General features: G+C 56.0%; 53 protein-coding genes (2 of these 53 cut by a window edge). 28 read left to right on the top strand and 25 right to left on the bottom strand.

Going from position 1 to position 57671, the window contains the following annotated elements:
• From ACVV26_RS14855 to yeiP, 8 genes are all read right to left on the bottom strand, one after another.
• Positions 1-543 carry the 5' end (the start) of a microcin C ABC transporter permease YejB gene (locus ACVV26_RS14855; protein WP_474797982.1) on the bottom strand. It extends 555 nt beyond the left edge of the window, so only the first 543 of its 1098 coding nucleotides appear in the window; its start codon is at positions 541-543; its stop codon lies off the left edge, out of view.
• Positions 544-552: 9 nt separating this feature from the next.
• On the bottom strand, positions 553-2358 hold the full coding sequence (locus tag ACVV26_RS14850; RefSeq protein ID WP_474797980.1) for an extracellular solute-binding protein: 1806 nt from the start codon (positions 2356-2358) through the stop codon (positions 553-555).
• 117 nt (positions 2359-2475) lie between these two features.
• Positions 2476-4041 (bottom strand): cyclic di-GMP phosphodiesterase, encoded by a 1566-nt coding sequence (locus tag ACVV26_RS14845; RefSeq protein WP_474797978.1) that lies wholly within the window; start codon positions 4039-4041, stop codon positions 2476-2478.
• 166 nt (positions 4042-4207) lie between these two features.
• Entirely contained in the window at positions 4208-4777 is a 570-nt protein-coding gene (gene mepS / locus ACVV26_RS14840) for a bifunctional murein DD-endopeptidase/murein LD-carboxypeptidase (RefSeq protein WP_312978397.1), read from the bottom strand.
• Positions 4778-5192: 415 nt separating this feature from the next.
• Positions 5193-5906, bottom strand: coding sequence for a phosphatase PAP2 family protein (locus ACVV26_RS14835; protein WP_474797976.1), 714 nt, complete (start codon positions 5904-5906; stop codon positions 5193-5195).
• 46 nt (positions 5907-5952) lie between these two features.
• On the bottom strand, positions 5953-6930 hold the full coding sequence (locus tag ACVV26_RS14830; protein ID WP_474797974.1) for a CobW family GTP-binding protein: 978 nt from the start codon (positions 6928-6930) through the stop codon (positions 5953-5955).
• 120 nt (positions 6931-7050) lie between these two features.
• Positions 7051-8517, bottom strand: coding sequence for a mannitol dehydrogenase family protein (locus ACVV26_RS14825; protein ID WP_474797972.1), 1467 nt, complete (start codon positions 8515-8517; stop codon positions 7051-7053).
• 261 nt (positions 8518-8778) lie between these two features.
• The gene (gene yeiP / locus ACVV26_RS14820) at positions 8779-9351 is read right to left on the bottom strand and encodes an elongation factor P-like protein YeiP (RefSeq protein WP_312978405.1); all 573 of its coding nucleotides are present in this window, start codon (positions 9349-9351) and stop codon (positions 8779-8781) included.
• 155 nt (positions 9352-9506) lie between these two features.
• Here yeiP and ACVV26_RS14815 point away from each other — a divergent pair, with 155 nt between their 5' ends.
• On the top strand, positions 9507-9761 hold the full coding sequence (locus tag ACVV26_RS14815; protein WP_312978407.1) for a YkgJ family cysteine cluster protein: 255 nt from the start codon (positions 9507-9509) through the stop codon (positions 9759-9761).
• On the opposite strand, the gene setB is transcribed toward ACVV26_RS14815, so the two are convergent.
• Entirely contained in the window at positions 9758-10939 is a 1182-nt protein-coding gene (setB, locus tag ACVV26_RS14810; RefSeq protein ID WP_474797970.1) for a sugar efflux transporter SetB, read from the bottom strand. The genes ACVV26_RS14815 and setB overlap by 4 nt on opposite strands.
• 350 nt (positions 10940-11289) lie before the next feature.
• Here setB and fruB point away from each other — a divergent pair, with 350 nt between their 5' ends.
• From fruB to fruA, 3 genes are read left to right on the top strand one after another with little or no spacing between them, the layout of a single operon-like run.
• Entirely contained in the window at positions 11290-12423 is a 1134-nt protein-coding gene (fruB, locus tag ACVV26_RS14805) for a fused PTS fructose transporter subunit IIA/HPr protein (protein WP_474797968.1), read from the top strand.
• Complete coding sequence (fruK, locus tag ACVV26_RS14800; protein ID WP_125291623.1) at positions 12420-13358, top strand: 1-phosphofructokinase; 939 nt, start codon at positions 12420-12422, stop codon at positions 13356-13358. Before fruB ends, fruK begins: the two co-directional genes overlap by 4 nt.
• A 16-nt stretch (positions 13359-13374) precedes the next feature.
• The gene (gene fruA, locus ACVV26_RS14795) at positions 13375-15072 is read left to right on the top strand and encodes a PTS fructose transporter subunit IIBC (RefSeq protein WP_474797966.1); all 1698 of its coding nucleotides are present in this window, start codon (positions 13375-13377) and stop codon (positions 15070-15072) included.
• Between the two features lie 58 nt (positions 15073-15130).
• Here the strand turns inward: fruA and nfo are convergent, their stop codons facing one another.
• Positions 15131-15988 (bottom strand): deoxyribonuclease IV, encoded by an 858-nt coding sequence (nfo, locus tag ACVV26_RS14790; protein WP_474797964.1) that lies wholly within the window; start codon positions 15986-15988, stop codon positions 15131-15133.
• Positions 15989-16060: 72 nt separating this feature from the next.
• Complete coding sequence (locus ACVV26_RS14785) at positions 16061-17107, bottom strand: YeiH family protein (RefSeq protein WP_474797962.1); 1047 nt, start codon at positions 17105-17107, stop codon at positions 16061-16063.
• A 122-nt stretch (positions 17108-17229) separates the two neighbouring features.
• On the opposite strand from ACVV26_RS14785, the gene yieE reads away from it, so the two are divergent.
• The 3 genes from yieE (at position 17230) to cirA (ending at position 21911) form a co-directional block, all read left to right on the top strand.
• Positions 17230-18096 carry a DNA-binding transcriptional regulator YeiE gene (gene yieE, locus ACVV26_RS14780; RefSeq protein ID WP_474797960.1) on the top strand — a complete coding sequence of 289 codons (867 nt, stop codon included), beginning with the start codon at positions 17230-17232 and terminating at the stop codon, positions 18094-18096.
• A gap of 155 nt (positions 18097-18251) precedes the next feature.
• Positions 18252-19721, top strand: coding sequence for an amino acid permease (locus ACVV26_RS14775; RefSeq protein WP_474797958.1), 1470 nt, complete (start codon positions 18252-18254; stop codon positions 19719-19721).
• 225 nt (positions 19722-19946) lie between these two features.
• Complete coding sequence (gene cirA, locus ACVV26_RS14770) at positions 19947-21911, top strand: catecholate siderophore receptor CirA (RefSeq protein WP_312978422.1); 1965 nt, start codon at positions 19947-19949, stop codon at positions 21909-21911.
• A 51-nt stretch (positions 21912-21962) separates the two neighbouring features.
• Here the strand turns inward: cirA and fghA are convergent, their stop codons facing one another.
• Positions 21963-22805: an S-formylglutathione hydrolase gene (gene fghA / locus ACVV26_RS14765; protein WP_474797956.1), complete on the bottom strand. Its 843-nt coding sequence runs from the start codon at positions 22803-22805 to the stop codon at positions 21963-21965.
• Positions 22806-22956: 151 nt separating this feature from the next.
• Between fghA and ACVV26_RS14760 the strand changes: the two genes are divergently transcribed.
• The 7 genes from ACVV26_RS14760 to mglC all read left to right on the top strand — a co-directional run bounded on the left by ACVV26_RS14760 (position 22957) and on the right by mglC (position 31126).
• Positions 22957-24105, top strand: a complete 1149-nt coding sequence (locus ACVV26_RS14760; RefSeq protein ID WP_474797954.1) for a YbfB/YjiJ family MFS transporter — start codon at positions 22957-22959, stop codon at positions 24103-24105.
• Between the two features lie 104 nt (positions 24106-24209).
• Positions 24210-24878, top strand: coding sequence for a GTP cyclohydrolase I FolE (folE, locus tag ACVV26_RS14755; RefSeq protein WP_312978428.1), 669 nt, complete (start codon positions 24210-24212; stop codon positions 24876-24878).
• A 15-nt stretch (positions 24879-24893) separates the two neighbouring features.
• Positions 24894-26051 (top strand): DUF418 domain-containing protein YeiB, encoded by a 1158-nt coding sequence (gene yeiB / locus ACVV26_RS14750; RefSeq protein ID WP_474797952.1) that lies wholly within the window; start codon positions 24894-24896, stop codon positions 26049-26051.
• 153 nt (positions 26052-26204) lie between these two features.
• A complete protein-coding gene (gene galS, locus ACVV26_RS14745; protein ID WP_474797950.1) occupies positions 26205-27230 on the top strand; it encodes an HTH-type transcriptional regulator GalS in 1026 nt (341 codons plus the stop codon).
• A gap of 272 nt (positions 27231-27502) precedes the next feature.
• Positions 27503-28498: a galactose/glucose ABC transporter substrate-binding protein MglB gene (gene mglB / locus ACVV26_RS14740; RefSeq protein ID WP_474797948.1), complete on the top strand. Its 996-nt coding sequence runs from the start codon at positions 27503-27505 to the stop codon at positions 28496-28498.
• Positions 28499-28579: 81 nt separating this feature from the next.
• Complete coding sequence (gene mglA / locus ACVV26_RS14735) at positions 28580-30100, top strand: galactose/methyl galactoside ABC transporter ATP-binding protein MglA (protein WP_125291636.1); 1521 nt, start codon at positions 28580-28582, stop codon at positions 30098-30100.
• A 15-nt stretch (positions 30101-30115) separates the two neighbouring features.
• Positions 30116-31126, top strand: coding sequence for a galactose/methyl galactoside ABC transporter permease MglC (mglC, locus tag ACVV26_RS14730; RefSeq protein ID WP_312978437.1), 1011 nt, complete (start codon positions 30116-30118; stop codon positions 31124-31126).
• A 47-nt stretch (positions 31127-31173) separates the two neighbouring features.
• Here the strand turns inward: mglC and ACVV26_RS14725 are convergent, their stop codons facing one another.
• From ACVV26_RS14725 to ACVV26_RS14705, 5 genes are all read right to left on the bottom strand, one after another.
• On the bottom strand, positions 31174-32289 hold the full coding sequence (locus ACVV26_RS14725) for an AI-2E family transporter (protein ID WP_312978439.1): 1116 nt from the start codon (positions 32287-32289) through the stop codon (positions 31174-31176).
• Positions 32290-32429: 140 nt separating this feature from the next.
• Entirely contained in the window at positions 32430-33143 is a 714-nt protein-coding gene (gene sanA, locus ACVV26_RS14720) for an outer membrane permeability protein SanA (protein WP_474797946.1), read from the bottom strand.
• Positions 33144-33261: 118 nt separating this feature from the next.
• Entirely contained in the window at positions 33262-34146 is an 885-nt protein-coding gene (gene cdd / locus ACVV26_RS14715) for a cytidine deaminase (RefSeq protein WP_474797944.1), read from the bottom strand.
• A gap of 131 nt (positions 34147-34277) precedes the next feature.
• Complete coding sequence (locus ACVV26_RS14710) at positions 34278-34973, bottom strand: CidB/LrgB family autolysis modulator (protein ID WP_312978444.1); 696 nt, start codon at positions 34971-34973, stop codon at positions 34278-34280.
• A complete protein-coding gene (locus tag ACVV26_RS14705) occupies positions 34970-35368 on the bottom strand; it encodes a CidA/LrgA family protein (RefSeq protein ID WP_474797942.1) in 399 nt (132 codons plus the stop codon). Before ACVV26_RS14705 ends, ACVV26_RS14710 begins: the two co-directional genes overlap by 4 nt.
• Before the next feature lie 463 nt (positions 35369-35831).
• On the opposite strand from ACVV26_RS14705, the gene dusC reads away from it, so the two are divergent.
• Entirely contained in the window at positions 35832-36800 is a 969-nt protein-coding gene (dusC, locus tag ACVV26_RS14700; protein ID WP_474797940.1) for a tRNA dihydrouridine(16) synthase DusC, read from the top strand.
• On the opposite strand, the gene yohP is transcribed toward dusC, so the two are convergent.
• Positions 36797-36880 (bottom strand): small membrane protein YohP, encoded by an 84-nt coding sequence (gene yohP, locus ACVV26_RS14695; protein ID WP_085949451.1) that lies wholly within the window; start codon positions 36878-36880, stop codon positions 36797-36799. The two genes, dusC and yohP, sit on opposite strands and share 4 nt — an antisense overlap.
• A 174-nt stretch (positions 36881-37054) precedes the next feature.
• On the opposite strand from yohP, the gene ACVV26_RS14690 reads away from it, so the two are divergent.
• Entirely contained in the window at positions 37055-37822 is a 768-nt protein-coding gene (locus ACVV26_RS14690) for an SDR family oxidoreductase (RefSeq protein ID WP_312978450.1), read from the top strand.
• On the opposite strand, the gene ACVV26_RS14685 is transcribed toward ACVV26_RS14690, so the two are convergent.
• Positions 37813-38385: a DedA family protein gene (locus ACVV26_RS14685; RefSeq protein ID WP_474797938.1), complete on the bottom strand. Its 573-nt coding sequence runs from the start codon at positions 38383-38385 to the stop codon at positions 37813-37815. The genes ACVV26_RS14690 and ACVV26_RS14685 overlap by 10 nt on opposite strands.
• A gap of 202 nt (positions 38386-38587) precedes the next feature.
• Here ACVV26_RS14685 and ACVV26_RS14680 point away from each other — a divergent pair, with 202 nt between their 5' ends.
• Together ACVV26_RS14680 and pbpG are read left to right on the top strand one after the other, a co-directional pair.
• Positions 38588-39175, top strand: coding sequence for a Yip1 family protein (locus ACVV26_RS14680; protein WP_474797936.1), 588 nt, complete (start codon positions 38588-38590; stop codon positions 39173-39175).
• Between the two features lie 173 nt (positions 39176-39348).
• Positions 39349-40293, top strand: a complete 945-nt coding sequence (pbpG, locus tag ACVV26_RS14675) for a D-alanyl-D-alanine endopeptidase (RefSeq protein ID WP_474797934.1) — start codon at positions 39349-39351, stop codon at positions 40291-40293.
• Here pbpG and ACVV26_RS14670 read toward each other — a convergent pair whose 3' ends face one another.
• Positions 40294-40848 (bottom strand): GNAT family N-acetyltransferase, encoded by a 555-nt coding sequence (locus ACVV26_RS14670; protein ID WP_474797932.1) that lies wholly within the window; start codon positions 40846-40848, stop codon positions 40294-40296. It lies immediately after the preceding gene.
• 110 nt (positions 40849-40958) lie between these two features.
• Positions 40959-42701: a D-lactate dehydrogenase gene (dld, locus tag ACVV26_RS14665; protein ID WP_474797930.1), complete on the bottom strand. Its 1743-nt coding sequence runs from the start codon at positions 42699-42701 to the stop codon at positions 40959-40961.
• 199 nt (positions 42702-42900) lie between these two features.
• Between dld and bglX the strand changes: the two genes are divergently transcribed.
• The 5 genes from bglX (at position 42901) to ACVV26_RS14640 (ending at position 49085) form a co-directional block, all read left to right on the top strand.
• Entirely contained in the window at positions 42901-45198 is a 2298-nt protein-coding gene (gene bglX, locus ACVV26_RS14660; RefSeq protein ID WP_474797928.1) for a beta-glucosidase BglX, read from the top strand.
• Between the two features lie 147 nt (positions 45199-45345).
• The gene (gene osmF / locus ACVV26_RS14655) at positions 45346-46254 is read left to right on the top strand and encodes a glycine betaine ABC transporter substrate-binding protein OsmF (protein WP_474797926.1); all 909 of its coding nucleotides are present in this window, start codon (positions 45346-45348) and stop codon (positions 46252-46254) included.
• 24 nt (positions 46255-46278) lie between these two features.
• A complete protein-coding gene (locus ACVV26_RS14650) occupies positions 46279-47442 on the top strand; it encodes an ABC transporter permease (RefSeq protein ID WP_474797924.1) in 1164 nt (387 codons plus the stop codon).
• On the top strand, positions 47429-48370 hold the full coding sequence (locus tag ACVV26_RS14645) for an ABC transporter ATP-binding protein (RefSeq protein WP_474797921.1): 942 nt from the start codon (positions 47429-47431) through the stop codon (positions 48368-48370). The genes ACVV26_RS14650 and ACVV26_RS14645 overlap by 14 nt, the downstream gene beginning before the upstream one ends.
• Positions 48354-49085, top strand: a complete 732-nt coding sequence (locus ACVV26_RS14640; RefSeq protein ID WP_474797919.1) for an ABC transporter permease — start codon at positions 48354-48356, stop codon at positions 49083-49085. The genes ACVV26_RS14645 and ACVV26_RS14640 overlap by 17 nt, the downstream gene beginning before the upstream one ends.
• On the opposite strand, the gene ACVV26_RS14635 is transcribed toward ACVV26_RS14640, so the two are convergent.
• The 3 genes from ACVV26_RS14635 to metG all read right to left on the bottom strand — a co-directional run bounded on the left by ACVV26_RS14635 (position 49063) and on the right by metG (position 52187).
• Positions 49063-49173, bottom strand: a complete 111-nt coding sequence (locus ACVV26_RS14635; protein ID WP_125291656.1) for a protein YohO — start codon at positions 49171-49173, stop codon at positions 49063-49065. The genes ACVV26_RS14640 and ACVV26_RS14635 overlap by 23 nt on opposite strands.
• Positions 49174-49250: 77 nt before the next feature.
• On the bottom strand, positions 49251-49994 hold the full coding sequence (locus tag ACVV26_RS14630; RefSeq protein WP_474797917.1) for a MerR family transcriptional regulator: 744 nt from the start codon (positions 49992-49994) through the stop codon (positions 49251-49253).
• A gap of 162 nt (positions 49995-50156) precedes the next feature.
• Entirely contained in the window at positions 50157-52187 is a 2031-nt protein-coding gene (gene metG, locus ACVV26_RS14625; protein ID WP_474797915.1) for a methionine--tRNA ligase, read from the bottom strand.
• A gap of 155 nt (positions 52188-52342) precedes the next feature.
• Between metG and apbC the strand changes: the two genes are divergently transcribed.
• Complete coding sequence (gene apbC, locus ACVV26_RS14620) at positions 52343-53452, top strand: iron-sulfur cluster carrier protein ApbC (RefSeq protein WP_474797913.1); 1110 nt, start codon at positions 52343-52345, stop codon at positions 53450-53452.
• 5 nt (positions 53453-53457) lie between these two features.
• On the opposite strand, the gene ACVV26_RS14615 is transcribed toward apbC, so the two are convergent.
• Positions 53458-53943, bottom strand: coding sequence for a GNAT family N-acetyltransferase (locus ACVV26_RS14615; RefSeq protein WP_474797911.1), 486 nt, complete (start codon positions 53941-53943; stop codon positions 53458-53460).
• A gap of 62 nt (positions 53944-54005) precedes the next feature.
• On the opposite strand from ACVV26_RS14615, the gene ACVV26_RS14610 reads away from it, so the two are divergent.
• The 4 genes from ACVV26_RS14610 to ACVV26_RS14595 all read left to right on the top strand — a co-directional run.
• Positions 54006-55694 (top strand): LytS/YhcK type 5TM receptor domain-containing protein, encoded by a 1689-nt coding sequence (locus ACVV26_RS14610; RefSeq protein ID WP_474797909.1) that lies wholly within the window; start codon positions 54006-54008, stop codon positions 55692-55694.
• Positions 55688-56407 carry a two-component system response regulator BtsR gene (btsR, locus tag ACVV26_RS14605; protein WP_312978477.1) on the top strand — a complete coding sequence of 240 codons (720 nt, stop codon included), beginning with the start codon at positions 55688-55690 and terminating at the stop codon, positions 56405-56407. Before ACVV26_RS14610 ends, btsR begins: the two co-directional genes overlap by 7 nt.
• A 75-nt stretch (positions 56408-56482) precedes the next feature.
• On the top strand, positions 56483-56956 hold the full coding sequence (locus ACVV26_RS14600; RefSeq protein WP_474801861.1) for a YehS family protein: 474 nt from the start codon (positions 56483-56485) through the stop codon (positions 56954-56956).
• Between the two features lie 112 nt (positions 56957-57068).
• On the top strand, positions 57069-57671 hold the start of the coding sequence (locus ACVV26_RS14595) for a carbon starvation CstA family protein (protein WP_312978479.1). 1197 nt of this gene lie beyond the right edge of the window; only the first 603 of its 1800 coding nucleotides appear in the window; its start codon is at positions 57069-57071; its stop codon lies beyond the right edge, outside the window.

The raw sequence follows: 57671 nt of genomic DNA, 5'->3' as shown, positions 1-57671 counted from the left end.
GGGAATGGCGTAGCCGACTATAATCAGCGCGCTGCTCCAGACGTCAAACGCACTGCCGTTACGCACCGCCTTGCGAATGCCCAGCGGGATAGAGACCAGGTAGATAATCAATGTGCTCCACAGCCCAAGCGTGATCGACACCGGTAGGCTGTCGCGGATCAGCTCCAGCACCGAGGCGCTGCGAAACAGGCTGTTGCCAAAATCGAAGCGCACATAGTCTTTTAGCATCGTGAAATAGCGCTCATGCAGCGGTTTATCAAAACCGTAGCGCCTGGTGATCTCTTCAATGATTTCCGGGTCCAGACCCCTCGCGCCGCGATACTGGCTGTCGCCGGGATTGCGTACGCCCGCCTGGGCATGGCTTAGGCCAGTCCCTTCGCCGCTCACGCCCGGTATCCCGCCGCCACGGCCAAACTGAATAGCGGAAATCGCCTGGTCCACCGGGCCGCCTGGTGCAATCTGGACGATAAAAAAGTTAATGGTGATGATCGCCCACAGGGTCGGGATAATCAGCAGCAGACGACGAATCAGGTAAGCGCCCATCGTCGCTCCTTAGCGCCGCGCGGCGGGCAGTTTTTCCGCCCGGTTAACGTCATACCACCAGGTATCGAAACCCAGGGAATAGACGGGCGCTACCGCTGGATGGGAAAACTTATCCCAGTACGCGTAACGGTCGGAGGACATATACCACATGGGCAGCATATAGAAATTCCAGGTCAGCACGCGATCCAGCGCGCGGCCCAGCGGCAACAGCTTCTCTTTATCGCCCTGGTTCGCCATGATCTGGGCGATCAGCTTATCCACCACCGGGCTTTTCACGCCGGGGGCATTATAGGTGGAATCAATATATTCCGAGGCCCAGGAGATTTGCAGGTCGGAACTCGGCCAGGGCATGGCGCGCCACAGCGACGGCATCATGTCGTAATCCCGGGTGCGCAGCCGGTTGGTGATTTGCGAGTTATCCACCTGACGAATGTTCAGCGTAATCCCAAGCCGTTCAAGATTGTGCTGGAACGGCAACACCCACTGGTTATTGCCGCCAGAGGAGAGCAGCAGTTCAAAGCTGAACGGCTGGCCGGTTTTCACGTTGACCAGCTTTTGATTTTTCAGCTCCCAGCCCGCCTGTTTCAGCAAGTCGATGGCTTTCAGCAGGTTGTCCCGGTCGAAGCCGTCGCCTTTGGACACCGGCGGCTGATACACGGTGGTAAAGACCTCTGGCGGCAGGTCGGCCTTCATAGGAGCGAGCAGCACCAGCTCATCGGCTTTGGGGTAATCGCGCGCGGCGTATTCGGTATTCTGGAAATAACTGTTGGCGCGGCTGTAAGCGTTGTAAAACAGCGCCTTGTTCATCCATTCAAAATCAAACGCCAGGGTAATGGCTTCCCGCACCCGGCGGTCGGCGAACTGGGGGCGCTGGATATTAAACGCCAGCCAGCGGGTATCAGTGGCTGCCTCGCTTTTCTTTTCTTCTTTTACGATATATTTGCTGTCGAAATTTTTTCCGAGATAGCGGGTCGCCCAGTTTTTGGCGCTGACCTCGCTGCGAAAATCAAACGCGCCCGCCTTGAAAGCTTCAAACGCCACGTTATCGTCGAGGTAATAATCGTAGCGGATAGTGTCGAAGTTCCAGCGTCCACGGTTTACCGGGAGAGTCGCGCCCCAGTAATCTTTCACTCGCGAATAAACCACATACTGGCCCATTTTCCAGGCGGTAATTTTATACGGGCCACTCGCCAGCGGTGGGGTAGAGAGTGGATCGCTCAGCTTATGATCCTTCCAGAAGGCTTTCGGCATTACCGGCAGGGAAAACAACCCCAGCAGGTTTTCTTTACCCGGCGTAGCGAGTTCAATGCGCACCGTCAGCGGCGCAATCGCTTTGACCGTGGTGCCTTTATAGTAGATACGGAACTGGGGGACGCCTTCGGTCATAAACTTTGAAAAGGTGAAGGCGACATCCTCGGCGGTAATCGGGCTGCCATCGTGAAAGCGGGCGCGGGGGTTCATTTCTACTTCCGCCCAGGCATAGTTGTCTGGGTAGCGAACCCGCTCGGCAATCAGCGGGTAATAGCTGGCCGGTTCGTCGTCGGAAGTGGTAAACAAGGCGTCGTAAAGATTTTCGGTGCGCACCGCCGCATTGCCGCGCAGAGCAAAGCGGTTGAAGTTATCAAACGTACCGATGCTGGAAAGCGTGATATTGCCGCCCTTAGGCGCGGCAGGATCGACATAGTCGAAGTGGGTGAAATCCACGGCGTATTTAGGTTCGCCCAGTACCGCCAGCGAATAGCTTTCTTTAATGTCCTGTGTGTATCCCACGGTGCTTATCAGACTAAGCAGTAAAACCAGTGCGCGCGCAAGCATACGATGGCGTGATCCTGTTGTTATCCCGGCGGGCCGCCGGGCTACGCTTTGTCTGTGAATAATAAGTGACGGTCGCGGGATTGTGAAATAAATGTCCCGACAATCTCCCCGAATCGGTTAATGCCCCGATCGCTGACGCTGCCAGTCGATAAGCTGGGCGACACGCACCGGGCGTGAAAAGAAAAAGCCTTGCAGGTAATTTACACCGCGGTCGCGCAGCCATTTGGTTTGTTCCCAGGTCTCAACGCCTTCGGCGACGGTGGTCATATTTAACCGGCGGGCGAGGGTGATCACCGCATCCAACACGGGCGAGGTCACCGTTTCGGTGCCAATGGCGTTAACGAAACCACGGTCAATTTTCAGGTAATCCATTGTGAAGCGCTCCAGATAAATCAGCGCACTGTGCCCGGTGCCGAAATCATCTACGGCAATCTCAAAACCCTGCTGGTGCAGCCATTCAAACAGCGATACCGCCTCTTTCTCCTGAATCATATCCCGTTCGGTGATTTCAAAGACGATCTGGAAATAGTTGTCGGGCAGCGAGGCGGCGAACTGGCAAATATCTTCTTTGAAATCCGGCGAGTGTAGGTGCCCCGGCGCAATATTAACGCCGATTTTAGCGCCCTGCGGCAGGATATCCATCAACAGCGGGACTTCTTTGGCGATCAGCTTAAACAGATGGCGGGTCAGCGGGACGATAAGCTGCTGGGCTTCAGCGAAATTGATAAAGGCGTCTGGCGGGATGGCGCCTGCCGAGGGATGCTCCCAGCGCATCAGCACCTCTGCGCCGGTCATGGTCAGGTTATTCGCTTCCACCACCGGCTGCCAGACAATATAAAACTGATTGCGGCGAATGCCCTGCATGATCTCTTTACCGGAGCGCTGGCGAATATACAGCAGGTATCCGCACAGGCATCCGCCGAGGGTGCCAGCGAAAATGCCGGTCAGGGCCGACAGCGCGACATCTTCTCTGGACCAGGTTCTGCCGTAAATAAAGAGTTTGATGGGGTAATCGGGCAACGTGGCGATACGCAATGGCGGCGACGCCAGGCTGGCGACATTTTGCACGCCGGGCGACGCTGTGGTTATGGCTTTGTCACCGACCACCAGCGCCACGCTTGCCGCATCGCGATGGCGCGAAGTGAACAGCAAATAGGGTGTCAGATTGACATTCAGGGTTGTGAAAATCCCGCGCTGTGCGTTAGCAGGGTTCTGATACCAGATAGCGATAGTCGGTTTACCAGGCATCATCGGCGTACCGGGCATAATTTCTAAATCGACTTTTTGATGCGTATCGATTGCCGGAGCCAGTTTCGCCATGGGTTCCGACATACTGCCTGTCGCTGATGAACAGTACGCCGTGTCGTTATTCACCAGCACAAATGCCCGGACATTAATATTAAACGCCGCGCGGGACGTAAGGTCAGCGGAGACGTGGTTGCACCCTGCCAGGGTGAGCGGCTGTAACGTATCGGCAACCGCTTCGAGATCGTTAAAGTAATCGCGCACGTAGCGTTCAACGCCTTGTGCCAGTATGTCATAGCCCTGTTCTCGCTTGTGGTGTAGCGACAAGGCGTAAAGGGCGGAAGTGATAATCGCCATGACAACGCCGATCATGATGCTCGTCATGATCATTTTCCGTGGCGTCGTCAGATAGCGCGCAAAGATATTGGCTGCTCTCATCCCGGGAGGCTCTCTGTTATCTGCGTAAGTGGGTAGGGTTCCCAGAAAATATAACGTAGTTAATGAAGGGTGTGATCGTTCTGTTTGCGGCAAACAAAAACGCTGCCGAAGCAGCGTTTTGTTGAATAACATCTTTTGGAACAGCCAAGGGAAGCTGACAACAAGATTAACTGCGGGTCAGGACGCGCCGCGCTTCATTGTATCGCTTGTTCCAGTAGGGCTCATCCATACTGGAAATCACGACGCCGCTGCTGGTTGACGCATGAACGAACTGGTTGTTGCCAATATAGATACCGACATGGCGTCCCGTTGAACCTGCGCGGAACAGCACTAAATCGCCGGTGCGTAAACCGTTACGGGAAATGTGTTTACCCATTTCCTGCTGTTCGTAGGTCGAACGCGGCAGTTCTAAACCAAATTGTTCACGGAAGGTACGCTGCACAAAACTAGAGCAATCGATCCCGCTACGGCTGCTGCCGCCAAGGCGATAGCGCACGCCTTTCCAGCTCGCGTACTGGTCCATTAAGCGCGATTTGATATCGACTGAACGAACCATTTGTTCAAATTCATCCTGAGAGGCTTGCAGTAAAAAACTATCGTTACTGCCCACTGCATGCGTCTCAGAATGCACGTTCTTTGCGGTGTTGGTGGAGCTACAAGCTGAAAGCAGTACCGCAACTGCAATCGCAGGGATTACCCGCAAGAAATATCTCACAATCGGTTGAGATGTGACCATGTTGTTTATTTTCCCTTGAAGTCCTTAACGACAAATATCGTTATAAAAAATGCCAAACGTGACGAGACTAATTAGCGAGGCGGGATGAGACAATTCTGGATGTGCAAAAATGTGGATTAACGCACACTATGATTACTCATGAGCCACTATTTAACCGTTTGCCAACAAAGCGAAACCGAGATTACCCGATCGAAACTCGCATGGCGAGCGCTTTTATCTGATTTTTTATAAGAAATTGTGATGTTAAAAAACAAAAATTATATTTAAACAATTATGCAACATTTTTGCGGGTGAAATAAGCAAGTGTTTCATTTCGATGACAATTTTTGCGTTTATTATTTAAGCTAAATTTCCTTGCGCAATAAAAAACCGCCACTTATCGATGACGAAAGTGGCGGTTTATTTTTTGTACAATTTACTGAATATTCGGACTCTGTTTATTCTTCCCGGGCAAATAATAGTTCAGTTGCGTGATTATTTTATCGCTTAGCGGCGTTAATAGCACCCAGGGAAGCCCTACTAAAATTACGGATAACGAGCCCACGAATATATCGGTGAACCAGTGCGCGCCGATCATCATTCGCGGCAGGGAAAAAACCACAAAAATAACCAGGGAAATAGCAAAGGCCCGTGCGCCGAAATAGCGCAGCATAAATCCGCAAAAGATCATCAGCATCATCCCATGATCGCCGGGGAAGCTGTCTTTTGAGGCATCTTTGGTCGGAATATTGAGTAATTCGCTGACACGATGAATATCAGTGAAAAACAGCGTCGGGCTGTGACGCTGCACCGGCAACTGTTGGCCGATTTGGTTCAGCACCACCGCCGTCAGCAACATCACCACGCCCATAATGACAATCTGGCGGCGGCCATACGCTGTCTGCCTGATCCAGTACGACAAGATCAGCAATCCCATCGCCACCAGTGAAAACCCATCAAAAGCACGGTTATTAGTGATCGCCACCAGCCACAAAAACGCGTGATTCTCTACCAGCAGGTTATTGAAGTAGCGGAATATCCCGGAATCCACAGGGAACCAGAATCCGTGGTTTACCGGAATCATCCACGAAAAAAACAGGGCAATACCGGCGATATTCAATAACACAATAAGAGGGAGACGCGTTTTCATGATCTTCATCACAGTCTGAGATTACACCCAGGCAACGTTAGTCGGACTAACTTAAACGAATCTTCAACAAACTTGATTGCAGCGCATTCCAGTCGGCCTGATCGTTATGAATAAGTTCGATGCGGCTGTCCGGTGGCGCGACGTTTTGGGTTTCGATATGCAAGTCCAGCCCCTGGCGGTTGATTCGCACCAGCCCCTCAGGAATACGCATCACGCCTTTTACCCGATCCACCGGGGCCAGCCGCGCCCATTCCAGCAGGCCGATGGTGTCGAATACGGTTTCGCTGTCAAAAATCCATCCGCAGGCGTGATAGCCCTGGCCCTGATTCAGATTGCGCCGCCAGCGCTGGTGGTTGGCTAAATTTAGCGCCGCTAAACCGCGTGCTGACGGATGCGCGTGGCTGTGTTCCTGGCTGGAAGGCAGCTCGCGGGTATTATGGCGCGGCGCGTCCAGCAGGGCGTTATCGATGTGCCCCTGGGTGGCGACCACGATCTGGCGGTTACCGCCGTGCGTTTCCTGCCATTGTTCCAGCGCCTTGAGCGCGGCGGCGTCGGCGCGGTCCTGCTTGTTGGCGATAATAATGTCGGCGGAGGCCAGTTGATCGCGGAAGTTATCATTACTGAGGTATTGCGGCTCCAGCAGTTGCCGGGCGTCCAGCAGGCATAACGTGGCGCGCAGGTCGATCCACGGCTCGTAAACTGGCGCAGTCAGGATATCGAGGATCTGTTTAGGGTGCCCCAGCCCGGTGGGTTCAATCAACAGCCGATCGGGTTTCCCCTGGCGCAGCAGCGTATTCAGGCCAACCTGCATCGGCAGCCCGTTTACACAACACATGCAGCCACCGGGGATCTCTTTCAGCAATGCGCCGCTGTCGGCTAGCAGCGCGCCATCGATGCCCACTTCACCAAACTCATTGACCAGCACTGCCCATTTTTCGGCGGGGTCTTTATTGGCTAACAGATGAAGAATAGTGGTGGTTTTACCGCTGCCGAGAAAGCCGGTAATGAGGTTGGTTTTAGTCACGCAAGGCTCCTGCCGAATCTATACCGCTAAATGCGATAACAAAGTGTAGCCGGTAATCCTGGCTAAAAAAGGCGGCAAAGAGAAGAGGGGGAGCGTATTTGCTCCCCGGGGAATGGGCAATTAACGGCGTGCCAGTCTGGCTACGGAATCACGCGCGCCGGTGCGGCACAGGTTCTGCCAGGCTGCCTTTAGCGTATGGATAAACACTGGATTAGCGGGAAGATCCTGGCCGAAAATTTCTTTCAGAGCCAGCAGCGCGTCCACGCGTTCGTCCTCGCTGCTTTTCTCAACCTGAGCACGAATTTTTTCGACCAGCGGGTCGCGGATATCAATCGGCTCGCCGCTGTCATCCACGCCGCTGACGTAGCGCATCCAGCCCGCCACGCCCAACGCCAGTAATGACCAGTCGCCGCCGTAAGCCAGATGCCAGCGAATGCCGTCGAGCATACGCTGCGGCAGTTTCTGGCTACCGTCCATCGCAATCTGCCAGGTCTGGTGTTTCAGCGCCGGATTGCTGAAGCGTTCGATCAGGCTGTCGGCATAGGCGGTTAAATCCACGCCGGTAATACGCAGTGTGGGGGCCTGTTCGTTCAACATCAATTTGCGGGCGGCGGTTTTGAAGCTCTCGTCTTTCATGCAGTCGGAAATATGTTTGTAACCCGCCAGATAGCCCAGCCACGCCAGGAACGAATGGCTGCCGTTCAGCATCCGCAGCTTCATTTGTTCCCAGGGCAGCACGTCGTGCACCAGTTGAACACCTACCGCCTCCCATTCGGGGCGACCCGCGACGAAATTATCTTCTACCACCCATTGGATAAACGGCTCGGCGCTGATGGCACACGGGTCGTCGACGCCCAGAATCGCGCTGATTTCCTGCAGGGATTCCGGGGTGGCGGCGGGGACAATGCGGTCCACCATGGTAGCCGGGAAAGAAACGTGTTCCGCTATCCATTCCGCCAGCGCTGGCGAGCGCTTTTGCGCCATGCCGATCACCGCCTGGCGCACCACGTGGCCGTTTTCGGGAATGTTATCGCATGACAGCACGGTAAAAGGGTTTAGCCCGCGCGCCTGGCGACGCGCCAGCGCTTCCACCAGCAAACCGGGCGCGGAGTGCGGCGCGTGCGGGTTTTCCAGATCGTGGATAATGCGTTCATTCGTCGCATCAAGCTGCCCGCTGGCCGGATCGATGCAATAGCCTTTTTCGGTAATGGTCAGGGAAACAATGGCCACCTGCGGCTCGCAAAACTTCTCAATAATGGCCTCGAGACCATCCAGCTTTGCATTCAGGCATTCGTTGACTGCGCCAACCACAATCGCGGTATTTCCTTCTGCGCCTTTCTCCAGCACGGTAAACAGATGATCCTGCTCGCGCAGCGCGCTCATCAGCTTATCGCCGCTGAACAGGCTGATTTCGCAGATCCCCCAGTCGCCACCGTTTTTGCGCAGCACCCGGTCCGTCAGTAATGCCTGGTGCGCACGGTGAAACGCGCCGAAACCGAGATGCACGATGCGGCTTTTCAGCGCGCGGCGGTCGTAATCCGGCGTTTGTACGTCGGGCGGAAGAGTAGCGGTGGCGAGGTTTTTCATTATCTGCTTTACCTGATTAACCATTAATTAACATCACCAGTGTAAAGTTATACGACAGCAATGTGAATTGGTGTGCCGGGATAATCTGTAGAGTGTGAAGGGGATCATGCAACCGTAACAAGACACGGTGAGATTCAGAGAAAAAGAGAGGTGCAGGGAAAATGAAATTGGTATGACAGCTTTTAAGGGGAACTCGCAGGCTAAATCGATTTAAGAACCTGCTAATAACAAACAGGGGCATCGCTGCCCCTGAATGATCAATTAATCGGCGCGGCCCATGTAGCGGCGTTCCGGGATGTGAATACGGATTTTATCGCCGTTGCTCAGGTACTCCGGCACCTGAATGACCAGGCCGGTCGACAGGGTCGCAGGCTTGGTGCGGGCGCTGGCGGATGCGCCTTTAATGCCCGGAGAGGTTTCCACGATTTCCAGGTCTACGGTCTGCGGCAGTTCCAGCGCCAGCAACTGTTCGTCCCAGGTCAGTACCTGCATATCCGGCATACCGCCTTCCGGGATAAACAGCAGTTCGTCTTCAATCTGCTCTTTGTTGAAGATAAACGGCGTGTAGTCTTCCGCGTCCATAAACACGTATTCGTTGCCGTCAACGTAGGAGAAATTGACGAAACGGCGGGTCAGCGTAACGGTATCCACGATATCGTCGCCTTTAAAGCGCTCTTCAACTTTCAGACCGGTGCGCACATCGGAAAAGCGCATTTTATACAGCGTGGCCGCGCCACGGGCGCTTGGCGCCTGGATATCAATATCTTTCACCAACAGCAACTTGCCGTTGTAATTGAGAACCATACCTTTCTTTATTTCATTCGCTCTTGGCATTGGGAAAATCCTGTTAATAGGGTCTTATAAAAGATCGCGTCAAACTACTCGTGGCTTGCGGTTGTGGCAAGCGGATTTGTATTTGCTGTAAAAGTCATAGTGCCAGGCGCGGCCGCCTGTTAAAGTCGCCGCTCAATACTTCCCCGGAGCCCAGAATGGAATGCCGTCCAGATTGCGGCGCATGCTGTACCGCGCCCTCTATCTCCACCCCCATTCCGGGTATGCCGCAGGGCAAGCCCGCCAATACGCCCTGTGTGCAGCTTGATGAACATCAGCGCTGCAAAATCTTTATGTCGCCGCTGCGCCCGGCGGTGTGCGCGGGGTTGAAGCCGTCACGGGAGATGTGCGGCGAGTCGCGTCCCCAGGCGATGCAGTACCTTATCTGGCTGGAGGCGCAGACTGCGCCTTAAACGTCTTTAATCCGCAGCAAGCACCACAGCGTCAGCACGATCATCGCCAGCCCGACGTAAAACACGCTATGGAAATTCCAGATTTCGGCAATGATCCCGGCCATCGACCCGGCAATAATCCAGCCTACGCGGGTGGTATTAGTATAAAGCGTGGTGGCGGAACCCGCCTGACCCGGCATTAAATCCTGAAAGTAGAGCATGCCGATACCCGCCAGAATCCCAATATAGATGGCGTTCAGCAGTTGCAGGCCCAGCAGGACGACAGGGTGGTGGAAGGTCAGCATGCCGATATAGAACAGCAGCCCGGCTATGGTGGCGATGCGCATCAGGAAGCGCTTGCCGCAGCGTTTGGCGTAGTAACCGGCGATCAGCATGGTCGGGATCTCCAGCCCGGCAGCCGTGCCCATCATGATCCCCGCCAGTTTTTCCGGGTAATGCAGTTCATTAATGATATAGAGCGGCATATTGATGATGTAGAGGCTGTTGGTGCCCCACATCAGCGTACAGGCAGCGAACAGCAGCAGGGCATCCCGGCGGTTACTGCGCGGCGCTTCGAGTTTAGCGCTCACCGGCACCGGCGTTTTGCGCATTGAAGGCAGTAAAAACCAGACAATCGCTCCGCACAGCACATAGGCGAATGCCGCGCTGATGTACATCACGTCAAAGCCAAATCCCATCGCCAGCGCGTAAGCAATCGGCGGGCCAATGACCCACGCCAGCGACACCTGGGCTCGCAGAATCGAGCTGAACATCACCGCTTCACGACCGGTTTTATCGGCGTGCTCCCGGGCAAGGGCGAACATTTGCGGGTTGGCCGTTGAGCCAAAGCTGCTCAGAAAAACCCCGACAAACAGCAGCACGAAATAGTTGCGGTTCCAGGCGAACAACAGGCTGGCAAGCGCGCCCAGCAGGCAGCAGGCGAAGATCAGCGTTTTGCGGTCGCCTTTTTTATCTGAACGCCCCGCCAGAAACTGGCTCACCATAATGCCGATGATGGCGCTGCCGCTAAAGAAGAATCCAACCATCGCCGGACGGGCGTGAACTTCGGTGGTCAGAAACAGGCTCAGCGTCGGCGTTTGCAATGCGCCAGCAATTCCGGTCAAAAAGGCCACAATTAAGAATGACGCGGACGTGATATCGAACGTGCGTGGGGGGAGTGCGGTGGTGTTGTTAGACATGTTGGAGGTTCAGATTTTAGCAAGGTGCGCAGTTTACGCGCAGCGGCGGCAAATAAACAGGGTGTCAGGTCAATTCCCTGCTTTTTTGAACCGCAGTTTCAGTGCTGAACAGGGGCTGACGGCTGGCTGAAATACCCAAAATAATTTCAGCTAAGTTCAGTGTCGGGCTGCTGAAGTGTGCGGAAACTCAAAAATCTGACATCCCGTTAACAACAAAACTTGCCAGTTTCGGCAGATGCCTACACACTCGCGAAACGTTTCAGCGTCGTCTTATTGGCTTGCCACATTGAGAGGGCGCATTTTTTCTCATGATGGCTGAAACGATTCAATTTCAGCGAGCGAGGAGAGTTATGTTCCAGTTATCTGTGCAAGATATTCACCCAGGCGCCAGCGCCGGGAGTAAAGACGAGGCGATCCGGCAGGTTGCGGCTGCGCTGGCGCAGGCCGGCAACGTGGCTGACGGCTACGTCAACGGTATGTTGGCCCGCGAACTGCAAACGTCCACCTATTTAGGCAATGGCATCGCCATCCCTCACGGCACCACCGACACGCGCGATCAGGTGCTGAAAACCGGCGTTAAAGTTTTTCAGTTCCCGCAGGGTATTGCGTGGGGCGAAGGGCAGACCGCATACGTGGCTATCGGTATCGCCGCCAGTTCCGATGAACACCTCGGTTTATTGCGTCAGCTTACCCATGTGTTAAGCGATGACGACGTAGCCGAACAGCTAAAAAACGCCTCCAGCGCAGAAGAACTGCGCGCCTTGCTGATGGGCGAAAAACAGCAGGCGTCTTTGAAACTCGATAACGACACCGTACAGCTGGACGTTGCCGCCGCTGATTTAACCACGCTACAGGCGCTGAACGCGGGCCGTCTGAAAGCGGTTGGTGCAGTAAACAGCCGCTTTGTCAGCAATGTCATCAACGACACCCCGCTTAATCTCGGCCACGGTATCTGGCTGAACGACAGCGCAGAAGGCAACCTGGTGAGCGCCATCGCCGTCAGCCGCAGCGCGACGCCGTTTGACGTCGACGGGCAGAGCGTGGCGATGCTGTTAACCGTCGTCATGGCCGACAGCCAGCCGGTCACGGTGCTGAAGCGTGTAAGCGATTTGATTATCAACCAGAAAGCGGACCGCCTGGTGAACGCCGATGGGGCAACCCTGCTGGCGCTGCTGACCAGCGATGACGCGCCGCAGGAAGACGTGTTGAGCGCGGAATTCGTGGTACGTAACGAACACGGTTTGCATGCCCGTCCGGGCACCGTGCTGGTAAACACCGTTAAGCAATTCAACAGCGACATTACCGTCACCAACCTCGACGGCAGCGGTAAACCGGCTAACGGCCGCAGCCTGATGAAAGTGGTCGCGCTGGGCGTGAAGCAGGGCCACCGCCTGCGTTTCACCGCGCAGGGTGAAGATGCTGAACAGGCGCTGAAAGCGATTGGCGAAGCCATCGCCGCCGGTCTTGGGGAGGGCGCAGCATGAGCAGACGTGTCGCTACCATTACCCTAAACCCGGCCTATGACCTGGTCGGTTACTGTGCGGACATTGAGCGCGGCGAAGTGAACCTCGTGCGCACCACCGGCCTGCACGCGGCGGGTAAAGGCATTAACGTGGCCAAAGTGCTCAAAGATTTGGGCATTGATGTCACTGTGGGCGGGTTCCTCGGCAAGGACAACCAGGACGGCTTTCAGCAACTGTTCAGCGAACTCGGCATCGCCAACCGTTTCCAGGTGGTTCAGGGCCGTACCCGTATCAACGTAAAACTTACCGAAAAAGACGGCGAAGTCACCGATTTCAATTTCTCGGGTTTTGAAGTGACGCCAGCCGACTGGGAACGTTTCGTGAATGATTCCCTGAGCTGGCTGGGCCAGTTTGATATGGTTTGCGTCAGCGGCAGTTTGCCGTCCGGCGTCAGCCCGGAAGCGTTCACCGACTGGATGACTAAACTGCGCAGCCAGTGCCCGTGCATTATTTTTGACAGCAGCCGCGAAGCGCTGGTGGCCGGCCTGAAGGCCTCGCCATGGCTGGTAAAACCCAACCGCCGCGAGCTGGAAATCTGGGCCGGTAAAAAGCTGCCGGAACTGAAAGATGTGATCGAAGCCGCTCACGCGCTGCGTGAGCAGGGCATCGCCCACGTGGTGATTTCTCTGGGTGCGGAAGGGGCGCTGTGGGTTAACGCCTCTGGCGAATGGATCGCCAGGCCGCCGTCTTGTGAAGTGGTCAGCACGGTAGGCGCGGGGGATTCGATGGTCGGTGGCCTGATTTACGGGCTGCTGATGCGTGAATCCAGCGAACACACATTACGTCTGGCGACCGCTGTCGCGGCGCTGGCCGTTAGCCAGAGCAACGTCGGTATCACCGACAGACCCCAGTTGGCCGCAATGATGGCGCGCGTCGACCTCCAACCCTTTAACTGACAGCAGGAGAGACATAATGAAAACGCTGCTGATAATTGATCCGAGCCTCGGGCAGGCCCGTGCATACATGGCGAAAACCCTGCTAGGCACGGCGGCTCACAAAGCGCACCTGGAAATTATCGATAACCCGAACGACGCAGAACTGGCCATTGTGGTCGGCACCGCGATCCCTGCTGATACCGCGCTGAACGGTAAAAAGGTGTATCTGGGCGATATCGATCGCGCCGTGCTGCACCCCGAACTGTTTCTGGGCGAAGCCAAAGGTAAAGCCGCGCCGTACAGCGCGCCGGTGGCTGCCCCTGCGGCAGCGGCCCCCCTTGCCAAAGGCCCGAAACGCATCGTTGCCGTCACCGCCTGCCCGACCGGCGTGGCGCACACCTTTATGGCGGCTGAAGCTATTGAAACCGAAGCCAAAAAACGCGGCTGGTGGGTAAAAGTAGAAACCCGTGGCTCCGTTGGCGCGGGCAATGCTATCACCCCGGAAGAGATCGCTCAGGCAGATCTGGTGATTGTGGCGGCGGATATCGAAGTGGATCTGGCGAAATTCGCCGGGCTGCCGATGTACCGCACTTCAACCGGTCTGGCGCTGAAGAAAACCGCCCAGGAGCTGGATAAAGCGGTAGCAGAAGCCAAACCGTATGAAGCCCAACAGGCGGCGTCATCGTCTTCTCAGGAAGGCAAAAAACAGAGCGCGGGCGCCTATCGCCATCTGTTGACCGGCGTCTCTTACATGCTGCCGATGGTAGTGGCGGGCGGCCTGTGTATCGCGCTCTCCTTCGCGTTTGGTATCGAGGCCTTTAAAACCCCGGATACCCTGGCGGCGGCGCTGATGCAGATCGGCGGTGGTTCAGCCTTTGCGCTGATGGTGCCGGTCCTGGCGGGTTATATCGCGTTTTCCATCGCGGATCGTCCGGGCCTGACGCCGGGCCTGATTGGCGGCATGTTGGCAGTAAGCACCGGCTCCGGTTTTATCGGCGGTATTCTGGCCGGTTTCCTGGCGGGCTATGTGGCGAAAGCCATCAGCACGAAGCTTAAGCTGCCGCCGAGCATGGAAGCGCTAAAACCGATCCTGATCATTCCGCTGCTCTCCAGCCTGGTGGTCGGTCTGTCGATGATCTACCTGATCGGCAAACCGGTCGCGGGCATCCTCGCGGGCCTGACTCACTGGCTGCAAACTATGGGCACCGCCAACGCGGTCCTGCTGGGCGCTATCCTCGGCGGTATGATGTGTACCGACATGGGCGGGCCGGTGAACAAAGCGGCCTATGCGTTCGGCGTTGGCCTGCTGAGTACCCAAACCTACGCGCCGATGGCGGCGATTATGGCGGCCGGTATGGTGCCACCGCTGGCGATGGGCCTGGCGACGCTGGTTGCCCGTCGTAAATTCGACAAAGGCCAGCAGGAAGGCGGTAAAGCGGCGCTGGTGCTGGGCCTGTGCTTTATCTCCGAAGGGGCGATTCCGTTCGCAGCACGTGACCCGATGCGCGTTCTGCCCTGTTGTATCGTCGGTGGTGCGGTAACGGGCGCTATCTCAATGGCGATTGGCGCGAAACTGATGGCGCCGCACGGCGGTCTGTTCGTGCTGCTGATCCCTGGTGCGATTACCCCGGTTCTGGGTTATCTGTTCGCTATCGTTGCCGGTACGCTGCTGGCGGGTTTGTCATATGCCTTCCTGAAGCGTCCGGAAGCGGAGCTGAACACCAAAACCGCGTAATTTACGCATTAAAGAAAAGGGCAGGTGAGAACCTGCCCTTTTTGCATTTTAAGATGGCTCAGACAGCCACGGCTTCATGCTGCTGCGCCCGCAGCCAGGCGATTTCCTCTGCCCAGATGTCCGGGTTGATGGTTTCCAGAATCAGCGGAATGCCGTCGAAGCGCGCATCGCGCATCAGCCAGCTAAACGGCGTGTGGCCGATGTTGCCTTCGCCCAGGCTGTTATGGCGATCCACCCGGCTGGCAAAGGCGCTTTTGGCATCGTTGAGGTGCATGCCGCGCAGGTACTGAAACCCGACGATGCGCTCGAATTCAGCAAAGGTCTTTTCGCAATCTTCATCGGTACGCAAATCGTAGCCCGCCGCGAAGGCGTGACAGGTATCGATGCACACCCCAACGCGCGTTTTATCTTCCACGCCGTCAATAATTGCCGCCAGATGCTCGAAGCGGAAACCCAGGTTGCTGCCCTGTCCGGCGGTATTCTCAATCACCGCCGTCACGCCGTCGGTTTTCGCCAGTGCAATATTGATGGATTCGGCGATGCGCGCCAGGCAAGCCTCTTCGCTAATCTGCTTGAGATGGCTGCCGGGATGGAAGTTCAGCAGGGATAAGCCCAACTGCTGGCAGCGCGCCATTTCGTCGATAAACGCGTCACGGGATTTCTCCAGCGCCTCATCCACCGGATGGCCGAGGTTAATCAGGTAGCTGTCGTGCGGCAGGATCTGCCCCGGTTTAAAATTATGTTGCTCGCAGGCGGCTTTAAAATTATCGATGGTTTCGCCGCTAAGCGGTGCCGCGCGCCACTGGCGCTGGTTCTTGGTAAACAGGGCGAAAGCGTTCGCGCCAATCTCTACCGCGCGGGTCACGGCCTGCTCCACGCCGCCGGATGCGCTGACATGTGCGCCAATATATTTCATCTCATTCTCCTGTCTGACCTGCAAAGCACGCTTTTTATCATAGCCGCTGCGGTGTGGAAAGCGCCGCGCCGGTTACAGCAGGTGATGCACCGCCAGATTAATCGCGCCGCCGCCGATAATCAGCCAGCCAAACAGCATCAGTGCCATCACCAGCGGTTTAGCACCGGCTTTTTTCAGGGCGCTGACATGGGTGGTAAGCCCCAGCGCCGCCATCGCCATCGCCAGCAGTACCGTATCCAGGGTGATTAACGCCTCCACCAGGGCGACAGGCAACAGGTGGAGCGAGTTAAAAATCGCCACCAGAATAAACAGCACCGCAAACCACGGAATGGTGATTTTGCCGGTTTGGGCGCTGCCGGCCGGAGCCAGCTGTTTTACCCGCGCCGCCAGGAAAATCAAAAACGGTGCCAGCATCATTACGCGCAGCATCTTGGCGATCACTGCGCTGTTTTCTGCATCCGGGCTGATGGCGTGCCCGGCAGCCACGACCTGGGCGACTTCATGCATCGTCGAGCCAATAAAAATGCCGTAATTCTCCGGGCTGAACCAGTGGGCCAGCAGCGGGTACATCAGCGGGTAGATAAAAATCGCCAGGGTACCGAAAATCACCACCGTCGCGACCGCAACCGTCACTTTACTGGGCTCGGCTTTGATCACCGGTTCGGTCGCCAGAATCGCTGCCGCGCCGCAAATGCTGCTGCCTGCGCCAATCAGCCAGCTGGTCTGCCGATCCAGCCCAAAAATTTTCTGCCCTAAAAAGCAGGCCAGTAAAAAGGTACTGCTCAGGGTCAGAATATCAATCACAATCCCGCTGACGCCCACTTCAGCAATTTGCGAAAACGTCAGACGGAAGCCATAAAGAATAATGCCTAAACGCAACAGATGCTGTTTCGCGAACAATACGCCGCCGTCGCACTGCTGCCAGATTTTTGGATACAGCGTGTTGCCGATAACCATCCCGGCGAGGATCGCCAGCGTCAGGGCGCTGAAGCCCGCGCCTGCAACGGCGGGAATAGCGCCCGCCCACAGGGCCAGGCCGGTGAGAGCCGCGCACAGCGCCAGGCCGGGAATAAAATGCCATACCGTATGGCGATGAGTCTGTAAGGTAATTTCTGCCATAACCTTCTCCTTTGTCCGGGAAAAGCTTACGGCGCGGTAGCTTAAAAATAAAATTGATTATATATTTATAATTAATCTTTATAAGTGGTAAGCAGGCGTACTGCTGCCGAAAAGGAAACATTATGCATATCACGCTGCGTCAGTTAGAAGTCTTTGCTGAAGTGCTGAAAAGCGGTTCAACAACCCAGGCCTCGCAAATGCTGGCGCTGTCGCAATCCGCCGTCAGCGCGGCGCTCACCGATCTGGAAGGCCAGCTTGGCGTGCAGTTTTTTGACCGCGTCGGTAAACGGCTGGTGGTCAATGAGCATGGCCGCCTGCTGTATCCGCGTGTGGTGGCGCTGCTGGAACAGGCAGGGGAAATCGAACAGCTGTTCCGCAACGATAACGGCGCGATTCGGGTGTACGCCAGCAGCACCATCGGTAACTACATTCTGCCGGAAATTATTGCCCGCTATCGCCGCGATTTCCCCGATTTGCCGCTGGAACTGAGCGTGGGTAACACCCAGGACGTGGTGAATGCAATTATCGATTTTCGCGCCGACGTCGGGTTTATCGAAGGCCCGTGCCATATGTCGGAAATCGTCACCGAGCCCTGGCTGGATGATGAACTGGTGGTCTTCGCCGCACCGGATAATGCGCTGGTTAACGGGCCCGTTACCCTGGAAAGCCTGGCCGCCGCGCCCTGGATCCTGCGCGAGCGCGGTTCCGGCACCCGGGAAATTGTCGACTATTTACTGCTATCCCATCTGCCGCGCTTCCATCTTTCAATGGAACTGGGTAACTCCGAGGCCATAAAACACGCGGTTCGCCACGGTCTGGGCATCAGCTGCCTGTCGCGCCGGGTGATTGCTGAACAACTGGCGGCGGGCACGCTGGTGGAGCTGGAACTGCCGCTGTCCCGCCCGGTGCGCACGCTGTACCGTATTCATCACCGGCAAAAGCACCTCTCCCGGGCGTTGCAGCGCTTTATCGGCTATTGCGGGCCATAGCGTGAAAAAGCCGTCTTGCACATCCCCCAAAGACGGCTTTACTTATAATCTTCCCCCGATCATGAAGGTCTCTTATAACCGCGATTTTCTGCCACGATATCCGGAAACGCTCTGCTACAATCGCGCCTCATTTTATGGATGGGCATTATTTTTATATGGTTAGCGAAACGAAAACCACACAAGCGCCTGGCTTACGCCGTGAATTAAAGGCGAGACATCTGACCATGATCGCCATTGGCGGCTCTATTGGCACCGGGCTTTTTGTCGCCTCTGGCGCGACCATTTCCCAGGCGGGCCCCGGCGGCGCGCTGCTTTCTTACATTCTGATCGGCCTGATGGTGTATTTCCTGATGACCAGCCTCGGCGAACTGGCGGCGTATATGCCGGTTTCCGGTTCGTTCGCTACTTATGGCCAGAAATATGTGGAAGAGGGCTTCGGCTTCGCGCTGGGCTGGAACTACTGGTACAACTGGGCAGTGACCATCGCCGTTGACCTGGTGGCCGCACAACTGGTGATGACGTACTGGTTCCCGGACACCCCCGGCTGGATCTGGAGCGCCCTGTTCCTCGCCATTATGTTCCTGATTAACTACATTTCGGTGCGCGGTTTCGGTGAGACCGAATACTGGTTCTCGCTGATCAAAGTGACCACGGTGATTGTATTTATCATCGTCGGCATCCTGATGATCCTGGGCATCTTCCAGGGTTCGCAACCGGCGGGCTGGAGCAACTGGACAATGGGCGAAGCGCCATTCGCTGGCGGATTTGCCGCGATGATCGGCGTGGCGATGATCGTCGGCTTCTCTTTCCAGGGCACCGAGCTTATCGGCATTGCGGCGGGCGAATCCGAGAACCCGGAAAAGAACATTCCGCGCGCGGTGCGCCAGGTGTTCTGGCGTATCCTGCTGTTCTATGTGTTCGCTATTCTTATCATCAGCCTGATTATTCCTTACACCGATCCGAGCCTGCTGCGTAACGATGTCAAAGACATCAGCGTCAGCCCGTTCACCCTGGTGTTTGAGCACGCGGGCCTGCTCTCTGCTGCGGCCATCATGAACGCGGTGATCCTGACGGCGGTGCTGTCGGCGGGTAACTCCGGCATGTATGCCTCAACCCGTATGCTGTACACCCTGGCCTGTGATGGCAAAGCGCCGCGTATCTTCGCCAAACTGTCCCGTGGCGGCGTACCGCGTAACGCACTGTATGCCACTACCGTAGTTGCCGGCCTGTGCTTCCTGACCTCGATGTTCGGCAACCAGACCGTGTACCTGTGGCTGCTGAATACCTCGGGGATGACTGGCTTTATCGCCTGGCTGGGGATTGCCATTAGTCACTACCGTTTCCGTCGCGGCTACGTGATGCAGGGCCGTGATATTAACGATCTGCCGTACCGTTCCGGGTTCTTCCCGCTGGGGCCAATCTTCGCCTTCGTCCTGTGCCTGATTATTACGCTCGGCCAGAATTATGAAGCCTTCCTGTCTGATACCATCGACTGGGGCGGCGTGGCGGCGACCTATATCGGCATCCCGCTGTTCCTGATTATCTGGTTCGGCTACAAGCTGACGAAGGGCTCGCACTTTGTGAAGTACAGCGAAATGGAATTCCCGGATCGCATTAAAAAATAACGGCTTAAGGCGCGGATCCCGCGCCTTTTTCTTTTCCCCCGCGCGACTCTGCTGAACCTTTCTCCACAATTTATCCCTTTCACAACAAATTTTAACAATTTAATTGATAAGCATTCTCGTTTGCTTTATGGTTAGCCGCGTAAAAAGCCACCCGCCTCGATGCGGGGGCGCAGCAGTGTGAGCGATGAGTTGAATGTGTTGTTTTTCACCTCATGGAGATAAGGAATGTTTAGGCTGAATCCTTTGGTTAGGGGAGGACTGTGCGCGTCCGCGTTGACTCTGACCTTGCCCGTTATGGCTGCTGACAATTCAGAAGAGACGATGGTTGTCACTGCATCGTCTACCGAACAAAACCTGAAAGATGCACCTGCCAGTATCAGCGTGATCACCCAGCAAGATTTGCAGCGTAAACCGGTTCAGAACCTGAAAGAGGTGCTGAAAGAAGTGCCGGGCGTGCAGCTGACTAATGAAGGCGATAACCGCCAGGGCGTCAGTATTCGCGGCCTGAGCAGCAGCTACACGCTGATTCTGGTAGACGGCAAGCGGGTGAACTCCCGTAACGCAGTGTTCCGCCATAACGATTTCGACCTGAACTGGATCCCGGTAGACGCCATCGAACGTATCGAAGTGGTGCGCGGCCCGATGTCCTCGCTGTACGGCTCCGACGCCCTGGGCGGCGTGGTGAACATCATTACCCGTAAAGTTGGCAAAAGCTGGCACGGGTCTGTTACCGCAGATACCACTATCCAGGAACACCGCGATCGCGGTGATACTTACAACGGCCAGTTCTTCACCAGCGGCCCGCTGATTGACGATGTGCTGGGCGTGAAAGTGTATGGCAGCCTGTCAAAGCGTGAAAAAGACGATCAGCAACCGACCAGCACCGGCGAAACCCCGCGTATCGAAGGCTTCACCAGCCGCGACGCCAATGTGGAATTCAACTGGACCCCGAACCAGGACCACGACATCGACTTCTCTTACGGTCGCGATCGCCAGGACCGTGATTCTGATTCCCTCGCCAAAGACCGCCTCGAGCGCGAAACTTACGCTATTGGCCACAACGGACGCTGGGATTTAGGCAACAGCGAGCTGCGCTTCTACGGTGAAAAACTCGATAATAAAGACCCTGCCAGCACCGGCACCATTACCTCCGAAAGTAATACCCTCGACGGGAAATACGTGCTGCCAATTGGCGCGATCAACCAGTTATTGACCTTCGGCGGCGAATACCGCCACGACAAACTCAACGATCCGGTCAACCTGACGGGCGGCAATAGCAGCGAAACCTCTGCTAACCAGTACGCGCTGTTCCTGGAAGACGAATGGCGGATTATCGATCCGCTGGCGCTGACCGCTGGTCTGCGTATGGACGATCACGAAACCTACGGCGACCACTGGAGCCCGCGTGCGTATCTGGTCTACAACGCCACCGACACTCTGACGGTGAAGGGCGGCTGGTCCACCGCGTTTAAAGCGCCTTCGCTGCTGCAACTGAGCCCGGACTGGACTACCGGTTCCTGCCGTGGCGCGTGCGAAATCGTCGGTAGCCCGGATCTGAAGCCGGAAACCAGTGAAAGCTACGAGCTCGGCCTGTACTACGCCGGGGAAGAAGGGTGGCTGGAGGGCGTAACCGCCAGCGTCACCACCTTCCAGAACGACATTGACGATATGATCAACATCGACCGTACGCAAAGCCGCACGCTGGCGCCGAGCTACAGCAACTTTGTAGGGTTCAACAGTGATGGCGAGCCGATCTTCCGCTATTACAACGTTAACAAAGCCCGGATTCGCGGCGTAGAAACCGAGCTGAAAGTGCCGTTCAACGACCAGTGGAAACTGACCCTGAACTACACCTATAACGACGGGCGTGACCTGAGCGCGGGCGGCAACAAACCGCTGTCATCGCTGCCGTTCCATACCGCCAACGGCACCGTAGACTGGACGCCGCTGGAAGACTGGTCTTTCTACGTGTCGGGCAACTATACCGGCGAACAGCGCGCCACCACGGCAGCCACCACTGCCACCGGCGGCTACGTGATCTGGAACGCAGGCGCGGCATGGCAGGCCACGAAGAATGTCAAACTGCGTACCGGCGTAATGAACCTCGGCGATAAAGACTTGAGCCGTGAAGATTACAGTTATAACGAAGACGGCCGTCGTTACTTTGTCGCGATGGATTACCGCTTCTGATGGGTCGCTGAGAAGTGAGAAGGGTATCCCTGGTGGGATACCCTTTTTTTATTATGCCTCAGCAAAAAGATGTTCAGCATGAAAACGCAGATGATCTTCAATAAACGAGGCAATAAAGAAGTAGCTGTGATCGTAGCCCGGCTGGATGCGCAGGGTTAGCGGCCAGCCGGTCTGACGCGCCACTTCCGCCAGCTGCGCAGGCTGGAGCTGATCCGCCAGGAACTGATCGTTATCGCCCTGATCCACCAGCGTGGGGATCTGATGTTCAGCCTGCGCCTGCGCCATTAGCGCGCAACTGTCCCACGCGGCCCATTGGCTTTGATCCTCTCCCAGATAAGCGCTAAACGCTTTCTGGCCCCAGGGTACGCGCACCGGGTTCACAATGGGCGCAAACGCGGAAACCGAGGTAAAGCGGCCCGGATTTTTCAACGCCATGATTAACGCCCCGTGGCCGCCCATCGAGTGACCGCTGATAGCGCAACGATCGCTGACGTTAAAGTGTTCCTGAACCAGCGCCGGGAGTTCATCGCGCAGATAATCGTACATCCGGTAATGCGCCGCCCACGGTGCCTGGGTTGCATTCAGGTAAAAACCCGCGCCCTTGCCCAGGTCGTAGCCGTCGGCATCCGCCACATCATCGCCGCGCGGGCTGGTATCCGGCATCACCAGCACGATCCCCTGCTCCGCCGCAACCCGCTGGGCGTTGGCTTTGGTAGTGAAGTTTTCATCATTGCAGGTCAGGCCCGAGAGCCAGTACAACACCGGCGGCGGATTAGCGGAAACCGGCGGCGGCAAAAATACGCTCAGGGTCATGGTGCAGTTGAGCACCTCTGAAGGGTGACGCCAGCGCTGTTGCCAACCTTCAAAACAGCGGTGCTCTTCAATCATCTCCATAATGGCTCCTTGGGGTATCGAAAGGGGACGCAAGTTATTCATTTAAGCAGCATACGCAGGTTGTTCATTTTACGGTGAAAAAAATTCAGTTCAGCTTTATTGCACTATCCTGCATCATCAATATAACCGCATTGTAACAAATGGAGTGACCGTGGCGCTGCGAATTGCGATAACGGGTTTTCTGGTTTTGGTTGTGGCGATGGGTATTGGTCGTTTTGCTTTTACGCCACAGGTGCCGTTAATGATAGCCGAAGGGCAGCTAACCCTGACCAGCGCCGCGCTGGTGGCGGCGATTAACTATCTTGGCTATCTGGTGGGGGCGTGGGACGCGATGCGCGCGCACCGCCACGTGGAGTGCCGATTGCATCTCGGCGTCTGGGGCGCGGTAGGGCTGACGTTGCTCTCTGCCCTGGCCCCGGAAGCGTGGAGCCACGCCGTTATTCGTTTTGTGATTGGTTGTATGAGCGGCTGGGCGATGGTGCTGATCGCCGCCTGGACCAACGAACAGTTGGCGCATTTCGGCAAACCGGGGTTAAGCGCGGCGGTGTTCGCCGGGCCGGGCGCGGGCATCACCATTAGCGGGTTGTTGGCCGTTGGCATCCAGGCAGGAGATTTGCACGCGTATCAGGGCTGGCTGGTTTACGGGGTGCTGGCGCTGGTCCTGATTGGCCTTATCGCGCGTAATTTGCCGCGTAAAGGGCAGTTGCACCGCCCGGAGAACCAGCCGCAGCCTTTGACGCTCACGCCCGGCCTGAAGCGCCTGGTCTGGAGCTACAGCCTCGCCGGTTTCGGCTACATTTTGCCCGCCACGTTTTTATCGCAAATGGCGGCGGCGCGCTTTCCCGGCAGCTTTATGGCGCAGTTCGTCTGGCCGGTGTTTGGCATCGCGGCGGTGTGCGGTATCGCGTTGAGTATCGCCCTGCGCCACGTAGGGTCCAGCAACCAGCGGCTGGCGGTGGTGCTGTTATTACAGGGGCTCGGGGTACTGGGCGCCGCGTTATTGCCAGCGATGGCGGGGCTGGTGGTCGGCGCGTTACTGGTGGGCGGCGGTTTTTTATGCGCGGTGCAGCTTTCTCTGCTCTACGGGCGCGAGCTGGCACCGCAGCATACCCGTTATATGGCCGGGCTATTAACCACTGGCTATGCCGTTGGGCAACTGGGCGGGCCAATGACCTCGGCGCTCTCCACCGCCTTTACCGGCAGGCTGGAGCCCGCATTGTGGATTGCCGGTGTGGCGCTGTTTATCGCCGCCGGGCTGGTCTGGAAGCGTGAGGCTGAAAGGCCAGACCAATTTCAATAATTATCATGGTGAATACTGGATTATGTGCACCGGCTCACGCACAATGAATGCGCACTTTGCCCCGGTGAGGGCAGAGGTACGCCACACCTGCAGGAGAAAAATAAATGTCATCACTCAGTAAAGAAGCCGCTCTGGTTCATGAGGCGCTGGTCGCCCGCGGTCTGGAGACGCCGTTGCGTCCGCCGTTGCGCGAACTGGATAACGAAACCCGCAAGCGCCTCATTTCCGATCATATGAGCGAAATCATGCAGCTGCTCAATCTGGATCTGAGCGATGACAGTTTAATGGAAACGCCGCATCGCATCGCCAAAATGTATGTCGATGAGATTTTTTCCGGCCTGGATTACGCCAACTTCCCGAAAATCACCGTCATTGAAAACAAAATGAAGGTCGATGAAATGGTGACCGTGCGGGACATTACCCTGACCAGCACCTGCGAACACCACTTTGTGACCATCGACGGGAAAGCCACCGTGGCCTATATTCCCAAAGAGTCGGTGATCGGCCTGTCGAAAATTAACCGCATCGTGCAGTTCTTCGCCCAGCGACCTCAGGTGCAGGAGCGTTTAACCCAACAGATCCTGGTCGCCCTGCAAACCCTGCTTGGCACCAACAATGTGGCGGTGTCTATTGATGCGGTGCATTACTGCGTGAAAGCGCGCGGCATTCGCGATGCAACCAGCGCGACGACCACCACCTCGCTCGGCGGGCTGTTCAAGTCCAGCCAGAATACGCGTCAGGAATTTTTGCGCGCGGTGCGTCACCACAGCTAACAGAAGGCCGGATGCATGGAACGAAATGTCACGCTTGACGCGGTTCGTGGCGTTGCCATTCTTGGCATCCTGCTGTTGAATATTATGGCTTTCGGCCTGCCGAAAGCCGCCTATCTCAATCCCGCCTGGTACGGCGATATCACCTCCCGCGACGCCTGGGCCTGGGCGCTGCTCGACCTGTTTGCCCAGGTGAAGTTCCTGACCCTGTTTGCACTGCTGTTCGGTGCGGGCCTGCAAATGCTGCTGGTGCGCGGCAAGCGCTGGATACAGTCACGCCTGACGCTATTAGTCTTGCTCGGTTTTTGCCACGGTCTGCTGTTGTGGGATGGCGACATTCTGCTGGCTTACGGGCTGGTGGGGCTGATCAGCTGGCGATTAATCCGCGACGCCCCCAGCGTGAAGTCATTATTCAATACCGGCCTGATGCTGTTTCTGGTGGGGCTGGGGGTATTAATTTTGCTGGGCTTGATTTCTGGCGATCAGCTTAATCGCGCCTGGATACCTGATGAGTCTGCCCTGCAACTGGAACAGTTCTGGCGAACCGAAGGGGGAATGGAGGCTATTCGCTACCGCGCGGATTTGCTTTCCTCTATGTTGCTTGCGCTAGGCGCGCAGTATGGCTGGCAACTGGCGGGCCTGATGCTGATCGGGGCGGCGCTGATGCGCAGCGGCTGGCTGAAAGGGCAGTTTAGCCCAGGGTACTACCGGCGCACGGGCGCTGTTCTGATACTGATTGGCGTGGCGATTAACCTGCCGTCGATTCTTTTGCAATGGCATCTCAATTGGGCCTACCGCTGGTGCGGTTTCCTGTTACAGGCTCCGCGCGAGCTGAGCGCGCCGTTTCAGGTGCTGGGCTACGCCGCGCTCATTTACGGCTTCTGGCCGCAGCTTTCCCGCTGGCGCATCACCGGCGCGGTGGTTTGCGTCGGGCGGATGGCGCTCAGCAACTATTTGCTGCAAACCCTGATCTGCACCACGCTGTTCAATCGCTTTGGTCTGTTTATGAAATTCGACCGCCTCCAACTGCTGGCCTTTGTTCCGGCGGTATGGGCCGTTAACCTGCTGTTCTCCGTCTGGTGGCTGCGTTATTTCCGCCAGGGACCGGTGGAATGGCTGTGGCGGCAATTAACCGCACGGGCGTCAGGGGTTAGCCTTTCCCGCACAGACAGATAACGATCCAGATCACAATCATTAACATTTTGCATGTAACCGTTTTCAGCGGTGTGATGCGCTTCACGCAGCTTATATTCACGCGCTGACAGAATATCCTGAGCTTAACACAGGGGGTATTCGTGAGTTGCTGCCAAAATAAACAGGATGATGGTTATGATCACCATTCGTGATGTCGCACGTCAGGCGGGCGTATCCGTCGCCACCGTTTCCCGGGTTTTGAACAACAGCGCGCTGGTGAGCCCAGAGACGCGCGAGATGGTCCTGCAGGCCGTGAACCAGCTGGGATATCGCCCCAACGCCAATGCCCAGGCGCTGGCCACCCAGGTCAGCGATACCATCGGCGTGGTGGTGATGGACGTCTCCGATCCCTTCTTCGGCGCGCTGGTGAAAGCGGTGGATACCGTTGCCCAGCAGCATCAAAAATATGTCCTCATCGGCAACAGTTACCATGAAGCAGAAAAAGAGCGCCATGCCATTGAGGTGTTGATTCGCCATCGCTGTAACGCGTTGATTGTTCATGCGAAGGAACTGGGCGATGACGAACTGGCGCAGTTTATGGATCAGATCCCCGGCATGGTGCTGATTAACCGTATCGTCCCCGGCTATGAGCACCGCTGCGTGGGCCTGGATAACATCACCGGTGCGATGATGGCAACGCGGATGCTGCAAAGCAACGGCCACCAGCGCATCGGTTATCTGGCCTCAAGCCACGCCATTGAAGATAACGATCATCGCCGTGAAGGCTGGCAGCGTGCGCTGGCGGAGCAGGGGATTGTCGTGCCTGAAAGCTGGGTCGGCACCGGTTCGCCGGATATGCAGGGGGGCGAGGCGGCTATGGTGGAGCTGCTGGGCCGTAATCTCCAGCTAACCGCAGTGTTTGCTTATAACGATGGCATGGCGGCAGGCGCGCTGACGGCGTTGAAAGATAACGGTATTGCCGTGCCGCAGCATTTGTCATTGATTGGTTTTGATGACATCCCGATGGCGCGTTACACCGACCCGCAATTGACCACGGTGCGTTACCCCATTGTTTCAATGGCGCGGCTGGCGACAGAGCTGGCGTTACAGGGCTCGCAGGGGCAGTTCGATAGTGCAGCAAGCCACTGTTTTATGCCGACTTTAGTGCGTCGTCACTCGGTCACAGGCCGCCAAATTGTGGCTCCGATCACTAGTTTATAAATCTGAGTGATGTAACCGCTTTCAATCTGTGAGTAAATTCACAGTATCTTAACAAGGCGCTGACTATGATGTCAGCGTTTTAGGGGCTGAAACACTATGTAACGATAACCATAGACGACAAGCCTGAAAGCGCAAATAACACGCAGTACGGGAGCGTTACCTGTCACGGAAGAATTTTTTCATAAATGAACTCAGGCAGTCAGTAACGTGAATTCCACGCTGTCCTGCCGTCCATTATTCATAAGAACTACCCTGCAAATACCGGAGATACCATGAATAAGAAGGTGTTGACTCTGTCCGCTGTGATGTCTTGCATGCTGTTTGGTACCGCTGCTCAGGCAGCCGATCGTATCGGCGTGACCATTTATAAGTATGACGATAACTTCATGTCTGTTGTGCGTAAGGCGATTGAGAAGGAAGCTACCGCCTCTCCGGATGTTCAACTGCTGATGAACGACTCGCAGAACGACCAGTCCAAACAGAACGACCAAATCGACGTACTGCTGGCGAAAGGCGTGAAGTCTCTGGCAATCAACCTGGTTGACCCGGCAGCGGCGGGCACGGTGATTGAAAAAGCGCGCGGCCAGAACATTCCTATCGTGTTCTTCAACAAAGAGCCGTCCCGTAAAGCGCTGGATAGCTATGATAAAGCCTACTACGTAGGAACTGACTCCAAAGAATCCGGCATCATTCAGGGCGACCTGATTGCCAAACACTGGGCTGCAAACCAGGGTTGGGATCTGAACAAAGACGGCCAGATTCAGTTCGTACTGCTGAAAGGCGAGCCGGGACACCCGGATGCAGAAGCGCGTACCACTTACGTGATCAAAGAGCTGAACGACAAGGGCATCAAAACCCAGCAGCTGCAACTTGATACCGCGATGTGGGATACCGCAATGGCGAAAGACAAGATGGACGCATGGTTGTCCGGTCCGAACGCCAACAAAATTGAAGTGGTTATCGCGAACAACGACGCCATGGCAATGGGCGCGGTTGAAGCGCTGAAAGCCCACAACAAATCATCCATTCCGGTGTTCGGCGTTGACGCCCTGCCGGAAGCCCTGGCGCTGGTTAAATCTGGCGCTCTGGCCGGTACTGTATTGAACGACGCCAACAACCAGGCGAAAGCAACCTTCGATCTGGCGAAAAACCTGGCGGAAGGCAAAGGTGCCGCTGACGGTACTAACTGGAAAATCGACAACAAAGTTGTACGTATTCCTTACGTCGGTGTTGATAAAGCCAACCTGGCTGAGTTCACCAACAAATAATAAGCCGTATTTTAAGGGCGCGAGCTGCGCCCTTTTTTAAACTCGTCATACCCGTCAACCTATACGCCACCAGGTATAACTATGGTCAGCACGAATACGCAATCCTCAGGCGAATACTTGTTAGAAATGAGTGGTATCGACAAGTCATTCCCGGGCGTTAAGGCACTGGATAATGTTAATTTGAAAGTTCGCCCGCATTCTATCCATGCATTAATGGGGGAAAACGGGGCGGGCAAATCGACATTATTAAAATGCCTTTTTGGGATCTATAAAAAAGATTCCGGCAGCATTCTTTTCCAGGGGAAAGAGATCGATTTCCAGTCAACCAAGGAAGCACTGGAAAATGGCATCTCAATGGTTCACCAGGAATTAAACCTGGTATTACAACGCTCCGTGATGGACAACATGTGGCTGGGCCGTTATCCCACCAAAGGCGTGTTTGTCGATCAGGACAAAATGTACCGCGATACCAAAGCGATTTTTGATGAGCTGGATATTGATATCGATCCGCGCGCTCGCGTAGGTACGCTTTCTGTATCGCAGATGCAGATGATCGAAATCGCCAAAGCATTTTCTTATGACGCTAAAATCGTCATTATGGATGAGCCGACATCTTCCTTAACGGAAAAAGAGGTCAATCATCTGTTCAAAATTATTCGTAAATTGAAAGAGCGCGGCTGCGGCATCGTGTATATCTCCCATAAAATGGAAGAGATCTTTCAGTTGTGCGATGAAATAACCATTCTTCGTGATGGTCAGTGGATTGCCACCCAACCGCTGGAAGGGCTGGACATGGATAAGATCATCGCCATGATGGTTGGCCGTTCCCTGAACCAGCGCTTCCCGGATAAAGAAAACGTGCCGGGCGAAGTGATCCTCGAAGTGAAAAACCTGACCTCGTTGCGTCAGCCGTCGATTCGCGACGTCAGCTTCGATCTGCATAAAGGCGAGATTTTAGGTATTGCCGGGCTGGTGGGTGCCAAGCGTACCGATATTGTGGAAACCTTATTCGGTATTCGCGAAAAATCCGCCGGGACCATTAAGCTGCATGGGAAACAAATTAATAACCATAACGCTAATGAGGCCATTAACCACGGTTTTGCCCTGGTGACCGAGGAGCGTCGCTCAACGGGTATCTATGCCTATCTGGATATCGGCTTTAACTCGCTTATTTCCAACATTCGCAAATACAAAAACAAAGTCGGGTTGCTGGATAATTCCCGCATGAAGAGCGACACCCAATGGGTGATTGATGCCATGCGCGTAAAAACGCCGGGCCATCGCACCCAGATTGGTTCGCTTTCCGGTGGTAACCAGCAGAAGGTCATTATCGGGCGCTGGCTGTTAACCCAGCCGGAAATATTAATGCTCGATGAACCGACCCGCGGTATTGACGTCGGCGCGAAGTTTGAAATTTATCAGCTGATTGCTGAACTGGCGAAAAAAGGCAAAGGGATCATTATCATCTCCTCCGAAATGCCAGAACTGTTAGGAATAACCGACCGTATTCTGGTGATGAGCAATGGTCTCGTTTCCGGAATTGTTGACACCAAAACGACGTCGCAGAATGAAATTTTGCGTCTTGCGTCTTTGCACCTTTAATATCAGGGGCTCCTCATGAGTGCGTTAAATAAGAAAAGTTTTCTCACTTATCTGAAAGAAGGCGGTATTTACGTCGTCCTTTTAGTTTTGCTGGCCATTATTATTTTCCAGGATCCGACTTTTTTAAGCCTGTTGAACTTAAGTAACATCCTGACCCAGTCTTCGGTCCGTATTATCATCGCGCTGGGCGTGGCGGGGCTTATCGTCACCCAGGGTACTGACCTGTCTGCCGGTCGCCAGGTTGGCCTGGCGGCGGTGGTCGCAGCAACCCTGTTGCAGTCGATGGAAAACGCCAACAAAGTGTTCCCGGAAATGGCCACCATGCCGATTCCGGTGGTGATCCTGATTGTCTGCGCTATCGGCGCGATTATCGGCCTGATCAACGGCATCGTTATCGCTTACCTGAACGTAACGCCGTTTATCACCACCCTGGGCACCATGATTATCGTTTACGGTATTAACTCCCTGTATTACGACTTTGTGGGCGCATCGCCGATTTCCGGTTTCGACAGCGGCTTCTCAACCTTTACCCAGGGCTTTGTGGCGCTGGGCAGTTTCCGGCTCTCCTACATCACCTTCTATGCGCTGATTGCGGTGGCGTTCGTCTGGATCCTGTGGAACAAAACCCGCTTCGGTAAAAACATTTTCGCTATCGGCGGCAACCCGGAAGCGGCGAAAGTGTCTGGCGTTAACGTGGCCCTGAACCTGCTGATGATTTATGCGCTGTCCGGCGTGTTCTATGCCTTCGGCGGTATGCTGGAAGCAGGCCGTATCGGCTCTGCCACCAACAACCTCGGCTTTATGTATGAACTGGATGCGATTGCCGCGTGCGTAGTTGGCGGCGTGTCGTTCAGCGGCGGCGTGGGTACAGTGATTGGCGTGGTAACCGGTGTGATCATCTTTACGGTTATCAACTACGGCTTGACCTATATCGGCGTAAACCCGTACTGGCAGTACATCATTAAAGGCGCAATCATCATCTTTGCGGTTGCTCTGGATTCCCTGAAATACGCCCGTAAGAAGTAATATTGACTTGTTTCGTCCAGCCCCCGATATCGGGGGCTTTTTTTGTATTAGCGCTTAGGCGGGGTGATCTCCTGCTGGGCAGGCACTTTCGATTCATCGCCATTCAGCCGCCGTTTCTCCTGGTCAGCCTGATAGAAATAGTTCCAGCAGGTGACAAACAGCGCCGCGACCATCGGGCCAATCACAAAGCCGTTGATGCCGTAAATGCTTAACCCGCCCAGGGTCGTGATCAAGATCAGCCAGTCCGGCATGCGGATGTCTTTACCCACCAGCAGCGGACGTAGAATATTGTCCGACAGGCCAACCACCACCACAAACCACAGCGTCAGTAACAAGCCTTTGATAATCAAACCCGTGGCGAATAGATATATCGCCGCCGGGATCCACACCAGCGCCGTCCCCACCGCGGGGATCAGCGACAGAAACGCCATCAGCGCGCCCCACAGCAGGCTGGCTTCAATGCCCGCAAAGTAAAAGGCAATGCCGCCTAACGCGCCCTGAACTACTGCTACCACCACGGTGCCTTTTACCGTGGCGCGCGCCACGGCGGCAAAGCGGGCGAACAGGCGGTATTTCATGTTGTTTTCCAGCGGGATCGCTTTAAACGCCAGTTCCACCAGCCGCGCGCCGTCTTTCAGGAAGAAGAACAGCAGGTACAGCATCACGCCAAATCCTACCGCCAAGCTAAAGGTGTTTTTACTGATCAGCAGAACGCTGCCAGCGGCATACTGGCTGCCTTTCATGGCAACGTCAGACAGTTTGCTGCGGATATCGGTAAGATTATCGAGCTGGTATTCCGCCAGCAGGCCGCGCGCCCAGTCAGGTAGATAGCCGAGATATTCGTAAAACAGCCTGGCGATATTGGCGTTATCGCTTTGCAGGTTCTGATAGACAGTATTAAATTCCCGTGCCAGCGACGAGGCGATAATCGCTAACGGCGTGAAAACAATTAAGCAGATCACCACCAGTGTCAGCAGCGCCGCCAGGCCATTGCGGCCCCCGGTAGCGCGGCTCAACCAAATTTTCATTTTGTAAAAAATGACGGCGAGAATAGCGGCCCAAAGTAACGAGGAGAACCAGGGGCGTAAAATACTCCAGAGTGCCAGCGTGACCAGCGCCAGTATCAGCGCGAAAAGTATTTTTGAGGTTTTTCCCATCAGCATAGTTATTCCCTTTTGACGGCGTGTGACACACGCGTTGCGCATAAGTCAGTGTAGACGCTGTATAAATGAGGACAGTTTCCGGGATAACCGGAAATGAATAATTCAGAATGGAGGAGAAGGATACGGTCAACAAAACGCTGTTATTTCGTCTTTTGCAGTTCGAGTAGCTGTTCCGCCGTCACTGCCGGGTAGCCCTGCGCATCGTCCGGCACATCGTGCAGCGCCGGGATCGGCACCAGCGGCCCTAAAAAGCGCGGTTCGCGTTTGAAAATATACAGATCGGCAAGTGCGCCAAGCCGCGCGCCAAATTCCCTGACCCGCACCGTCAGCATATCTTTCGGCGAAGGCACCGCGTAACACTGGGCCTGAATCCCCATGTGCAGAGCGATAAACAGCGCCCGCTCGCAATGGAAACGTTGGGTGATGATAATGAAGTCGTTAGTGTCGAACACTTTGCGGGTGCGAACGATGGAATCCAGGGTGCGGAACCCGGCGTAATCCAGCACGATGTCTGCCGGATCGACCCCTGCGGCGATCAGATCCTTACGCATGGTCATCGGCTCGTTGTAGCTTTGCAGCGCGTTATCGCCGCTCAGTAGCAGGTAATTCACTTTGCCACTGTTATAGGCGTTGATTGCACCCTGGATGCGGTAGCGGTAGTACTGGTTAATGACGCCGGTGCGGTAATACTTGGCGGTGCCCAGCACCACGCCCACCTGGCGGTAGGGCAGGTCCTGCAATTCGTCGTAGACGTAAGGGGAGGTTTTCCAGCTTATCCAGCGATCGAGAAGCAGCGCCGCTAACAGCAGTAAGCCGATAAACACAACCAGGCTGTACAACAGGCGCTTCAACATTCAGGTGGCTCGGAACAGGAAAATTGCCATCAAGGCTACTTTACCCGCCAGGCGAGCGCAACCGCTCACCGTGCGGGTGGATTAAAATTAAGCATTCCGCACGGTGTGGCGTTACGCGTCAGGCCAGCAGCACCCGATCGACATTGTGGCAGCCCAGACCGTTAAGAGTTGAAACCGTCGGTGCCCACTGGCTGATATTGCCATTCGGCAGTTCAGCAAGAATGGCGCGCTGGATATCCGCAAAGCCATAACCCTTGAGGATCACCAGGTTCAGCGCGGCCTGTAACGGCGGCAGGGAAGGATTGAATGCCGCGTTTTCAGCGTAGCTGCCGGTGAGGATAGTGCCGTCGCGCAATTCCATCGCCAGGCCACAGGGCGACTGGGTGTAGGGCGCGTGGCTGCGGTTGGCCGCTTTAATCGCCTGTTGGCTCAACGCATCGCCTTCTACCGCAAAGCCGTGGTCTTCCGCGTCGAAAATGGTGGTTTTGATATCCAGATCGCGCGGGCCGAAAGCGTCTGGCAGATAGTCTTTCAGCCTGGCGGCGGCGCGACCAGGTAAATGGATATGCAAATCGAGGCCGCTGTTCAGTTCATTCATAAATTGGCGGCAGTGTCCGCATGGGGTGTAGTTAACGGTAATCGCCCGCAGACCGGTTTCGCCGCTCATCCAGGCGTGAGTAATGGCGCTTTGTTCGGCGTGGATAGTCTGTTGCAGCGCGATGCCCGGGTATTCCATGTTCGCGCCAAACCATAAATTTCCGCTAACGCCGCGTGCAATAGCCCCAACGTTAAAATGGGAGATAGGGGTTTCGGCGTACGCTGCCGCGAGCGGCAGTAAAGCGAACGCCAGTTCGTCTTCGTTGAGCCCGCACTGACGTTGGATCTGCTGAGACTGTTCGGCAGTCAGCATCGCCGGAAAATGTTCGTCATCCAGCAGGGAAGCAAGCGCGGTTTGCAGAGGCTGAGAAAGCCCGGCAAAGGCAGTATGAAATCGTGAATGCATGGCAACGCCTCTTTATATCGGTTACTGGATCCGTAGTTTACGGAGCCAGAGAGGCTTGATATGTGACATATATCTCGTTATTTATGCAACGAAAATTCTTTCATACAAATTTGCGCGACATCTCGCAAATTTTACGACCAGAACGCCAGGATCACCGGGAATAAAAACGGGGCAATGAGTGAAGTGATAATCCCGCAAATCACCAGCGCCAACGAACTAAACGCGCCTTCCTGATAGTCCAGCTCCGCGCAGCGGGCGGTGCCCAGGGCGTGCGAGGCGGTGCCCATCGCCAGGCCGCGCGCCGATTTGGTGCGAATGCGCATGATATTCAGCAGGCTGTGGCCAAAGACCGCGCCCAAAATCCCGACGAAAATCACGCACACCGCGCTGATAGCTGGAATGCCACCGAGGCTGCCGCCCACCGCCATCGCAATCGGCGTGGTGACGGATTTCGGCAACACTGATGCGGCGATTTCCGGGGATGCGCCCATCAGCAGCGCCACGGAGGTGCCGGTTAACATCGCTACCATACTGCCGATAAAGCAGATGGTGATGATCGATTTCCAGCGCGCGCGGATCTGGTGAAGTTGCTCATACAGTGGAAACGCCAGCGCCACCACGGCGGGTTGCAGCAGGTCATTGAGGATTTTGCTGCCCTGGAAATAGTGATCGTAAGGCGTATGGGTGAACACCAACAGCGGGATAATTACTACCATCGATACCAGTAACGGGTTCAGCAACGGAGTTTTTAATTTTGCCGCCAGCTTACGGGCCGCGAAAAATACCACCAGGGTTAACGGCAGCGACCACCAGATATGCTCAATCATTGTTTAGGCTCCTGCTGGCCGATGACTTTGCGCTGGCCGTGCACCAGATGTGAACTCCAGCTCACCACCAGAAACACCACCAGGGTACTGATAAAGCACGACACCACCACCGGGCCGAACTGCGCTTTCAGCACATCGACATACTGCATTACGCCAATCCCCACCGGCACAAACAGCAGCGCCATATAGCGAATCAGCACGTTGCAGCCGGGTTTGACCCATTTCGACGGGAGGATCTGGAGCGACAGCAGGATAAACATAATCAGCATCCCGATAATGCTGCCGGGAATGGTGATAGGCAGCAGCGCCGCCAGGGCGATACCCGCATACAAACAGGCATAAATCAGGATAAACGCACGGACAAAGTGCCAGATTGTGGTCAGCATAGTGCTCATATCAATAACCTTGTTGGAATGCATTCATCATACAATTAAAGAAAATTGTGTGCTACAGATCACATCATGATTTTATGGCATCAAAAGTATGCCTGGCGTGCACAGTTGCAAGCCTTGTCAGGTATTAACCCCGTCATTCTTCACGTTGCAGATGCGTTGGCTTGACTCGCTCACCCCAGTCACTTACTGATGTAAGCGCCTGGGGATTCGCTGCGTCGACGCGTGACTCAGCCTTCGGCTTCGCCCCTTCGGGGCCAGCGCAAGCGCTGTTCAAAGCCCTTCAGGCTTTGTCCTGCAACTTGAATTATTTAGGGGATAAAAGAGGGAGGTGCAGGTGCAGCATTTTTATATTTTTTGCCAGCATACCCGGCGGAGCGGGCGGGCTCAATGGCATCGCGTAAAATGCATTTCCCTTCTTGTCGCCAGGCGCTACCATAGCGCCTCTTTTTTACTGAGGTCGGCTATGCGTGTATTACTGGCGCCAATGGAAGGCGTACTGGATTCCCTGGTACGTGAACTGTTAACGGACGTGAACGATTACGATCTGTGCGTCACGGAATTCCTGCGCGTGGTGGATAACCTGCTGCCAGCAAAATCCTTCTATAAACTCTGCCCGGAACTGCATCACCAGAGCCGCACCCCGTCGGGCACGTTAGTGCGCATTCAACTTTTAGGCCAGCACCCGCAGTGGCTGGCGGAAAATGCCGCCCGCGCGGTGGAGCTGGGCTCCTGGGGCGTGGACCTCAACTGCGGCTGCCCCTCAAAGCTGGTTAACGGCAGCGGCGGCGGGGCGACATTGCTCAAAGATCCCGATCTGATTTATCGCGGCGCGAAGGCGATGCGTGAAGCGGTCCCGGCAAACTTACCGGTGACGGTGAAAGTACGCCTCGGCTGGGACAGCGACGCCCGCCAGTTCGACATCGCCGATGCGGTGCAGCAGGCGGGCGCTACCGAACTGGTTGTGCATGGCCGCACCAAAGAGGATGGTTATAAAGCCGAGCGCATCAACTGGGCGGCAATTGGCGAAATTCGCCAACGCCTGTCGATTCCGGTGATCGCCAATGGCGAAATCTGGGACTGGGAGAGCGGTCAGGCGTGTTTGCAGGCCACGGGTTGTGACGCGGTTATGGTCGGGCGCGGCGCGCTGAACGTGCCGAATTTAAGCCGGGTCGTAAAATACAACGAAGCGCCGATGGCCTGGCCGGAGGTGGTTGAATTACTGCAAAAATACACTCAGCTTGAGAAGCAGGGCGACACCGGCATGTACCATGTGGCGCGCATTAAGCAGTGGCTGGGTTATTTACGAAAAGCCTATCCGCAGGCGGCTGAACTATTTACCACTATCCGTACCTTAACGGATTCGCCGTCGATTGCCGCGGCGATTGACGGGTACGCCCGGCAGGCGTACCCCGTGGATAGCATCACGATTTAGAAAATCGCCTTAAACACACCCGTAACCACCAACAGCCCAATCAAAAAGATAATCAAAACCGCCCATAGAATAATTTTCATCTCTTTCCCTCTGTTTGTTAACCAGTACATCCGTAACTGAGTATAGGAAAGATTGAGAAAGTGGCGAGGCGGTTCCCGCTTCGCCGCCGAGAAACCGGGCTTTACCCTTGCTTACGCTGCTCTCCTGTTCCTTTTCTATACTTATCCTTTCTTCGCATCCAGAGAGGACGACCCATGACCCAACGAGTTGCAATAGTGACCGCTTCCGATTCCGGCATCGGCAAGAAATGTGCGGAATTACTGGCACAGCAAGGTTTCGACATCGGTATTACCTGGCATAGCGACGACAAGGGTGCCAAAGAGACCGCCGAACAGGTGCGATCGTTTGGCCGCAACGTGGAAATGGTCCAGCTTGATTTAAGCCATTTACCTGACGGCGCGAACGCCATTCAGGAACTGATCGACCGTTTCGGGCGCATTGACGTGCTGGTGAACAATGCGGGGGCGATGTCAAAAGCAGCATTCCTGGATATGCCGTTTGAAGACTGGCGCAACGTGTTTACCGTGGACGTGGATGGCGCGTTTTTGTGTTCGCAAATCGCCGCGCGTGCGATGGTGAAACAGGGGGAGGGCGGGCGCATCGTCAATATCACGTCGGTTCATGAGCATACGCCGTTGCCCGAAGCCAGCGCTTACACGGCTGCAAAACATGCCCTCGGCGGCCTGACGAAATCAATGGCGCTGGAACTGGTGAGCCACGGCATTCTGGTGAATTCCGTTGCGCCTGGCGCCATCGCCACGCCGATGAATGATATGGATGAAGAAGACGTGAAACCCGGCTCGCTGCCGACGGTGCCGCTGGCGCGTCCGGGACGCACGGAAGAGATCGCAAGCCTGGTGGCCTGGCTGTGTTCAGAGCAGGCGGCTTATGCCACCGGCCAGTCGTTTATCGTTGACGGTGGTTTTATGCTCGCCAACCCGCAGTTTAAACCTCAGGAGTGAGGCTTTTTACGCTGGCGGCGTTTAAAGCCGTAGCGCAGTAGCGCCACGCATCCCACGGCCAGCGCCAGCCAAATCCAGTGTTTCAGGTGCTGGTCGAGGGAGTGTAGCCACGGCGCAATCACTTCGCCCCCCACATACCCCAGGGTGGTAAACAGCGCCGCCCAGACCAGCGCGCCGATAATATTCAGCGGCAGAAACACCTTTGGCGGCACGTGGCTGGCCCCGATCAGCAGCGGCCCAATAATGCGAAAACCGTACATAAACCGGCATCCGGGCACAAACAATAGCGGATGGCGGGCAATCAGCTTCTGCGCAGAGGCGATTTTATCCTGATGTTTATTAAAACGTTTGAGCAACTTCGCGCCATAGCGCCGTCCCAGCAAATAGAGTACCTGGTCGCCAATCATCCCGCCCAGCGCCACCACCAGCACCACCAGCGGAAACGCCAGTAAACCCTGATGCGCCGCCACGCCGCCCAACAAGGTGATGGTTTCGCCCTCCGCCATACTGCCCAGCAGCAACGCCGCATAGCCATATTGTGAAATGAGTGCTGATACATCCATCGCGAGTCTGTTCACTCCATGTTATTCATTGTATTAAGAATACACCCCGAGGCCGGGAACGCCTCGTCCAGCGGTGATTTTCACGGGGCTCGCTAAATCGTGCTGTTCAATAATTAATCACCCCACCTGCGTTATACTTATCTCATCCTTCCGGGAGCCAGCGTCACGGCTGGCGTGAGCGTGTTACCAAACAGGGGGCATTATGAACCATGTCTGGGGGCTTTTTTCCCATCCTTATCGTGAAATGCAGGTCATTAAGGGCGAAAACGAAACCGTTTCGCATCACTACACCCACCACGTGCTGATCATGGCGGCCGTTCCGGTGATTTGCGCGTTTATTGGCACCACCCAAATAGGCTGGGATTTTGACGACGGCAACGTGGTAAAACTGTCGCTGTTTACCGGCTTCGCGCTGGCAATCCTGTTTTATGGCCTGATGTTAGCGGGCGTGGCGGTTATGGGCCGCGTTATCTGGTGGATGGCGCGTAACTATCCGCAACGTCCGTCACTCAACAACTGTATGGTGTTTGCCGGCTATGTGGCGACCCCCTTATTTTTGAGTGGTATCGTCGCGCTGTATCCCATCGTCTGGCTGTGTGCGCTGGTGGGGACGATTGCGCTGTTTTATACCGGCTATCTGCTGTATGTCGGCGTTCCGGCGTTCCTTAACATTAATCGCGAAGAGGGGCTGAGCTTCTCCAGTTCGACCCTGGCGATTGGTGTTTTAGTGCTGGAAGTCCTGCTGGCGTTGACCGTTATCTTGTGGGGTTACGGATATCGTCTATTCTGATGAAGGTGCATTGCCGGTTAAAACTGGCGCAATGTACTCTTAAATCACGATTCTCCTGTAGCGATAAAGCTGGACGCCGGAGTATCATCCCGGCGCCAGCTTCCAAATATTCATTGAGCGTATGGAAGCGGTGTGCGTCACAACGTGCGTGAATAATTTTCTGAAGTAAAACCATGCCGACTACAATCCGTCATTCACTCCTGAGCCTTGCGCTCATGCTGGCTGTACCCTTTGCGCCTGTGGCCGTCGCGGCGAAAACGGCGGTGACCCAACCTGCCGCCCAACCGGAAATCGCTTCCGGCAGCGCCATGATCGTCGACCTGCAAACCAACAAGGTGCTGTATTCCAGCCACCCCAATCTGGTTCGTCCCATTGCCTCCATCACCAAAGTGATGACGGCGATGGTGGTGTTAGACGCCCGTCTGCCGCTGGATGAGATCCTGAAAGTCGACATCAGCCAGACGCCGGAGATGAAAGGGATTTATTCGCGCGTGCGGCTGAACAGTGAAATCAGCCGTAAAAATATGCTGCTGCTGGCGCTAATGTCATCGGAAAACCGTGCGGCGGCCAGCCTGGCGCACCATTACCCCGGTGGTTACAACGCATTTATCCGCGCCATGAACGCCAAAGCGAAATCCCTCGGCATGACCCATACCCGTTTCGTTGAGCCGACCGGCCTGTCGATTAAAAACGTCTCCACCGCCCAGGACCTGACCAAACTGCTGATAGCCTCTAAACAGTATCCGCTGATTGGGCAGCTCAGCACCACCCGCGAGGATATGGCGACGTTCTCTAAACCGGCTTATACCCTGCCGTTTCGTAATACCAACCATCTTGTGTATCGCGATAACTGGAATATTCAGCTGACCAAAACCGGCTTTACCAATGCGGCGGGCCACTGCCTGGTGATGCGCACCGTGATCAATAACCGTCCGGTGGCGCTGGTCGTGATGGATGCATTCGGCAAATACACCCATTTTGCCGACGCCAGCCGCCTGCGTACCTGGATGGAAACCGGTAAAGTGACCCCGGTTCCGGCCTCTGCGCTGAGCTATAAACGGCAAAAAGCGGCGCAAATGGCCGCAAATAGTACTACCAACGATGCACAAAACGACTGATTAGCCTGGCAGCGCCCAATCGCCCTGATTGAGCGGGCGCTGCATAATCAAGGTATCCCGCCAGTTTCCCAACTTAAAGCCCACGCTACGCAGCTGACCGACCACTTCAAAGCCTAACTGCCGGTGAAGGCGCTGCGATCCAGGATTGTTTTCACCGTCGCCGATAATGGCGATCATCTGCCGCCACGGGCCTTGCTCGCAGCGGGCAATCAGCGTTTCCAGCAGTTCACGGCCAACGCCACGCCCGGTCATGCTGGCGTCGACATAAATCGATTCTTCAATGGTGTAGCGGTAAGCGGGGCGGGAACGGTAGGGCGCGGCGTAACAGTAACCCACCACAATACCGTGCCATTCTGCGACCAGCCACGGATAGCCCTGTTCAGTAAGGTGGGCAATACGCTGCGCCATTTCTTCGGCGTCAGGTGGAATTTCTTCAAATGAGGCGCGGCCATGCTGGACATGCCATGCATAAATGGCGGCGATAAACGCGGTATCTGCAGGCTGGACGTCACGGACAACTATCGCAGGGACAGGGACAACTTCGACTGCTGACATTTTCCATTCCTCAGGGCTGGCTCAGGCCAGCGCGATGCTGGCCTTGCGGTAACTCTAATCGGAATTTTCTTAGCCTGGTAGAGGAGCGCTCTTTTTTAACCAAAAGTTCACTATTTAGCCTGGTCGTGAACGCTTTCGCTAACCGGTTCCGCCCAATTTTTCAACTTTGTTGTTTTCCCAATGCCGGGGTTCATGCTGTTTGTCGGGTCATTTTGCTTATAAAAGCGTTTTAATTGCGTCGGTGCTTCATACAAATGGCCCACGTTATGCTCCGCAGGGTATTGCGCGCCCCGCGCCCGCAGCAGTTCCAGCATCTCGTCTTTCAACGCATGGGCATCCACGCCTTTCTTCACGATGTAATCCTGATGGAACACATAACAGAAGAAATGACCGTAATAGAGCTTATGCACCAGTTTACTGTCGATTCCCGCAGGCAGGGTTTCGAACCACTCGGTGTCGTTACGGCGCAGCGCGATATCCAGCGCCAGAATATCTTCTACCTCGTCGGAGTGAACCGCCTGATAGCGGATCGCCGCGCCTGCCGCCGCAAAACGGTGTAAAAAGGCTTTGCTGCCTTCCTCAGGGGTACAGGCAAAGAAGCCGCCTTCCGCGTCGTTAAAGAAGCTGGTCAGCCAGGCGCGTGCTTCTTCGATTCCGTCTCCCGCCATTTTCAGCAGCAGATGATGCTCGTATTTATCACGCCACTGCTTCATGCGCGGCGGCAAATGGCCGGGGAAAATTTTGCCCAGTTTCTGCATGGCGCGGTCAGTAAAGTGCGGTTTAAACACGCTGACTTTATCCAGCAGCGCGTCGGTGCGGCCTTTGAGGGTAAAGAAGAACGGCATTTTGTCGGTGCCGAGTTTATCGATCATTAAAAACGTGTCTTTGCCGTAGCGCTCGGCGATGTCGTAGATATCACGGTGCATATACTCGCCTGCGACCGGCAGGTTTTCAAAATTCGCCAGCATATGGCGGCGGATTTCCGTCAACACCGCAGCATCGTTGGTGCCGATATAAAACACTTGCTGGTTCTTTTGCGCCGGGAAGGTATCAAGACGCACCGCGAACACGGCCAGTTTGCCTGCGCAACCGGACGCTTCAAACAGCCGGTCCGGGTCGGCGTTATAGCGCGCCGGGGAATCGGCGTTGATATCGCGCACCCGGCTGATGTAATCACTGTCTGACGCATGGCGGCCATCGTGGCGCACATCTTCAGGTTTCAGGCGGTCATCATCCAGCTTGCCGAGGATCTGCTCCGGGGTATGCCCTAAATCAATGCCCAAATGGTTGACCAATGTGAGTTTGCCGTCCTCGTTGATCCGCGCGTACAGCGCCATCTCGGTATAGGCCGGGCCACGATGAATCAACGCGCCGCCGGAGTTATTGCAAATGCCGCCCACCACCGATGCGCCAATGCATGATGACCCAATCACCGAGTGCGGCTCACGGCCCAGTGGTTTCAGGGCTTTTTCCAGGGTGTACAGGGTGGTGCCGGGGAAAGCCAGCACCTGCTCGCCGTTATCAATCAGCTGTAATTTATCCAGACGCAGGGTGCTGATAATCACGATTTGGCGGTCATAATCGTTGCCGTTCGGCGTGGAACCCTCTGTCAGGCCCGTATTGGCGGCCTGCATTAAAATAATCTTATCGGCGTTCACACAGGCTTGCAGCACGCGCCACAGTTCAAGTAGTGAACCGGGGAACACCACGGCCAGCGCGTCGCCCTGGCCTGAGCGAAAGCCCTTGCGATAGCGGGCGGTTTTCGCGGGATCGGTCAGCAGGTGGCTTGCGCCCACCAGCCGGGTAAGTTCAGCGATAAAAGAAGCATTATCGTTATGCGAGGTGAGGGACATGCTCCACTCCTTGTGGTATGACAAATGTAGGCGGTTTTAATCATAGCCCTCCCTTTGCGAGAAAACTCGGAAAGCGCCGAAAAATCAGAGCGCAAACACATTGCGCCTCTTCTTACCGATTTCACCCTGTGGCACACTGCACACCAAATCTGCATGGGCGGCTATGCTTATTAGCCGCATGACTGAGAGAGTAAATGGCATGAAATGGCTTTGTTCTGTAGGGATGGCAGTCAGCCTCGCGCTGCAACCTGCTTATGCTTCATCGACGTTTGGCGAGCACCCGTTAACCCCTGAGGCGCGGGATGCGTTTGTCACCGATCTGCTTAAACAAATGACCGTGGATGAAAAGATTGGTCAGTTGCGGTTAATCAGCGTGGGGCCTGATAATCCGAAAGAAGCGATTCGCGACATGATCCAGAAAAGCCAGGTGGGGGCAATCTTCAATACCGTCACCCGCGAGGATATTCGCGCCATGCAGGATCAGGTAATGGAACTGAGCCGCCTGAAAATCCCGTTGTTCTTTGCCTATGATGTGTTGCACGGTCAGCGCACCGTGTTCCCGATAAGCCTGGGGCTGGCGTCCTCGTTCAATCTCGACGCGGTAAAAACCGTGGGTCGCATTTCCGCGTATGAAGCGGCGGATGACGGGCTGAATATGACCTGGGCACCGATGGTAGATGTCTCGCGCGATCCGCGCTGGGGCCGCGTTTCCGAAGGTTTTGGCGAAGATACGTATTTAACCTCCATCATGGGTAAAACCATGGTAGAAGCGATGCAGGGCAAAAGCCCGGCGGATCGCTACTCGGTGATGACCAGCGTGAAACACTTCGCCGCCTATGGCGCAGTGGAGGGCGGGAAAGAGTACAACACCGTAGATATGAGCATGCAGCGCCTGTTCAACGATTACATGCCACCCTACAAAGCGGCGCTCGACGCGGGCAGCGGCGGGGTGATGGTGGCGCTAAACTCGCTGAACGGCACCCCGGCGTCCTCCGATAGCTGGCTGCTGAAAGATCTGCTGCGCGATGAGTGGGGCTTTAAGGGCATCACGATTTCCGATCACGGGGCAATCAAAGAACTGATTAAACACGGTACGGCGTCGGACCCTAAAGACGCGGTACGCGTGGCGCTCAAGTCCGGCATCAACATGAGTATGAGCGACGAGTACTACAGTAAGTACCTGCCGGAGTTGGTGAAAAGCGGCGATGTCACTATGGAAGAACTGGACGATGCCGCACGCCATGTGCTGAACGTCAAATATGATATGGGGCTGTTCAACGACCCATACAGCCATTTAGGGGCCAAAGAAACCGACCCGCAGGATACTAACGCCGAAAGCCGTCTGCACCGCCAGGAGGCGCGCGAAGTGGCCCGTGAAAGTATGGTGCTGCTGAAAAACCGTCTCGATACGCTGCCGCTGAAAAAATCAGGGACTATCGCGCTTATCGGCCCGTTGGCAGACAGCCAGCGCGACGTGATGGGCAGTTGGTCGGCGGCGGGCGTGGTGAAACAGTCCGTGACTCTGATGAGCGGCATCAAGAGTGCAGTGGGTGACAACGCCAAAATCCTTTACGCCAAAGGAGCTAACCTCACTAACGATAAAGGCATTATCCAGTTCCTGAACCAGTACGAGCAGGGTGTGGCCGTTGATGAGCGCACTCCGCAGGCGATGATTGACGAAGCGGTGCAAACCGCTAATCAGGCCGACGTGGTGGTGCTGGCGGTTGGCGAGGCTCAGGGTATGGCCCATGAAGCGTCCAGCCGTACCGACCTGACCCTGCCGCAGAGCCAGCGCGACCTGATCGCCGCCCTGAAAGCCACCGGTAAACCGCTGGTGCTGGTGCTGATGAACGGGCGTCCGCTGGCGCTGGTGAAAGAAGATCAGCAGGCCGACGCGATTCTGGAAACCTGGTACGCAGGCACCGAAGGGGGCAACGCCATTGCCGATGTGCTGTTTGGCGACTACAACCCGTCGGGCAAACTGCCGATGTCTTTCCCACGTTCCGTGGGGCAGATCCCGGTGTATTACAGCCACCTGAACACGGGCCGTCCGTACAATCCGGAAAAACCAAACAAGTACACGTCACACTACTTTGATGAAGCCAACGGCCCGCTGTATCCCTTCGGTTATGGCCTGAGCTACACCACGTTTAGCGTATCGGACGTGAAGCTCTCTTCGCCGACGATGCCGCAAAACGGCAGCGTGACCGCCAGCGTGGAAGTGACCAACACCGGTAAACGTGAAGGTGCCACGGTGGTGCAGATGTATGTGCAGGACGTTACCGCTTCTCTGAGCCGCCCTGTGAAAGAGTTGAAAGGGTTTAACAAAGTGACCCTGAAACCGGGCGAGACCCAGACCGTCAGCTTCCCGATCGACGTTAATGCGCTGAAATTCTGGAACCAGAAGCTGCAATACGTTGCTGAACCGGGCAAATTCAATGTGTTTATCGGCCTGGACTCCGCAAGAGTTAAGCAGGGCGAGTTTGAGTTGCAATAATTATCGATAGTTGTAAAAAGGCCGGGAAACCGGCCTTTTTTATTTCAGGCTAGTCTGGCTCAATCCACCAACCCATTATGCGAAGCGCCTGATTCTCAACTACGCTTTTCCCTTGAACCCCGCGTTTGGGTGTGACGAGGAAAATCAATGAAAACGAAAATCTGGAGTGCGGCAGGCTTACTTTTGTTGGCGACAGGGACTCAGGCGGCGGAGCCGGTAAAAGTCGGTTCAAAAATCGACACCGAAGGCGCGCTGTTGGGCAATATCATTATTCAGGTGCTGGAAAGCCACGGCGTTAAAACGGTGAATAAAGTGCAGCTTGGCACCACGCCAGTGGTGCGCGCCGCGATTACATCCGGCGAGCTGGATATCTACCCGGAGTACACCGGCAACGGCGCGTTCTTCTTCAAAGATGAAAACGATCCCGCGTGGAAGAACGCCAAAGCGGGTTATGAGAAAGTCAAAAAGCTCGATGCTGAGCAAAATAAACTCACCTGGCTGGCGCCTGCCTCGGCGAACAATACCTGGACCATCGCCGTACGTAAGGACCTGGCAGAAAAGAACAAGCTGTCATCGCTTGCCGATCTCAGCCGCTATCTGAAGGAGAAAGGTGAGTTCAAACTGGCAGCCTCGGCAGAATTTATTGAACGCCCGGACGCGCTGCCCGCCTTTGAAAAAGCCTACGATTTCAAGCTTAACCAGCCTCAACTGCTGTCGCTGGCCGGGGGCGATACCGCCGTTACCATCAAAGCCGCGGCACAACAAACCTCCGGCGTAAATGCCGCGATGGCCTACGGCACCGATGGCCCGGTTGCCGCGCTGGGCCTGCAAACCCTGACCGATCCGAAAGGCGTACAGCCGGTCTATGCGCCCGCGCCGGTAGTGCGCGACGCCGTGCTGAAGGCGTACCCGCAGATGGGCGAGTGGCTCGACCCGGTATTCGCCTCGCTGGATGAGAAAACCCTGCAACAGCTGAATGCCTCGATTGCCGTTGAAGGCCTGGACGCGAAAAAAGTCGCTGCCGATTATCTGAAGCAAAAAGGATTTGTGAAGTAATCACGCCTGGAAAAGGGATGTCTTTTGACAATACGCTGTCATAACCGGGTGATGCTGCTGCTGGCGATACTGCTGGCGGCAGCGCTCCTGCTGCCGTTTATCAATTACGCGCCTAACCGTCTGGTTTCAGGCTCGCCGATGAGCGTGTCGGCGCTTTCCCCGCTGGCGCTGTATGGCCTGCTTGCCGCCGCGCTCATGCTGATTATCCTGTCACTTTTACCCGGACGCGCCGCGTTGATTGCCGGGCTGGTTAGCGCAGAAGGACTGTTTATCGCGCTATTGCTGCTGGTGGGCTACGGGGCGACCCATCTGGCCCAGCAGGGCAGTAGCCTGGCGCGAACGTCGCCCGGCAGCGGAGCGTGGCTGATGGCGGCGCTGGCTCTGCTGTTAATGAGCGATACCATCAGCCGCCTGACGCAAAAGCCGTTATGGCGCTGGTTGTTGCTGGCGCAACTATGGATTGTGCCGCTATGGCTGCTGCTTACCGGCTCTTTCAATGATATTTCGCTGCTTAAAGAGTACGCCAACCGCCAGGACGTGTTTAACGACGCGTTCAGCCAGCATCTGGCATTGCTGCTTGCGACCCTGGCCATTGCCTTAGTTATCGGCATTCCACTGGGATTACTGTGCCACCGTTACGCCCGTTCGCAGCCCGCTGTTTTTTCGATTCTTAATGTCATCCAGACGGTGCCGTCGATTGCCCTGTTCGGCCTGCTGATTGCGCCTCTTGCCGCGCTGGCGGTGCTGTTTCCCTGGCTGGGGCGGATGGGTGTTTCCGGCATCGGCACGGCGCCTGCATTAATCGCGCTGGTGCTTTACGCGCTATTGCCGCTGGTACGCGGCGTGGTGGCGGGGCTGGGACAGGTACCGGAAAACGTGCTGGAAAGCGCGCGCGGGATGGGGATGACTGACCAGCAGCGCTTTTTTAAAGCGGAAGTGCCCCTGGCGCTGCCGGTGCTGTTACGCAGCCTGAAAGTGGTGGCGGTGCAGACCGTCGGCATGGCGGTGATTGCCGCGCTGATTGGCGCAGGCGGTTTCGGCGCGCTGGTATTCCAGGGGCTGCTAAGCAGCGCGCTGGATCTGGTGCTGTTGGGCGTTATCCCGGTGATCGCCATGGCGGTGGCGGTGGATGGACTCTTTAACCTGCTGATTGCGGCGCTGGAGGCGCAACGACATGATCGAATTTGATGGCGTGACCAAATATTACCAGGGACGCGCCGCCGTCGAGGATCTCAATCTGAACTTCCGCAAGGGCGCGTTTTCGGTATTGATTGGCACCTCCGGCTCCGGTAAGTCCACCACCTTAAAGATGATTAACCGGCTGGTGGAGCATGACGAAGGGCGCATTCGCTTTGCCGGAGAAGAGATCCGCAAGTTTTCGCCAGAGGATTTACGGCGGCGTATGGGTTATGCCATTCAATCTATCGGGCTGTTCCCGCACTGGGACGTGGCGCAGAACATCGCCACCGTCCCGCAACTGCTGAAATGGCCAAAAGCGCGGATTAACCAGCGGGTTGATGAACTGCTGGCGCTGCTTGGCCTCGACCCGGCGCAGTTTCGCCGTCGTTATCCGCATCAACTCTCCGGCGGCCAGCAGCAGCGGGTCGGCGTGGCGCGGGCGCTGGCGGCAGACCCGGAAGTATTGTTGATGGATGAACCCTTTGGCGCGCTCGATCCGGTGACCCGCGAGGCGTTGCAGCAGGAGATGATGCGTATCCATCAACTCCAGGGACGCACCATTATTCTGGTCACCCACGATGTGGATGAGGCGCTGCGCCTGGCCGATCATCTGGTCGTGATGGACGGCGGCAAAGTGGTGCAACAGGGCGCGCCGCTGGCTTTGATCAGCCAGCCGGAAAACGACTTTGTGCGCGATTTCTTTGGCCGCAGCGAGCTGGGCGTGCGGCTACTGTCGATGCGCCAGGTAAAAGATTACCTCACGCCGGGGCAGTGCGAAGGCCTGCCGGTAATGCGGGATATCTCGCTTCGTGAGGCGCTGTCGCTGTTCGTTGAGCGGCGCTGCGACGAACTGCCGGTGGTGGATGAACAGGGCAATCCGTGCGGTACTCTGCGCTTTAACACTCTGCTGGAGGGCGATCGTGCGTCTGCTTCGTGATCCGCTGTTGTGGCTGATTTTGCTCTACGCTGCGCTGTTGGCGGGCCTGCCGCACAGCGCGGGTTTGTTTAGCTGGCTGTTTCCGCAGTTGCCGCGCCCGCTGTATCAGCAGGAGAGTTTCTGGGCGCTGACCGTGGCGCATTTTTATCTGGTGGGCATCTCCAGCCTGGTGGCGATCGCGCTCGGTATCGGATTAGGGATTGTCGTGACGCGCCCGTTCGGGCTGGAATTCCGCGCGCTGGTGGAAACCATCGCCGCAGTGGGTCAGACCTTTCCCCCGGTAGCGGTGCTGGCGGTGGCGGTGCCGGTCATCGGCTTCGGCAAAGAGCCGGCGATTATCGCGCTGATTTTGTACGGCTGGCTACCGGTGTTGCAGGGCACGCTGGCGGGTATTGGCGCGGTGCCGGGCAGCGTCAAAGAGGTAGCGCGCGGCGTCGGGATGAGCGGCTGGCAGACATTGTGGAAAGTAGAGATGCCACTGGCCGGGCCAGTGATCCTGGCGGGGGTGCGCACATCGGTGATTATTAATATCGGGACGGCGGCAATCGCCTCGACAGTTGGCGCGAACACGCTCGGTACACCGGTGATTATCGGCCTGAGCGGCTTTAACACCGCGTATGTGATCCAGGGGGCGATACTGGTGGCGCTGGCGGCGATTATCGTCGACCGCGCCTTCGAGCGTTTACAGCAACTTATGACCCGGCATGCAGGATAACCGTATAACCGGCCAGCATTACGCCGCCGATCCCGCCAATCGCCATCAGTAACATGCCGGTGACAATCGCTATTCTGGTTAATTTCATGGACTGCTCCTTTGGTTAACCAGAAGATTATACCCGTCTGCGCTCAGGTTGCACCTTTGTTATTTTTGTTGCGCCGTTTAGAGCGCTTCCGGCGTGTTTAAATCAATGATCGCGCGACCATTCTCGCGCCACTGCGCCAGCTGTGTACGCTGCTGAGACGTGGGGTTATCACCACACCACACCAGCAGCGTCTGGCCTTCGAAAATCTCCGGGCGCAGTTGCGCCACCGGATGCGCCAGAATACTCACCCGCCAGCCGCGTTGCGTCGCGCTCCAGCCCGCCAGCCACAGGCGAGTGGTATCAGTAATATTCCAGCCGATCACCAGCGCGTCTTTGCCGCTTTTTTTGCGCGCCGAGGACAGGCACAGGGCGATGTAATTGATCAGCACGCCATCAAGGATGCTCAAAAGCGTGGCGAGGGCGGCCTGCTGGCTGAGCAGGCGATGACGAAGAGGAATAAACAGCTTGTCGACCAGCGTTTGGGCGGGGTAATCGCGGCCGGTTTCGCTCACCCAGTTGCGCACCCGGTTAATATTCCCGGCGCGCAGCAGCCGCAATAGCGTCTCCTGCATTTGATACCACTGGGAGCCAGGGTCCTGCGCGTCCGTCAGCAGCAGCGATTTTACCTTGCTGACCTGGACGCCGTTATCCACCCACTGTTTGATCTCGCGGATCCGGTCAATGTCAGATTCGTTGAATAAGCGGTGCCCGCCATCGGTGCGCTGCGGCTTAACCAGCCCGTACCGCCGCTGCCATGCCCTGAGTGTGACAGGGTTAATATCACACAACTCCGCCACCTCACCGATGGTGTAAAGCGCCATACCACCCTCTCTCTGAGCTAAAAATCCCCACTTAACTGTAGTAGGTAGCAGGCTAACCAGGCAAAATGTATTGTGTATTTTTACACGGGTATTCGAAAGACGGATTGACCCAAACGAAAATATGCAGACCAAAAAAATGCCCTCGCGCGGAGGGCATCATGTTTATTTGACCTGTTGGCCGGGCTTTGCGCCGTCGTCAGGGCTTAACAGGAAGATATCTTTCCCGCCAGGGCCTGCCGCCATGACCATGCCTTCGGAGACGCCAAAGCGCATTTTGCGCGGCGCCAGGTTGGCGACCATCACCGTCAGGCGGCCAATCAGCACCTGCGGGTCAGGGTATGCGGAACGGATGCCGGAGAACACGTTGCGTTTCTCGCCGTCCAGATCCAGCGTCAGGCGCAGCAGCTTATCAGAGCCTTCGACAAATTCGGCGTTTTCAATCAGCGCCACGCGCAGATCGACTTTCGCGAATTCATCGAAGCTGATGGTTTCCTGAATCGGGTTATCTGCCAGTTCACCGGTTGCCGGTGCGGCCGCCGCTTTCACTTCTTCTTTCGAGGCGTCAACCAGCGCGTCAACCTGTTTCATCTCGATACGGTTGTAGAGCGCTTTAAAGGTGTTCACTTTATGGCCGAGCAACGGCTGCTGGATGGCGTCCCAGGTCAGTTCGGTGCTCAGAAACGCTTCGGCGCGCTCGCTCAGTTGCGGGAGTACCGGCTTCAGCCAGGTCATCAGTACGCGGAACAGGTTGATGCCCATAGAGCAAATCGCTTGTAAGTCGGCATCGCGGCCTTCCTGCTTCGCCACTACCCACGGTGCCTGCTCATCAACATAGCGGTTTGCCACGTCGGCCATCGCCATGATTTCCCGGACGGCTTTGCCGAACTCGCGGCTTTCCCAGGCTTCGCCGATGCTTTGCGCCGCGTCGGTAAAGGTTTTATACAGCGCAGGGTCAGCCAGTTCCGCCGCCAGCACGCCGTCAAAACGTTTGGCGATAAAGCCGGCGTTACGGGACGCCAGGTTAACCACTTTGTTGACGATATCGGCATTCACGCGCTGGACGAAATCTTCCAGATTGAGGTCGATATCATCGATACGCGAGGAGAGCTTCGCGGTGTAGTAGTAGCGCAGGCTGTCGGCGTCGAAATGGTTCAGCCAGGTGCTGGCTTTGATGAAGGTGCCGCGCGATTTAGACATTTTCGCGCCGTTCACCGTCACATAGCCGTGGACAAACAGGTTGGTCGGCTTGCGGTAGCCGCTACCTTCCAGCATCGCCGGCCAGAACAGGCTGTGGAAGTACACGATGTCTTTACCGATAAAGTGATACAGCTCGGCGTCGGAGTCTTTTTTCCACCAGTCGTCAAAGTTGAGATCGCTGCGCTTGTCGCACAGGTTTTTGAACGAGCCCATGTAGCCGATCGGCGCATCCAGCCAGACGTAAAAGTATTTGCCCGGCGCGTTGGGGATCTCAAAGCCGAAGTACGGCGCATCGCGGGAGATATCCCACTGTTGTAAGCCGGATTCGAACCACTCCTGCATTTTGTTGGCGACCTGCTCCTGCAACGCGCCGCTGCGGGTCCACGCCTGTAGCATTTCGCTAAACGATGGCAGATCGAAGAAGAAGTGCTCGGATTCACGCATTACCGGCGTCGCGCCGGAGACCACGGATTTCGGTTCGATCAGCTCGGTCGGGCTGTAGGTCGCACCGCACACTTCGCAGTTATCGCCGTATTGATCCGGAGACTTACATTTCGGGCAGGTGCCTTTAACGAAACGGTCCGGCAGGAACATGCCTTTTTCCGGGTCGAACAGCTGGGAAATGGTGCGGTTTTTGATGAAACCGTTCTCTTTCAGACGGGTGTAGATCAGCTCAGACAGCGCGCGGTTCTCGTCGCTATGCGTGGAATGATAGTTATCGTAGCTGATGTTGAAGCCAGCGAAATCGGTCTGATGTTCCTGACTCATCTCGCCAATCATCTGTTCCGGGGTAATGCCAAGCTGTTGGGCTTTGAGCATAATCGGTGTGCCGTGGGCATCATCGGCGCAGATGAAGTTGACGTTATGGCCGCGCATTCGCTGGTAACGAACCCAGACATCAGCCTGGATATGCTCCAGCATGTGGCCGAGGTGGATCGAGCCGTTCGCATAGGGAAGGGCACAAGTTACCAGTATTTTTTTCGCGACTTGAGTCATAGTGAGAATTACATCATCCAGGTAAAAAGGGGGTTTGATATTACCAAATGGGTAATTATTTGGTAACCCAAAAGCGAAGGCTGGGGGAATTATTCCCTTTTTGGTATGCTTAACGCTTCGAACCCTTATCAAAACACAATTACAAAGGAGTCGGGATGAGTCCTCAATCCCAGGCCAAATCCCCGGAAGCTTTGCGAGCCATCGTTGCCGGGACGCTGGCGAATTTCCAGCACCCCACCCTGAAACATAATCTCACCGCCCTGAAGGCGCTGCACCACGTGGCGTGGATGGATGACGTCATCCATATCGAACTGCAAATGCCGTTCGCCTGGCAGAGCGCGTTCGAAGAGCTGAAAGAGACGGCGAGCGCGGACCTGCTGCGCATTACCGGCGCAAAAGCCATCGACTGGAAACTGACCCATCAGATTGCCACCCTGAAGCGCGTGAAAAACCAGGCGGGCATCAACGGCGTGAAAAACATTATCGCCGTGAGCTCTGGCAAGGGCGGGGTAGGGAAATCTTCCACCTCGGTCAACCTGGCGCTGGCGCTGGCCGCCGAAGGGGCAAAAGTGGGCATTCTCGATGCCGACATCTATGGGCCGTCAATCCCGACCATGCTGGGCACCGAACACGAGCGCCCGACTTCGCCGGACGGCACCCATATGGCGCCGATTGTCGCTTACGGGCTTGCCAGCAACTCAATCGGCTATCTGGTGACTGACGATAACGCCATGGTGTGGCGCGGCCCGATGGCCAGCAAAGCGCTGATGCAGATGCTGTCTGAAACGTTATGGCCGGAACTGGATTACCTGGTGCTGGATATGCCGCCGGGCACCGGTGACATCCAGCTGACGCTGGCGCAGAACGTGCCGGTGACCGGCGCGGTGGTGGTGACCACGCCGCAGGACATCGCGCTGATTGACGCCAAAAAAGGCATCGTGATGTTCGAAAAAGTGGACGTGCCGGTGCTGGGCATTGTCGAAAACATGAGCATGCACGTGTGCAGCCAGTGCGGCCATCACGAGCCGATTTTCGGCACCGGCGGCGCGGAGAAACTGGCGGCGCAATACAATACTTCGCTGCTCGGCCAACTGCCGCTGCACATCACGCTGCGTGAAGACCTTGACCGCGGTCAGCCGACGGTGGTGAGCCGCCCGGACAGCGAATTCACCCAGATTTACCGCCAACTGGCAGGGCGCGTTGCGGCGCAGCTTTACTGGCAGGGCGAAGTGATCCCGAGCGAAATCGCTTTCCGCGCGGTGTAAAGGTATTAAGGCAGACGCGAGTCTGCCTTTTTTTGTTTCCAGTGCATCAAGTAATACTCACCTTCCGGGCTGTCGCCTGTTGATTCAATCTCCCACCCGTGACGCTGATAAAACGCCACCGCAGGCTCATTTTTCACCAGGCATTTCAACGCCCCGGTGCTGGTAAAATCTTCCTGCGCCTTACGTAACAGCGCGCTGCCCGCGCCTGACCCCTGATATTGCGGGTCGATAAACAAGTTATGCAAAAAATTGTCATTCTCCAGCACCGAGGCAAAACCAACGCGGTGCCCGTCCTGTTCTGCTACCCAGATGGTTTCGCCGAGCGTAGCGGCGTCAAAATCTTCCAGTTGCCACGGGCTGGCATCCAGCCACGGCCAGGCCTCGCGCCGGGCGTGCAGGTAGAGGGTGCGTAAAAACGGTCGATCGGTCTCTTGCCACGGGCGGATTGTCAGGTCTGATTCAGAATTCGTCACTTTTTTGTGCATCTTCATAGAAAGTCTTTTGCGTGCCGGGTATCTTACGCGCTTTCAATCGAAAGCCCGGTGTGTGGAGTATGTACGAGTTTAACCTGGTGTTGCTGTTGCTCCAGCAAATGTGCGTTTTTTTGGTCATCGCGTGGTTGATGAGCAAGACGCGGTTGTTTATCCCGTTGATGCAGGTCACCGTGCGTCTGCCGCATAAGCTGCTGTGCTACGTCACGTTCTCGATTTTCTGCATTCTCGGCACCTATTTCGGTTTACATATTGAAGACTCCATCGCCAATACCCGGGCGATTGGCGCAGTGATGGGCGGTTTACTGGGCGGCCCGGTGGTGGGCGGCCTGGTAGGCCTGACCGGCGGGTTGCACCGTTACTCCATGGGCGGCATGACTGCCTGGAGCTGTATGATTTCCACCATCGTCGAAGGGCTGCTGGGCGGGCTGGTGCACAGCGTGTTAATCCGCCGGGGTCGCAGCGATAAACTGTTCAGCCCGCTTACCGCCGGGGCAGTCACCTTTGTCGCCGAGCTGGTGCAGATGATGATTATCCTGCTGATCGCCCGGCCTTATCACGATGCCCTCAAGCTGGTGGAAAGCATCGCCGCGCCGATGATCGTGACTAACACCGTGGGCGCAGCGCTGTTTATGCGTATCCTGCTGGATAAGCGCGCCATGTTCGAGAAATACACCTCGGCATTTTCCGCCACGGCGCTCAAGGTGGCGGCGTCCACCGAGGGGATATTGCGCCTCGGATTTAACGAAGAGAACAGCGCCAAAGTGGCCCACGTTATCTGGAAAGAACTGGATATCGGCGCGGTGGCCATCACCGACCGTGAAAAGCTGCTCGCCTTTACCGGCATCGGTGACGATCACCATCTACCCGGTCGGCCTATTTCTTCTTCTTATACCTGGCGAGCGATTGAGTCCGGCGAGGTGGTCTACGCCGATGGCAACGAAGTGCCGTATCGCTGTTCGCTGCATCCGCACTGCAAGCTGGGTTCGACGTTAGTCATCCCGCTGTACGGCGAAAATCACCGGGTGATCGGCACAATCAAACTCTACGAAGCCAAAAACCGCCTGTTCAGCTCCATTAACCGCACCCTGGGGGAGGGGATTGCGCAGCTACTGTCGGCGCAAATTCTTGCGGGCCAGTACGAGCGGCAAAAAGCGCTGCTGACCCAGTCGGAAATCAAGCTGCTGCACGCCCAGGTGAACCCGCACTTTCTGTTTAACGCCCTGAACACCCTGATGGCGGTGATCCGCCGCGACAGCGAGCAGGCCGGGCAACTGGTGCAATATCTGTCGACCTTTTTCCGCAAAAACCTCAAGCGTCCTTCAGAGATCGTCACCCTTGCCGATGAGATTGAGCACGTTAACGCCTATCTGCAAATCGAAAAGGCGCGTTTCCAGGCGCATTTGCAGGTTACTTTGACGCTGCCTGCCGAGCTGGCACACGTCAGCTTACCGGCGTTTACCCTGCAACCCATCGTTGAGAATGCCATTAAACACGGCACATCTCAGATGATGGACACTGGAAAAATCCAGCTCAGCGCCCGCCAGCAGGGCGACTGGCTGGTAGTGGAAATTGAAGACAACGCCGGGCTGTATCAACCAAAACCGCATGCGAACGGTTTGGGGATGAGCCTGGTGGAAAAACGGCTGCGCGCCCGGTTTGGCGATGAGTGTTCCATGACCGTGAGCTGCGAGCCGGACCATTTTACCCGTATAACCCTACAACTACCGATGGTGGGATCCCCATGTTAAAGGTGCTTCTGGTTGATGATGAACCGCTGGCGCGCGAGAACTTGCGTTTTTTGCTCCAGGAACATAGCGATATCGACATTGTCGGCGAATGCGCCAACGCGGTAGAAGGCATCAGCGCGGTACACCGGCTGCGCCCCGACGTGCTGTTTCTCGATATCCAGATGCCGCGTATTTCCGGGCTGGAGATGGTGGGTATGCTCGACCCAAGCCACCGCCCCGGCATCGTGTTTCTCACCGCCTACGATGAGTACGCGGTAAAAGCCTTTGAAGAGCACGCCTTTGATTACCTGCTAAAACCCATTGAGGCCGGGCGGCTGGCGAAAACCCTCGACCGCCTGCGCCAGGAGCGCGCGCCGCAGGATGTGTCGCTGCTCAGCGCCAGCCAGCAGCACCTCAAATACATTCCCTGCACCGGGCACAGCCGCATCTGGCTATTACAGATGGAGGACGTGGCGTTTGTCAGCAGCCGGATGAGCGGGGTGTATGTCACCAGCGCCCAGGGACAGGAGGGCTTTACCGAGCTGACGTTACGCACCCTGGAAAGCCGCACGCCGCTGCTGCGCTGCCACCGGCAATATCTGGTGAATATGGCGCACCTGAAAGAAATCCGTCTTGAGGAGAACGGCCAGGCGGAGTTACTGCTGCGCGACGGGCAAACCGTGCCGGTCAGCCGCCGCTATCTGAAATCCCTTAAAGAAGCGCTGGGGCTGTAGCGCGTTTTTATCGTCAGTGGGCCAGTGGAAAATGGTACACTGGTCTTTTCCCGCCGTATTAATGAGAACACGCCAGTGCTGAATAACGATATTTTACGTAGCCTTCGCTACACCCTGAAAATGAACAATAACGACATCATCTCCACCCTGGCGCTGGCGGATGTAGAAGTCAGCGCCGCGCAGGTGGTGCAGTACGTGAAAAAAGAGGAAGACGAAGGCTTTGCGCGCTGCCCGGATCTGATCCTCTCTTCGTTTTTAAACGGCCTGATTTACCTGCGTCGCGGCAAAGATGAGAGCCAGCCGCCGCTGAAAGCCGACCGTAAAATCACCAATAACATCATTCTCAAAAAGCTGCGCATTGCCTTTGAGCTGAAAACTGACGATATTCTGGCGATCCTCACCGAGCAGAAATTCCGCGTCTCGATGCCGGAAATCACCGCCATGATGCGTGTCCCGGAGCATAAAAACTATCGCGAATGCGGCGATCAGTTTTTGCGTAATTTCCTCAAGGGACTGGCGAACCGCTTTAACCCCTCCGCCGCTCAGTAGCGGTTTCTGACCGCTTAGATTGCAATACGACCGCTGGAGCAAATCCCGCCTTATTGTGTGACATCGCCATGCCAGGATAACGCTGAATATTTTCTTATCTCTGGAGTTGGCTATGTCACACGCACTGACGTTTGTTATTGCGACCCTGTGTATCCTTGCCATTTGCTACCGCCTGTACGGCGTATTTTTTGTCCGTAAGGTGCTGAACGCAGATGACAGCGAGGTTACCCCTTCGCATGTTTATGAGGACGGCAAAGACTACGTCCCGACTAAAAAATGGGTGAACTTCGGCAGCCACTTTGCGGCTATCGCCGCCGCAGGCCCGCTGGTAGGGCCGGTGCTGGCTGCCCAGTACGGTTACTTCCCTGGGTTCCTGTGGCTGCTGGTGGGCTGCGTAGTGGGCGGCGCGGTACACGATACCGTGGTGCTGTTCGCCTCCATGAAGCATCAGGGCAAATCCCTGTCTGAAGTGGCGAAATCCGAGCTTGGCCCGGTTGCGGGCTGGTGTACGGGCCTGGCAATGCTGTTTATCATCACCATCACGATGGCAGGGCTCTCCATGGTGGTGGTTCATGCTCTGGAACGTAACCCGTGGGGCACCTTCGCGGTGTTTATGACTATCCCGGTCGCGATTGGTGTCGGCCTGTGGGAGCGTTTCACCGGTAGCATGCGCGGCGCGACCTGGGTCGGTATTCTGGTGATTTTCGGCTGTGTG

The sequence above is a fragment of the Atlantibacter sp. MEI4A-1023 genome (assembly GCF_056155425.1).
This window is presented reverse-complemented; position numbering and strand designations above follow the sequence as displayed.

Excerpts from the sequence above, each read along its gene's own strand:
- ACVV26_RS14685 (WP_474797938.1), bottom strand. The coding sequence starts at position 38,385 with ATGGATGTATCAGCACTCATTTCACAATATGGCTATGCGGCGTTGCTG.
- dusC (WP_474797940.1), top strand. The coding sequence starts at position 35,832 with ATGCGTGTATTACTGGCGCCAATGGAAGGCGTACTGGATTCCCTGGTA.
- cdd (WP_474797944.1), bottom strand. The coding sequence starts at position 34,146 with ATGCATTCACGATTTCATACTGCCTTTGCCGGGCTTTCTCAGCCTCTG.
- apbC (WP_474797913.1), top strand. The coding sequence starts at position 52,343 with ATGAGTCCTCAATCCCAGGCCAAATCCCCGGAAGCTTTGCGAGCCATC.
- ACVV26_RS14690 (WP_312978450.1), top strand. The coding sequence starts at position 37,055 with ATGACCCAACGAGTTGCAATAGTGACCGCTTCCGATTCCGGCATCGGC.
- fghA (WP_474797956.1), bottom strand. The coding sequence starts at position 22,805 with ATGGAGATGATTGAAGAGCACCGCTGTTTTGAAGGTTGGCAACAGCGC.
- ACVV26_RS14680 (WP_474797936.1), top strand. The coding sequence starts at position 38,588 with ATGAACCATGTCTGGGGGCTTTTTTCCCATCCTTATCGTGAAATGCAG.
- ACVV26_RS14725 (WP_312978439.1), bottom strand. The coding sequence starts at position 32,289 with ATGCTGATGGGAAAAACCTCAAAAATACTTTTCGCGCTGATACTGGCG.
- yeiB (WP_474797952.1), top strand. The coding sequence starts at position 24,894 with ATGGAACGAAATGTCACGCTTGACGCGGTTCGTGGCGTTGCCATTCTT.
- cirA (WP_312978422.1), top strand. The coding sequence starts at position 19,947 with ATGTTTAGGCTGAATCCTTTGGTTAGGGGAGGACTGTGCGCGTCCGCG.
- yeiP (WP_312978405.1), bottom strand. The coding sequence starts at position 9,351 with ATGCCAAGAGCGAATGAAATAAAGAAAGGTATGGTTCTCAATTACAAC.
- ACVV26_RS14635 (WP_125291656.1), bottom strand. The coding sequence starts at position 49,173 with ATGAAATTAACCAGAATAGCGATTGTCACCGGCATGTTACTGATGGCG.
- ACVV26_RS14710 (WP_312978444.1), bottom strand. The coding sequence starts at position 34,973 with ATGATTGAGCATATCTGGTGGTCGCTGCCGTTAACCCTGGTGGTATTT.
- mglA (WP_125291636.1), top strand. The coding sequence starts at position 28,580 with ATGGTCAGCACGAATACGCAATCCTCAGGCGAATACTTGTTAGAAATG.
- fruB (WP_474797968.1), top strand. The coding sequence starts at position 11,290 with ATGTTCCAGTTATCTGTGCAAGATATTCACCCAGGCGCCAGCGCCGGG.
- yieE (WP_474797960.1), top strand. The coding sequence starts at position 17,230 with ATGCATATCACGCTGCGTCAGTTAGAAGTCTTTGCTGAAGTGCTGAAA.
- btsR (WP_312978477.1), top strand. The coding sequence starts at position 55,688 with ATGTTAAAGGTGCTTCTGGTTGATGATGAACCGCTGGCGCGCGAGAAC.
- ACVV26_RS14785 (WP_474797962.1), bottom strand. The coding sequence starts at position 17,107 with ATGGCAGAAATTACCTTACAGACTCATCGCCATACGGTATGGCATTTT.
- fruK (WP_125291623.1), top strand. The coding sequence starts at position 12,420 with ATGAGCAGACGTGTCGCTACCATTACCCTAAACCCGGCCTATGACCTG.
- ACVV26_RS14835 (WP_474797976.1), bottom strand. The coding sequence starts at position 5,906 with ATGAAAACGCGTCTCCCTCTTATTGTGTTATTGAATATCGCCGGTATT.
- ACVV26_RS14850 (WP_474797980.1), bottom strand. The coding sequence starts at position 2,358 with ATGCTTGCGCGCGCACTGGTTTTACTGCTTAGTCTGATAAGCACCGTG.
- ACVV26_RS14610 (WP_474797909.1), top strand. The coding sequence starts at position 54,006 with ATGTACGAGTTTAACCTGGTGTTGCTGTTGCTCCAGCAAATGTGCGTT.
- metG (WP_474797915.1), bottom strand. The coding sequence starts at position 52,187 with ATGACTCAAGTCGCGAAAAAAATACTGGTAACTTGTGCCCTTCCCTAT.
- ACVV26_RS14845 (WP_474797978.1), bottom strand. The coding sequence starts at position 4,041 with ATGAGAGCAGCCAATATCTTTGCGCGCTATCTGACGACGCCACGGAAA.
- ACVV26_RS14775 (WP_474797958.1), top strand. The coding sequence starts at position 18,252 with ATGGTTAGCGAAACGAAAACCACACAAGCGCCTGGCTTACGCCGTGAA.
- setB (WP_474797970.1), bottom strand. The coding sequence starts at position 10,939 with ATGTCTAACAACACCACCGCACTCCCCCCACGCACGTTCGATATCACG.
- yohP (WP_085949451.1), bottom strand. The coding sequence starts at position 36,880 with ATGAAAATTATTCTATGGGCGGTTTTGATTATCTTTTTGATTGGGCTG.
- pbpG (WP_474797934.1), top strand. The coding sequence starts at position 39,349 with ATGCCGACTACAATCCGTCATTCACTCCTGAGCCTTGCGCTCATGCTG.
- fruA (WP_474797966.1), top strand. The coding sequence starts at position 13,375 with ATGAAAACGCTGCTGATAATTGATCCGAGCCTCGGGCAGGCCCGTGCA.
- ACVV26_RS14630 (WP_474797917.1), bottom strand. The coding sequence starts at position 49,994 with ATGGCGCTTTACACCATCGGTGAGGTGGCGGAGTTGTGTGATATTAAC.
- ACVV26_RS14615 (WP_474797911.1), bottom strand. The coding sequence starts at position 53,943 with ATGAAGATGCACAAAAAAGTGACGAATTCTGAATCAGACCTGACAATC.
- mglC (WP_312978437.1), top strand. The coding sequence starts at position 30,116 with ATGAGTGCGTTAAATAAGAAAAGTTTTCTCACTTATCTGAAAGAAGGC.
- sanA (WP_474797946.1), bottom strand. The coding sequence starts at position 33,143 with ATGTTGAAGCGCCTGTTGTACAGCCTGGTTGTGTTTATCGGCTTACTG.
- mepS (WP_312978397.1), bottom strand. The coding sequence starts at position 4,777 with ATGGTCACATCTCAACCGATTGTGAGATATTTCTTGCGGGTAATCCCT.
- ACVV26_RS14815 (WP_312978407.1), top strand. The coding sequence starts at position 9,507 with ATGGAATGCCGTCCAGATTGCGGCGCATGCTGTACCGCGCCCTCTATC.
- dld (WP_474797930.1), bottom strand. The coding sequence starts at position 42,701 with ATGTCCCTCACCTCGCATAACGATAATGCTTCTTTTATCGCTGAACTT.
- nfo (WP_474797964.1), bottom strand. The coding sequence starts at position 15,988 with ATGAAATATATTGGCGCACATGTCAGCGCATCCGGCGGCGTGGAGCAG.
- bglX (WP_474797928.1), top strand. The coding sequence starts at position 42,901 with ATGAAATGGCTTTGTTCTGTAGGGATGGCAGTCAGCCTCGCGCTGCAA.
- ACVV26_RS14825 (WP_474797972.1), bottom strand. The coding sequence starts at position 8,517 with ATGAAAAACCTCGCCACCGCTACTCTTCCGCCCGACGTACAAACGCCG.
- ACVV26_RS14645 (WP_474797921.1), top strand. The coding sequence starts at position 47,429 with ATGATCGAATTTGATGGCGTGACCAAATATTACCAGGGACGCGCCGCC.
- folE (WP_312978428.1), top strand. The coding sequence starts at position 24,210 with ATGTCATCACTCAGTAAAGAAGCCGCTCTGGTTCATGAGGCGCTGGTC.
- osmF (WP_474797926.1), top strand. The coding sequence starts at position 45,346 with ATGAAAACGAAAATCTGGAGTGCGGCAGGCTTACTTTTGTTGGCGACA.
- ACVV26_RS14705 (WP_474797942.1), bottom strand. The coding sequence starts at position 35,368 with ATGAGCACTATGCTGACCACAATCTGGCACTTTGTCCGTGCGTTTATC.
- mglB (WP_474797948.1), top strand. The coding sequence starts at position 27,503 with ATGAATAAGAAGGTGTTGACTCTGTCCGCTGTGATGTCTTGCATGCTG.
- galS (WP_474797950.1), top strand. The coding sequence starts at position 26,205 with ATGATCACCATTCGTGATGTCGCACGTCAGGCGGGCGTATCCGTCGCC.
- ACVV26_RS14670 (WP_474797932.1), bottom strand. The coding sequence starts at position 40,848 with ATGTCAGCAGTCGAAGTTGTCCCTGTCCCTGCGATAGTTGTCCGTGAC.